General features: G+C 68.0%; 51 protein-coding genes (2 of these 51 only partly in view). 45 read left to right on the top strand and 6 right to left on the bottom strand.

Features of this window, described 5'->3' with window-relative positions; genetic code table 11:
• The 5 genes from ASF87_RS15175 to ASF87_RS15155 all read left to right on the top strand — a co-directional run.
• Positions 1-560: the 3' end of a sensor histidine kinase gene (locus ASF87_RS15175; RefSeq protein WP_056376981.1), read on the top strand. The gene continues 598 nt to the left of window position 1, outside the view; only the last 560 of its 1,158 coding nucleotides appear in the window; its start codon lies beyond the left edge, outside the window; its stop codon occupies positions 558-560.
• Entirely contained in the window at positions 557-1,246 is a 690-nt protein-coding gene (locus tag ASF87_RS15170) for a response regulator transcription factor (RefSeq protein ID WP_056376979.1), read from the top strand. The genes ASF87_RS15175 and ASF87_RS15170 overlap by 4 nt, the downstream gene beginning before the upstream one ends.
• Before the next feature lie 43 nt (positions 1,247-1,289).
• A complete protein-coding gene (locus ASF87_RS15165) occupies positions 1,290-1,649 on the top strand; it encodes a YnfA family protein (RefSeq protein WP_056376977.1) in 360 nt (119 codons plus the stop codon).
• A 121-nt stretch (positions 1,650-1,770) separates the two neighbouring features.
• Positions 1,771-3,696, top strand: coding sequence for a threonine--tRNA ligase (gene thrS, locus ASF87_RS15160; RefSeq protein WP_235558975.1), 1,926 nt, complete (start codon positions 1,771-1,773; stop codon positions 3,694-3,696).
• Positions 3,693-4,241, top strand: a complete 549-nt coding sequence (locus tag ASF87_RS15155) for an HIT family protein (RefSeq protein WP_056376973.1) — start codon at positions 3,693-3,695, stop codon at positions 4,239-4,241. The genes thrS and ASF87_RS15155 overlap by 4 nt, the downstream gene beginning before the upstream one ends.
• A gap of 6 nt (positions 4,242-4,247) precedes the next feature.
• Here ASF87_RS15155 and pdxY read toward each other — a convergent pair whose 3' ends face one another.
• On the bottom strand, positions 4,248-5,099 hold the full coding sequence (gene pdxY, locus ASF87_RS15150) for a pyridoxal kinase PdxY (RefSeq protein ID WP_056376971.1): 852 nt from the start codon (positions 5,097-5,099) through the stop codon (positions 4,248-4,250).
• A gap of 46 nt (positions 5,100-5,145) precedes the next feature.
• On the bottom strand, positions 5,146-6,453 hold the full coding sequence (locus ASF87_RS15145; RefSeq protein WP_056376969.1) for an aminotransferase class I/II-fold pyridoxal phosphate-dependent enzyme: 1,308 nt from the start codon (positions 6,451-6,453) through the stop codon (positions 5,146-5,148).
• A gap of 112 nt (positions 6,454-6,565) precedes the next feature.
• Here ASF87_RS15145 and pdxS point away from each other — a divergent pair, with 112 nt between their 5' ends.
• The 5 genes from pdxS (at position 6,566) to ASF87_RS15120 (ending at position 13,597) form a co-directional block, all read left to right on the top strand.
• Complete coding sequence (gene pdxS / locus ASF87_RS15140; RefSeq protein WP_056376967.1) at positions 6,566-7,459, top strand: pyridoxal 5'-phosphate synthase lyase subunit PdxS; 894 nt, start codon at positions 6,566-6,568, stop codon at positions 7,457-7,459.
• Positions 7,449-8,051: a pyridoxal 5'-phosphate synthase glutaminase subunit PdxT gene (pdxT, locus tag ASF87_RS15135; protein WP_056376965.1), complete on the top strand. Its 603-nt coding sequence runs from the start codon at positions 7,449-7,451 to the stop codon at positions 8,049-8,051. The genes pdxS and pdxT overlap by 11 nt, the downstream gene beginning before the upstream one ends.
• Positions 8,052-8,125: 74 nt before the next feature.
• Positions 8,126-9,589, top strand: coding sequence for a DUF3375 domain-containing protein (locus ASF87_RS15130; protein ID WP_056376963.1), 1,464 nt, complete (start codon positions 8,126-8,128; stop codon positions 9,587-9,589).
• Positions 9,582-10,241, top strand: a complete 660-nt coding sequence (locus ASF87_RS15125; protein WP_056377089.1) for a DUF4194 domain-containing protein — start codon at positions 9,582-9,584, stop codon at positions 10,239-10,241. The genes ASF87_RS15130 and ASF87_RS15125 overlap by 8 nt, the downstream gene beginning before the upstream one ends.
• Positions 10,238-13,597 (top strand): ATP-binding protein, encoded by a 3,360-nt coding sequence (locus ASF87_RS15120; protein WP_056376962.1) that lies wholly within the window; start codon positions 10,238-10,240, stop codon positions 13,595-13,597. Before ASF87_RS15125 ends, ASF87_RS15120 begins: the two co-directional genes overlap by 4 nt.
• Before the next feature lie 15 nt (positions 13,598-13,612).
• Here ASF87_RS15120 and ASF87_RS15115 read toward each other — a convergent pair whose 3' ends face one another.
• Positions 13,613-14,872, bottom strand: a complete 1,260-nt coding sequence (locus ASF87_RS15115; protein ID WP_235558974.1) for a pyridoxal phosphate-dependent decarboxylase family protein — start codon at positions 14,870-14,872, stop codon at positions 13,613-13,615.
• Positions 14,873-15,149: 277 nt separating this feature from the next.
• On the opposite strand from ASF87_RS15115, the gene ASF87_RS15110 reads away from it, so the two are divergent.
• The 8 genes from ASF87_RS15110 (at position 15,150) to ASF87_RS15075 (ending at position 23,746) form a co-directional block, all read left to right on the top strand.
• On the top strand, positions 15,150-15,911 hold the full coding sequence (locus tag ASF87_RS15110) for a YebC/PmpR family DNA-binding transcriptional regulator (RefSeq protein WP_042540590.1): 762 nt from the start codon (positions 15,150-15,152) through the stop codon (positions 15,909-15,911).
• Between the two features lie 45 nt (positions 15,912-15,956).
• A complete protein-coding gene (gene ruvC / locus ASF87_RS15105) occupies positions 15,957-16,541 on the top strand; it encodes a crossover junction endodeoxyribonuclease RuvC (protein WP_056376957.1) in 585 nt (194 codons plus the stop codon).
• Between the two features lie 9 nt (positions 16,542-16,550).
• Complete coding sequence (gene ruvA / locus ASF87_RS15100) at positions 16,551-17,156, top strand: Holliday junction branch migration protein RuvA (RefSeq protein ID WP_056376955.1); 606 nt, start codon at positions 16,551-16,553, stop codon at positions 17,154-17,156.
• On the top strand, positions 17,149-18,174 hold the full coding sequence (ruvB, locus tag ASF87_RS15095; RefSeq protein WP_042540584.1) for a Holliday junction branch migration DNA helicase RuvB: 1,026 nt from the start codon (positions 17,149-17,151) through the stop codon (positions 18,172-18,174). Before ruvA ends, ruvB begins: the two co-directional genes overlap by 8 nt.
• Before the next feature lie 80 nt (positions 18,175-18,254).
• The gene (locus tag ASF87_RS15090; protein WP_056376954.1) at positions 18,255-18,656 is read left to right on the top strand and encodes a preprotein translocase subunit YajC; all 402 of its coding nucleotides are present in this window, start codon (positions 18,255-18,257) and stop codon (positions 18,654-18,656) included.
• A 52-nt stretch (positions 18,657-18,708) separates the two neighbouring features.
• Positions 18,709-20,439 (top strand): protein translocase subunit SecD, encoded by a 1,731-nt coding sequence (gene secD, locus ASF87_RS15085; RefSeq protein ID WP_056376952.1) that lies wholly within the window; start codon positions 18,709-18,711, stop codon positions 20,437-20,439.
• Positions 20,439-21,428 carry a protein translocase subunit SecF gene (secF, locus tag ASF87_RS15080; protein WP_056376950.1) on the top strand — a complete coding sequence of 330 codons (990 nt, stop codon included), beginning with the start codon at positions 20,439-20,441 and terminating at the stop codon, positions 21,426-21,428. Before secD ends, secF begins: the two co-directional genes overlap by 1 nt.
• Positions 21,429-21,496: 68 nt before the next feature.
• Positions 21,497-23,746, top strand: coding sequence for a RelA/SpoT family protein (locus tag ASF87_RS15075; protein ID WP_042540575.1), 2,250 nt, complete (start codon positions 21,497-21,499; stop codon positions 23,744-23,746).
• On the opposite strand, the gene ASF87_RS15070 is transcribed toward ASF87_RS15075, so the two are convergent.
• Both ASF87_RS15070 and ASF87_RS15065 read right to left on the bottom strand, forming a co-directional pair.
• Positions 23,733-24,284, bottom strand: a complete 552-nt coding sequence (locus ASF87_RS15070) for a type IV toxin-antitoxin system AbiEi family antitoxin (protein ID WP_056376948.1) — start codon at positions 24,282-24,284, stop codon at positions 23,733-23,735. The two genes, ASF87_RS15075 and ASF87_RS15070, sit on opposite strands and share 14 nt — an antisense overlap.
• Before the next feature lie 61 nt (positions 24,285-24,345).
• Positions 24,346-25,704: a DUF349 domain-containing protein gene (locus ASF87_RS15065; RefSeq protein ID WP_079112825.1), complete on the bottom strand. Its 1,359-nt coding sequence runs from the start codon at positions 25,702-25,704 to the stop codon at positions 24,346-24,348.
• A 215-nt stretch (positions 25,705-25,919) separates the two neighbouring features.
• On the opposite strand from ASF87_RS15065, the gene nirB reads away from it, so the two are divergent.
• Genes nirB through ASF87_RS15045 form a run of 4 tightly spaced genes read left to right on the top strand, consistent with a single transcriptional unit; the run spans position 25,920 to position 30,752 of the window.
• Complete coding sequence (gene nirB, locus ASF87_RS15060) at positions 25,920-28,499, top strand: nitrite reductase large subunit NirB (protein WP_200933766.1); 2,580 nt, start codon at positions 25,920-25,922, stop codon at positions 28,497-28,499.
• A complete protein-coding gene (nirD, locus tag ASF87_RS15055; RefSeq protein WP_056376945.1) occupies positions 28,496-28,864 on the top strand; it encodes a nitrite reductase small subunit NirD in 369 nt (122 codons plus the stop codon). Before nirB ends, nirD begins: the two co-directional genes overlap by 4 nt.
• Positions 28,861-29,628, top strand: coding sequence for a uroporphyrinogen-III C-methyltransferase (gene cobA / locus ASF87_RS15050; RefSeq protein ID WP_056376943.1), 768 nt, complete (start codon positions 28,861-28,863; stop codon positions 29,626-29,628). Before nirD ends, cobA begins: the two co-directional genes overlap by 4 nt.
• Positions 29,625-30,752 carry a uroporphyrinogen-III synthase gene (locus ASF87_RS15045; RefSeq protein WP_056376941.1) on the top strand — a complete coding sequence of 376 codons (1,128 nt, stop codon included), beginning with the start codon at positions 29,625-29,627 and terminating at the stop codon, positions 30,750-30,752. The genes cobA and ASF87_RS15045 overlap by 4 nt, the downstream gene beginning before the upstream one ends.
• Before the next feature lie 83 nt (positions 30,753-30,835).
• On the opposite strand, the gene ASF87_RS15040 is transcribed toward ASF87_RS15045, so the two are convergent.
• Positions 30,836-31,132, bottom strand: coding sequence for a hypothetical protein (locus ASF87_RS15040; RefSeq protein ID WP_056376939.1), 297 nt, complete (start codon positions 31,130-31,132; stop codon positions 30,836-30,838).
• 111 nt (positions 31,133-31,243) lie between these two features.
• Between ASF87_RS15040 and ASF87_RS15035 the strand changes: the two genes are divergently transcribed.
• The 23 genes from ASF87_RS15035 to pyrF form a co-directional block, all read left to right on the top strand.
• Positions 31,244-32,575, top strand: a complete 1,332-nt coding sequence (locus ASF87_RS15035) for a replication-associated recombination protein A (protein ID WP_082508940.1) — start codon at positions 31,244-31,246, stop codon at positions 32,573-32,575.
• A 161-nt stretch (positions 32,576-32,736) separates the two neighbouring features.
• Complete coding sequence (gene rpsD, locus ASF87_RS15030) at positions 32,737-33,366, top strand: 30S ribosomal protein S4 (protein WP_052492801.1); 630 nt, start codon at positions 32,737-32,739, stop codon at positions 33,364-33,366.
• Positions 33,367-33,471: 105 nt separating this feature from the next.
• Complete coding sequence (locus ASF87_RS15025; RefSeq protein WP_056376937.1) at positions 33,472-33,660, top strand: hypothetical protein; 189 nt, start codon at positions 33,472-33,474, stop codon at positions 33,658-33,660.
• 81 nt (positions 33,661-33,741) lie between these two features.
• Positions 33,742-36,402: an alanine--tRNA ligase gene (alaS, locus tag ASF87_RS15020; protein ID WP_056376934.1), complete on the top strand. Its 2,661-nt coding sequence runs from the start codon at positions 33,742-33,744 to the stop codon at positions 36,400-36,402.
• A complete protein-coding gene (gene ruvX, locus ASF87_RS15015; RefSeq protein WP_056376932.1) occupies positions 36,399-36,875 on the top strand; it encodes a Holliday junction resolvase RuvX in 477 nt (158 codons plus the stop codon). Before alaS ends, ruvX begins: the two co-directional genes overlap by 4 nt.
• Positions 36,875-38,395, top strand: a complete 1,521-nt coding sequence (gene mltG, locus ASF87_RS15010; protein ID WP_056376931.1) for an endolytic transglycosylase MltG — start codon at positions 36,875-36,877, stop codon at positions 38,393-38,395. Before ruvX ends, mltG begins: the two co-directional genes overlap by 1 nt.
• Positions 38,392-39,204 (top strand): shikimate dehydrogenase, encoded by an 813-nt coding sequence (locus ASF87_RS15005; protein WP_157550120.1) that lies wholly within the window; start codon positions 38,392-38,394, stop codon positions 39,202-39,204. The genes mltG and ASF87_RS15005 overlap by 4 nt, the downstream gene beginning before the upstream one ends.
• Positions 39,205-39,258: 54 nt before the next feature.
• Positions 39,259-40,488 (top strand): chorismate synthase, encoded by a 1,230-nt coding sequence (gene aroC / locus ASF87_RS15000; protein WP_056376926.1) that lies wholly within the window; start codon positions 39,259-39,261, stop codon positions 40,486-40,488.
• Positions 40,472-40,990, top strand: coding sequence for a shikimate kinase (locus tag ASF87_RS14995; RefSeq protein WP_042536616.1), 519 nt, complete (start codon positions 40,472-40,474; stop codon positions 40,988-40,990). The genes aroC and ASF87_RS14995 overlap by 17 nt, the downstream gene beginning before the upstream one ends.
• On the top strand, positions 40,987-42,075 hold the full coding sequence (gene aroB, locus ASF87_RS14990) for a 3-dehydroquinate synthase (RefSeq protein WP_056376924.1): 1,089 nt from the start codon (positions 40,987-40,989) through the stop codon (positions 42,073-42,075). The genes ASF87_RS14995 and aroB overlap by 4 nt, the downstream gene beginning before the upstream one ends.
• Complete coding sequence (aroQ, locus tag ASF87_RS14985) at positions 42,072-42,509, top strand: type II 3-dehydroquinate dehydratase (RefSeq protein ID WP_056376921.1); 438 nt, start codon at positions 42,072-42,074, stop codon at positions 42,507-42,509. Before aroB ends, aroQ begins: the two co-directional genes overlap by 4 nt.
• 75 nt (positions 42,510-42,584) lie before the next feature.
• Positions 42,585-43,145: an elongation factor P gene (efp, locus tag ASF87_RS14980; RefSeq protein WP_042536619.1), complete on the top strand. Its 561-nt coding sequence runs from the start codon at positions 42,585-42,587 to the stop codon at positions 43,143-43,145.
• A gap of 3 nt (positions 43,146-43,148) precedes the next feature.
• Positions 43,149-43,559 carry a transcription antitermination factor NusB gene (nusB, locus tag ASF87_RS14975; RefSeq protein ID WP_042536620.1) on the top strand — a complete coding sequence of 137 codons (411 nt, stop codon included), beginning with the start codon at positions 43,149-43,151 and terminating at the stop codon, positions 43,557-43,559.
• A 56-nt stretch (positions 43,560-43,615) separates the two neighbouring features.
• On the top strand, positions 43,616-46,915 hold the full coding sequence (locus ASF87_RS14970; RefSeq protein ID WP_235558973.1) for a DEAD/DEAH box helicase: 3,300 nt from the start codon (positions 43,616-43,618) through the stop codon (positions 46,913-46,915).
• Positions 46,916-46,990: 75 nt separating this feature from the next.
• The gene (locus ASF87_RS14965) at positions 46,991-48,568 is read left to right on the top strand and encodes a Rieske 2Fe-2S domain-containing protein (RefSeq protein WP_056376919.1); all 1,578 of its coding nucleotides are present in this window, start codon (positions 46,991-46,993) and stop codon (positions 48,566-48,568) included.
• A gap of 1 nt (position 48,569) precedes the next feature.
• Complete coding sequence (locus ASF87_RS14960) at positions 48,570-49,154, top strand: hypothetical protein (protein WP_042536622.1); 585 nt, start codon at positions 48,570-48,572, stop codon at positions 49,152-49,154.
• Positions 49,155-49,222: 68 nt separating this feature from the next.
• Positions 49,223-49,753 carry a bifunctional pyr operon transcriptional regulator/uracil phosphoribosyltransferase PyrR gene (pyrR, locus tag ASF87_RS14955; protein WP_042536623.1) on the top strand — a complete coding sequence of 177 codons (531 nt, stop codon included), beginning with the start codon at positions 49,223-49,225 and terminating at the stop codon, positions 49,751-49,753.
• Positions 49,750-50,715 carry an aspartate carbamoyltransferase catalytic subunit gene (locus ASF87_RS14950; RefSeq protein WP_056376916.1) on the top strand — a complete coding sequence of 322 codons (966 nt, stop codon included), beginning with the start codon at positions 49,750-49,752 and terminating at the stop codon, positions 50,713-50,715. Before pyrR ends, ASF87_RS14950 begins: the two co-directional genes overlap by 4 nt.
• The gene (locus ASF87_RS14945) at positions 50,712-52,016 is read left to right on the top strand and encodes a dihydroorotase (protein WP_056376914.1); all 1,305 of its coding nucleotides are present in this window, start codon (positions 50,712-50,714) and stop codon (positions 52,014-52,016) included. The genes ASF87_RS14950 and ASF87_RS14945 overlap by 4 nt, the downstream gene beginning before the upstream one ends.
• Positions 52,013-52,540: a PH-like domain-containing protein gene (locus tag ASF87_RS14940; RefSeq protein ID WP_056376912.1), complete on the top strand. Its 528-nt coding sequence runs from the start codon at positions 52,013-52,015 to the stop codon at positions 52,538-52,540. Before ASF87_RS14945 ends, ASF87_RS14940 begins: the two co-directional genes overlap by 4 nt.
• Positions 52,537-53,682 carry a glutamine-hydrolyzing carbamoyl-phosphate synthase small subunit gene (gene carA, locus ASF87_RS14935; protein WP_056376910.1) on the top strand — a complete coding sequence of 382 codons (1,146 nt, stop codon included), beginning with the start codon at positions 52,537-52,539 and terminating at the stop codon, positions 53,680-53,682. Before ASF87_RS14940 ends, carA begins: the two co-directional genes overlap by 4 nt.
• Positions 53,682-56,969, top strand: a complete 3,288-nt coding sequence (gene carB / locus ASF87_RS14930; RefSeq protein WP_042536628.1) for a carbamoyl-phosphate synthase large subunit — start codon at positions 53,682-53,684, stop codon at positions 56,967-56,969. The genes carA and carB overlap by 1 nt, the downstream gene beginning before the upstream one ends.
• Positions 56,966-57,671: the 5' portion of an orotidine-5'-phosphate decarboxylase gene (gene pyrF, locus ASF87_RS14925; protein ID WP_056376908.1), read on the top strand. The gene runs 140 nt beyond the window's last position; only the first 706 of its 846 coding nucleotides appear in the window; the start codon lies at positions 56,966-56,968; the stop codon falls past the right edge of the window. The genes carB and pyrF overlap by 4 nt, the downstream gene beginning before the upstream one ends.

Below are 57,671 nucleotides of genomic sequence, written 5' to 3'. Positions count from 1 at the left end.
GCCTGAACGCCGGTGTCGCCTCGTCGGCGCTCGACAGCAGGCCGGAGCGCGCCAGGGAGGCTCTCACCACGGTGCGCAGTGCATCTCGCACGGTGCTCAGCGACATCGGCGGCCTCATGTCGCTGCTCCGCTCCGATGCTCTCGACGACCCCGACGACCGCCGGCCGCAGAGCGGGCTGGCCCAGCTGGACACCCTGATCGACGGTTTTCGACGAGGTGGGCTCCGAGTCGATCTGCGGCGCCAGGACGACGGGTTCGTGCTCTCGCCCGCGAGTGACCACGCGGCGTATCTCGTGCTGCAGGAGGCACTCACGAACGCCCACAAGCACGGCCTCGGAGGCACAGCCACCGTGGCGCTGCGCATCGAGAGCGCGGCCCTGCACCTGACGATCGTCAACCCGACCAGAGACGTCGCACCTGCGTCGCCGGCCCCCGGCAACGGACTCCGTGGCATCCAGGAGCGGCTCGCAGCGGTGCGTGGAGCGGCACACTTCGGCAGCGATCGAGGTGTCTTCTCGCTGGAGGCGTGGATCCCGGTCGAGGGCGTCGATACGCCATGACCGTCTCGGTGCTCGTGGTCGACGACCAGCCTCTCGTGCGACATGCCGTGCGGGACATCCTCATCGACGGTGGCCTCGTGGTCGCGGGGGAGGCATCGAACGGACACGACGCCGTGCGTCTGGCGAAGACGGCCGCACCGGACGTCGTGCTGATGGACATCAGGATGCCGGAGCTCGACGGAATCGCCGCCACCGCGCTCATCTGCGCTCAGAACGACTCAGCCGTCCAGAACGACTCGGCGGCTCAGCCGCGAGTGCTGATCCTGACGACGTTCGAAGAGGACGAGAACGTCGTCGCCGCACTTCGCGCGGGGGCGAGCGGCTTCATCGGCAAAGGCGCGGAACCCGACGAGATCGTCCGGGCTGTGCGCACCGTCCACGACGGGGAAGCCCTGCTGTCGTCGATGGCCACGCGTGCACTGATCGAGCGCTCCATCCGACGCGGCGGATCAGACCCCGCCGCACGATGGACCACCGCCCTCGCTCTCCTGACTCCGCGCGAGCGCGAGGTGCTCGTGCTCGTCGCCGAAGGCCTCGCGAATGACGAGATCGCCGCGGGGCTCACGATCTCGCCGCACACCGCGAAGACCCACGTGAACCGGATCATGTCGAAGGCGGGAGCACGCGACAGGGCGCAGCTCGTCATCCTCGCCTACGAGACCGGGCTCGTCGTGGCCGGCGCCTGATCCGCATCGTGAGGCGTGACAAGCCCTGCGCCACACTGGGATCATGACCGTCCTGCGCATCAGCATCCTGTTCGTGCTCGCCGCCGTCGCCGAGATTGGGGGCGCCTGGCTGATCTGGCAGGCCGTGAAGGAGAACAGAGGCTGGGTGTTCGCGGTTCTCGGGGTCATGGCCCTCGGCGCATACGGGTTCATCGCGGCGCTCCAGCCCGACGCGAACTTCGGGCGTGTGCTGGCGTCATACGGCGGCGTGTTCATCGCCGGGTCCCTGGCGTGGGGGATCATCGTCGACGGCTTCAAGCCGACGCTCTGGGACTGGGTCGGATCCGCGATCGCGCTGGTCGGCGCGGCGATCATCATCCTCGCCCCGACGGCGGCGGACACCTCGCCCGAGACGACGCTGTAGCGGTCAATCGCGCCCGGGCATGCGAGTAGCCTAGATCCAGACCCAGATGGAGTGTGCAGTGCCTGAAAATGCTCAGCCGAAAGACGGCTTCGCCCTGTTCTCTGACCGTTCAGTCGTCGCGATGCGCGTCAACGGAACCCTCAAGGACCTCGCCGCGACAGTGACGGATGCCGACGAGGTCGAGCCGGTCACGATCGACAGCCCTGACGGACTCAACATCCTCCGCCATTCGGCGGCGCATGTTCTCGCGCAGGCGGTGCAGCGGATCAACCCGCAGGCGAACCTCGGCATCGGTCCGCCCATCACCGACGGCTTCTACTACGACTTCGGCGTCGAGACGCCGTTCACGCCCGAGGACATCAAGGCGATCACGAAGGAGATGCAGCGCATCGTGCGTGAGGGCCAGCGTTTCGTGCGCCGTGTCGTCACCGACGACGAGGCGCGAGTCGAGCTCGCCGACGAGCCCTTCAAGCTGGAGCTCATCGGTCTCAAGGGCGGCAAGGAGGCGGCAGAGGGCGCGTCCGTCGAAGTCGGCGAGGGCGAACTCACGATCTACGACAACACGACCCGCGACGGCGAGGTCGTCTGGAAGGACCTGTGCCGGGGGCCGCACCTGCCCAACACCCGCATGATCGGGAACGGCTGGGACCTCACCCGCATCGCCGCCGCCTACTGGCGCGGCAGTGAGAAGAACCCGCAGCTGCAGCGCATCTACGGCACGGCGTGGCCGTCGAAGGACGAGCTGCGCGAGTACCAGCACCGTCTCGAGGAGGCCGCGAAGCGCGACCACCGTCGACTGGGCAAGGAGCTCGACCTGTTCTCGTTCCCCGAGGAGATCGGCTCGGGCCTCTCGGTCTGGCACCCTCGCGGTGGCATCGTCCGCGGCGAGATGGAGCAGCACGCGCGCAGGCGGCACATCGAGGGCGGCTACACGTACGTGTACACCCCGCACATCTCGAAGGAAGACCTCTTCCTCACCTCGAACCACCTCGTCACGTACAAGGAGGGCATGTACCCGCCGATCGTCATGGACGAGGAGCGCGACGACGAGGGGAACATCACCAAGCAGGGCCAGGACTACTACCTGAAGCCCATGAACTGCCCGATGCACATCCTCATCTACAAGGAGCGGGCGCGCAGCTACCGCGACCTGCCGCTGCGCTTCGCCGAGAACGGCACCGTGTACCGCAACGAGCTGTCCGGTGCACTGCACGGCCTCACTCGCGTGCGCGGCTTCACCCAGGACGATTCGCACCTCTTCGTGACGCCGGACCAGCTCGAGGGCGAGGTCTCCAAGGTCCTCGAGTTCATCCTGTCGATGCTCCGCGACTTCGGCCTGACCGACTTCGAGCTCGAGCTGTCGATGAAGGACGACGAGAAGTCCAAGTGGATCGGCTCGGACGAGTTCTGGGAGTCGTCGACCGATGCTCTGCGTCGCGTCGCTGTGGCATCCGGTCTGAAGCTCACCGAGGTTCCGGGCGAGGCCGCCTTCTACGGCCCCAAGATCGACCTTAAGACGCGCGACGCGATCGGCCGCACCTGGCAGCTGTCGACCGTGCAGGTCGACCCCAACCTGCCCGAGCGCTTCGAGCTCGAGTACATGGACAAGGACGGCCAGAAGAAGCGGCCGATCATGATCCACCGTGCGCTGTTCGGGTCGATCGAGCGGTTCTTCGCGATCCTTCTCGAGCACTACGCCGGTGACTTCCCGGTGTGGCTGTCGCCGGTGCAGGTCGTCGGCATCCCCGTCGCAGACGAGTTCGCCGACTACCTCGGCGAGGTCGTCGACACCCTCCGGACGCAGGGAGTGCGGGCTGAGCTCGACACCTCCGACGACCGGATGCAGAAGAAGATCCGCACGCACACGACCGGCAAGGTTCCGCTGCTGCTGATCGCGGGGGAGAAGGACCGCGAGGCCGGCACCGTCTCGTTCCGCTACCGCGACGGCACGCAGGAGAACGGCGTGCCGATCGCCGACGCCGTCTCTCGCATCCGTGCCGCGATCGACGCGCACGCTCTCGTGCAGACAGCAGGGGACCTGGCGTGACGACGCCCTCCGAGCCGTGGGAGGACGCCGGCGAATTCGCCGGCGTCCCCGACGAGTTCCAGCGGCTGTGGACCCCGCACCGGATGGCGTACATCCAGGCGGGCCCGGAGCCGCTGCGCGAGGAGTGCCCGTTCTGCGAGGCTCCGAAGTTCCCGGATGCCGAACGGCTCATCGTGGCACGGGGCGAGACGGCCTACGTGCTGCTCAACCTGTTCCCCTACAACTCGGGGCACCTTCTGGTCTGCCCGTATCGCCACATCGCGACCTACGACCAGGCGACGCCCGAAGAGGTCGCCGAGATCGGTGCGCTGACCCAGATGGGCATGCGCGTACTCCGAGAGGTGTCACGCTGCGACGGCTTCAACCTCGGGATGAACCAGGGCGCCGTCGCGGGCGCCGGCGTCGACGGACACCTGCACCAGCACATCGTGCCGCGGTGGACGTCGGACGCCAACTTCTTCCCGATCATCGCGAAGACCAAGGCGCTGCCACAGCTGCTCGGCGAGGTACGCGAGGCCGTGGCAGACGCCTGGCCGAAGGCCTAGCGCGGGTCAGCGCACCTGACGCGCGGTGAACTGCATGCGCGGGTTCGCGTAGAACTCCTGCGCCTCGACGAGCTGCAGTTCGCGCGCACCGGACTCGAGGGTCGCCGCGAGCAGGTCGAACACGCTGGATGCCGTGCGCTCGAGCGCCGTGTTGGCGTCGCCCGTCGCGACGTAGTGCGCCGTGAACAGGGCCGCGGTCACGTCACCCGAGCCGTTGGCCTTCATCGGCAGGCGTGGCGTCTGCACGATCCAGGCGCCGGTCGGGTCGGCGACGAGCATCTCGATGGTGCCCTCTTCGCGGTCGGGGCGCTCGACGCTCGTGACGAGCACCGTGCGCGGTCCCATCGCCATAGCCAGGTCGACCGACGTCAGAGTGGACTCCAGCGTGTCGGGCTCGGTGTCAGTGAGGAAGCCGAGCTCGAACTGGTTCGGCGTGATGATGTCAGCAGCCGGCACGACCTTCTCGCGCAGGAGGATCGGGATGGCCGGTGCGACGAAGCATCCGGACTTCGCGTTGCCCATGACCGGGTCGCACGCGTACACGGCGTCGGGGTTGGCGGCCTTGACCCGCGCGACGGCGTCGATGATCACGTCTCCGATGCCCTCGCCGCCCTGATACCCGCTGAGCACCGCATCGATCTCGCCGAAGACGCCGCGTTCCTCGATTCCCGTGATGACCTCACGCACGTCGTTCGGATCGATCAGCGGCCCGCGCCAGGAGCCGTAGCCGGTGTGGTTCGAGAAGTTCACCGTGTAGACCGGGAGCACCTCGACGCCGATGCGCTGCAGCGGGAAGACTGCGGCGGAGTTTCCGACATGGCCGTACGCGACGGCGGACTGGATGGAGAGGATCTTCATTCTCCGATCCTTTCAGTGAGGGCGGGAAGGGTCCCGCGGCGGGTGTTCATCGCACGGCTGCGACGAGGTCGGCGACGAGCGTCTCCGCGTCGTCTTCTGACAGGTCATGAACGGTGAGACGCAGGTGGTGTGAGGGCTCGGCCCGCTCGTCGAGGGCGAAGTCGTCTCCCGTGCGCGCCAGCCAGCCACGTCGCATCAGTCGCTCGGCGACGACCCTGGCCGGTTTCGGCAGCCGCACCCACAGGCTCAGTCCGTCGGTGGCGGGGGAGTCGAGTCCCTGTTCCCGCAGACGATCCGCGAAGGCCGCGTTCCTCGCGGCGTAATGCTCTCGGGCCTCGGCGATCCGTGAGACGACAGCGTCATCGGTGAGCTGGGTCAGAGTGAGACGCTGCAGCAGGTGGCTGACCCATGTGGTGCCCGGGCTGAGCCGCATGGCGAGGCGCTCGGCCGTCGTCGCGTCCGTCGCGGCGATCGCGAGGCACATGTCGGGTCCGAGGAATTTCGAGACCGAGCGCACGAGGGCGAACCGGCGGTGCTCGGGTCCGATGAGGGACTCGTACGGCCGATGGGACAGCATCGAGAAATGGTCGTCTTCGATGATCAGCACATACGGGTGGTCAGCGAGCACGGCGCGCAGCTCGGCGGCCCGGGCGGCAGTGAGGCTCGCACCGGTCGGGTTCTGTGCACGAGGAGTGCAGATCACTGCGCGGACGCCGGCATCCAGCGCCTCGCGCAGCCCCTGGACCGTCATGCCCTGGTCATCGACGGGGACGGGAATCGCACGGTACCCCCCGAGGCGCACCGTGTGGATGCTGGCGAGGAAGCAGGGGTCCTCGAGCGCTACGGCGTCATCGCGCATCAGCGCTTGAGCGAGAAGGCGCTCCACGGCATCGACAGCCCCGCTGGTCACGGTGATGCCGAAGTCGAGGTGGCCGATGTCGCCGGCGATCCACTCGCGCGCCCATTCGTCGAGACCGCGGTCGATGACGGGTTCTCCGTAGAGCACGGGTCGCCCGGCGACCGTGGCGAGCGCCTGCGACGGATCGGGGATCAGCCGGGGATCGGGGTTGCCGGTGCCGACGTCGCGCAGCACCGTGTCGGACGCGTATCCCTCCTGGGCGACGGCCTCGAGACCCGCGATGACCGTGCCGGCGCGACCGCGCGAGATGACGATCCCCGCCTGGGCGAGCTGTCGGTAGGCGGCGACGGCGGTGTTGCGGTTGACGCCGAGAGTCGCCGCCAGCTCGCGGACAGGCGGAAGAGGGCTGCCTGCACGCAGGACCCCGCGGTCGCGCAGCCCGCGCACGCTGTCGGCGATGTCCGCTGCGGTGGTTCCCGTGATCTGGTCGCTCATGTGTCCTCACCTCCGATTCTAGGTCGTTCCGGACAGTGCTACTGTTTGGCCTAGATCAAACGAGACATCGTTCGACACCCATGCACATCGTGCTTCCCCGACAGGAGCTCTCATGACCGAACAGACCACCACCGGATCCTCGCGCGTCAAGCGCGGTCTCGCCGAGATGCTCAAGGGCGGGGTGATCATGGACGTCGTCACCGCAGATCAGGCGAAGATCGCCGAGGACGCCGGCGCCGTCGCCGTGATGGCCCTCGAACGGGTTCCCGCCGACATCCGCGCCCAGGGCGGAGTGTCGCGGATGAGCGACCCCGACATGATCGACAGCATCATCGCCTCGGTCTCGATCCCCGTGATGGCCAAGGCCCGCATCGGTCACTTCGTCGAGGCGCAGGTGCTGCAGGAGCTCGGCGTCGACTACATCGACGAGTCCGAGGTGCTGTCGCCCGCCGACTACGTGAACCACATCGACAAGCACGGCTTCGACGTGCCGTTCGTCTGCGGTGCCACGAACCTCGGTGAGGCACTCCGCCGGATCAACGAGGGTGCGGCCATGATCCGTTCCAAGGGCGAGGCCGGCACCGGCGATGTCTCCGAGGCGATGAAGCACATCCGCAAGATCCGCGGCGAGATCGCCGCGCTCACTGCGCTTCCCAAGGACGAGCTGTTCGTCGCCGCCAAAGAGCTGCAGGCGCCGTACGAGCTCGTCGCCGAGATCGCCGAGACGGGCAAGCTCCCCGTCGTGCTCTTCGTCGCCGGCGGCGTGGCCACGCCTGCGGATGCCGCCATGATGATGCAGCTGGGCGCGGACGGCGTGTTCGTCGGCTCCGGGATCTTCAAGTCGGGCAACCCCGTCGAGCGCGCGAAGGCGATCGTCAAGGCGACCACGTTCTTCGATGACGCGAAGGTCATCGCGGAGGTCTCGCGCGGCCTCGGAGAGGCGATGGTCGGAATCAACGTCTCCGACCTCCCCGCACCGCACCGCCTGGCCGAGCGTGGCTGGTAGACCCGCAGTCGGCGTGCTGGCCCTGCAGGGCGACGTGCGTGAGCACGCCGCCCTGCTGGCCGGGCTCGGTGCCGACGTCGTCCTCGTGCGGCGCCCCGAAGAGCTCGCCGCCGTGAGCGGCCTCGTGATCCCCGGTGGCGAGTCCAGCGTGATCGACAAGCTCTCGCGCACCTTCGGGATGCAGGAGCCGATCCGTGCCGCCATCGGCGCCGGGCTTCCCGCGTATGGAACGTGTGCGGGGCTGATCCTCCTCGCAGACGAGGTGCTCGACGGCATCGACGGGCAGCAGTCGTTCGGCGGTATGGACATCGCCGTGCGCCGCAATGCCTTCGGGCGTCAGACGGAGTCCTTCGAGATGTCGCTCGACGTCCCGGTGCTCGGCGAGCCCCCTGTGCACGCGACGTTCATCCGCGCTCCGATCGTGGAGCGGGCCGGTCCTGACGTAGAGGTGCTCGCGACGCTGCCCGACGGCGCGATCGTCGCTGTGCGGCATGGGTCGCTGCTCGGCACCAGCTTCCATCCTGAGGTCGACGGTGAGACGCGCTTCCACGAGATGTTCCTCGAGCGGGTCCGAGATCGCAGCGGTCGATGACATCGATCCATGGCGACCCGCCATGCACCAGAGCATGACAGGCCGTGGTCCCAGGTCGGACTAGTCTCTTTCGAGTGACTGGATCCAGGGCTGAGGCCGCCTACGCGCGTGCCATCACCGCATTCAGCACCCCGACGCTCGATCTTCTGCACGGTCGATTCGCCCCGTTCGTCGTGGCGTCGCTCACCCTTCTGTTCAACGCCGACCGGGCGTCGGTGGCGGTGGCGGATGCGCATGCCGAAATGGCCGAGGTGCTGGATGAGCTCCGCGCGGCGGGGTACGACGAGGACGACAGAAGGCTGCCTTCCGGCAGCGGACGCGACGTGTGCCGCAACTGGGTGCGCCTCGGCTGGCTGATCCAGCAGATCGATGACGACGTCGAGGTCTATCGGCTGTCGGCGCACGCCGTCGCCGCGCTCGAGATCTCGGGCCGCACGGGCGGAGGGCGCACGAGAGTGTCGAATTCCCGTGTGCGCACCCTGCTCGATGCCGTGGAGCACCTCTCGGTGAGCGCCGAGGTCGACCCGGTTCGTCGTCTGTCCCGGCTGCAGGCGGAGCGCGACCTGCTCGACGCCGAGATCGCCCGCATCCAGGAATCCGGCCACGCGGAGCCTGTGGATGACGAGGAACTCCTCGAGGAGGCGGAGAACGTCCTTCATCTGGCGCGCGAGCTCCCCGCCGACTTCACGAGGGTCGCGGAGTCGCTCCGAGCGATGCAGCGCGACGTCGTCGCCCATCTCCGGAGGGATGAGCGGCCGACGAGCGAGGTGCTGCGCGAGTATCTCCAGCGCGCCCAGGACGTGATGCAGTCGACCCCGGAGGGGCGTGCCTTCGCAGGTGCCCTGCGCCTGATCGGCGACCCCGAGCGCATCGATGCCCTCACCGAGCAGCTTCGCGGACTCCTCGACCAGCCCTTCGCGCGCATGCTCGACGGCACGCAGCGTGCCGAACTCGACGCGATCGCGCGACGCGTGGAGCTGGGGGTGGAGGAGGTGCTGGCCGCACAGCGCCGCGCCTCGCACGTCATCACCGGGCAGGTGAAGACCCACGACCCGTTGCGTGACCGTCAGATCGACGACCTCCTCCGTGACGTCATCGCAGGACTCCACGGGTGGTCTGGTCCGGCCGCGGTCGTCGATCCTGTGCGCAGCATGCCGCTTGCCGACCTCGGGCATCTCCGTCAGACGACCAGCGACATCCGCCCGCCGCGAGCTCCCGCACCGCTCACGGATGCAGACGACGTCGACTTCGTCGATCACGACACCCGTGCCTGGGGTGGTCCGAGGTATGCCGAGCTCGAGGAATACGTCGCCGGTCTCGGCGCGCAGTTCGATCTCGCCGAGGCGTTCGGGGCGGTGCCCGACGCGGCTCGGCGTCCGGTCGATCTCCTCGGCCTGCTCGAGATCGCGCACCGCAACGGCCTCGCGGACGGCGACGGGATCTCGACGGTGGAAGCGCTGAGGCCTGACGGGACGACTCGCCGCTTCGCCTTCGGCGCCGTGATCGCCCGCAGCACGAAAGAGGATGCAGATGAGTGACAACGACCTCACCACGGCCGTCGCCGATGAGGGATTCATAGCCCCCACGGCGATGGAGGACGACCTCGAGGCGCACTTCCCGGGTGACCGCGGCACGCTCGACCCCGAGATCAGGCGTGTGCTCGTGCATCTTCTGCAGCGCCGCTTCATCTCGATGGAGCGCAACCGGCGTGAGTGGACGCTGCTGATCGAACACCAGCACGTCATCGAGTCGCGGCTCAACGACATCTACCTGCGGCTGATCATCGATCATGCCCGCGGATTCGCGTACAAGCAGCAGCTGCGCTCCGATGAGGTCGAGATGCCGGTCCTGCTGAAGGATTCGCCGTACTCGCGGGCCGAGACGCTGGTGCTGGTGCACCTGCGAACCGTCTACCAGCGCGAGTCCGCATCAGGCGAGGGGTCCGTGCGGATCGACATCGAGGACGTCGAGCAGACCGTCCTCAGCTACTTCGCCGACACCGACGGCGGAACCGCGAAGCAGCAGAGGGCGATCCGCAGCGCACTGGACCGACTGGACCGAGAGGGCATCGTGCAGGAGGAGACCAGCGGGCGGTATCGGATCACCGCGCTCGTCGAGGTGGTGCTGAGCGCCGAGACTCTCAAAGAGCTGCGGGAGTGGCTGCGGGCCCAGGCGGTGGTGGCGCGATGACGATGATGGATACGCTCTTCGGAATGATCCCCGCGAGCTCCCGCGGCCAGCAGTGGGTGGCCGAGGAGCTGCAGCTCATCAACTGGGGCGGGTACGACGGGGGGGCGCACCGGGTGCGGTTCTCGCCGGATGCGACCCTGCTGTGCGGTGGGTCGGGGTCTGGAAAATCCACGCTCATGGACGGCTACATCGCCCTGATGATGCCGCACACGACGCCGTTCAACGGCGCCTCGAACGGCGGTGTCACGGGGCGTCCGCGGGGCGATGAGCAGCGCAACATCCTGTCGTACGGGCGCGGCAAGATCGACGAGTCCCGAACGGACGAGGGCACGAAGCTCCGAGTGCTGCGCGGTGACGGCGAGGACACCTGGAGCGCCGTCTCGATGACCTGGTTGGATCACGACGGCTCGCGCTTCACGGCGGTGCGCGCGTGGTACATCCCTGCGGACGCGCGAACGCTCGAGGACACCACGAGAGTGCGAGCCACGGTCGACGGCGCATTCGACCTCGCGCAGCTGGAGCGCGCCGCGACTCACCGGCTCACCGACACGTCGGTGCGAGCGGTCGGACTGGATCCCGTCGCCACCGACCGCGAGTTCTCAGCCCGGCTGCACGCCGTGCTCGGCATCGGCGCGGCCGGCTCCGGGGCGAAGGCGATCAGTCTTCTCGCCCGCATCCAGGCGGGGCAGCAGATCACCACGGTGGACGATCTGTACAAGAAGCTCGTGCTCGAGGAACCCGAGACGATGGCGACCGCGGACGCGGTGGTCGCTCACTTCGACGAGCTGGAGAGCACTCGCACGCGGATGCTGGTCGCCAAGCAGCAGGTGGCGGCTCTCGAGCCGATCCGCGGGATTTCCCATCGCATCGAGGAGGCATCGGAGCGGATGCGGGTCGTGGACGAGGTCGGGGTCTTCTCCGAGTCGACCTCGCTCGCGGCTCTCTGGAGCGCCGAGCGTCGTCTCGACCTGCTTCGCGAAGTGGAGGCGGATCTCCGCGACAGAACCCACGCGCTCCAGCTGGCCGTGCGTGAGAAGAACGCCCTCATCGCCGCCGCGGACAGCGAGCGCGAGGGTCTTCTGGACGTCCTGCGGCAGTCCGGAGGCGATCGCCTCGAGACCGCCCAGCGCGAACTGCGCGGCGTCGAGCGCCGCCTCGAAGACGTCCAGCGCGAGCGGTCCCGTTTCGACGCCGTCGCCGGCGAGCTCGGCATCGAGGTGCACGACGCGGCCGCGTTCGAGAGCCTGCTGACCCGTATCGGACGGGAGCTCCCGCAGGCAGGGATCCGAGGCGCCCGCGCCGCGTTCGCCGACGCCGAATCCGCTCGCAGAGCGGTGGAGACTGAGCTCGCGCAGGTGCGTGCCGAGCGAGACCGCACCCGAGACCTGCGGGGGAGCATCCCCGCACATCTGCACGAATCGAGAGCCCTGCTCGCTCAGGCCGCCGGGCTCGCTCCGACGGATCTGCCGTTCGTCGGCGAGCTGATCGAGGTGCGCACCGAGTTCGAGCCGTGGCGAGATGCATTCAACCTGGCGCTCGGCGGGTTCGCACGGACACTGCTCATCGACGTCTCGAACCTCGGACGATTCCGCGCGGCCATCGACTCGGTGCGCACCACGGAGCGGATCAGTTACGAGGGAGTGCACACCGGTCTCGCCGAGTCGCGGCCGGCCGACCCGAGAACGCTTCCGGGTCGACTCGAGCATCGGTCGACACCTTTCACCGGGTGGCTCCAGCAGCGACTCCGCGAGCGGTTCGAGTACGTCTGCGTCGATTCCTCGGCCGAGCTCGCCGAGCATCCTCGCGCGTTGACGATCACGGGACAGGTGTCGCAGGGCGACCGGGGGTCCCACGGCGGGCATGGCCGCGCGAACCTGCTCGGATTCTCGAACGCACGCCGTCTGCGTGAACTCGACGAGCAGGTCACCGAGCTCGAGATCCGACGTGATGCCGCGTCCTCGGCGGCTGGCGAAGCGGAGGCGGCCCTGGACCGGATCGAGGCCACGGCGAAGGCGCACGCGAAGATCGAGGATCTCGCCTGGGAGCAGATCGACGTCGAGGCGGTTTCGGCGGAGCGCGCGCGATGGCTCGCGGTCGAGGCGGAGGTCACGGTCGAGAACCCGAAGATCGCCGAGTTGCGTTCGCAGGCCGAGGAACTCAGGAAGCGGGCAGGTCGTCTGCGTGACGAGAGCGCCCGTCTCGGGCGTGACCTGACGCTCGGCCAGGACCGCTGGGTCGAGGTGACCGACCAGGTCGACGCCTCTCAGCGGATCGTCGATGCGGCCGAGGCCGCTGGTATCGCGCTGGACGAGCGGCACCGTTCCTTCCTCGACGCACGCTTCCTCGGCGCGGAGGCTTCCGTCAGCGTCACGGCATCCGAGCGACTCGCCCACCTCGACGCCGCGTTGCGCACTGCCGCGACGAGGCTGCTCGAGGACCGCACGTCGGCAGCCACGGCGCACGCCGAGCAGCGCGAGCAGATGCGACGCCTGATGACCGGGTTCCTCGAGCGCTGGGACACCCTCACGATCCTCCCCGACCCCGACGAGTCGGTCGGGGAGTTCGAGGGGATCCTCGATGCGCTGGAGACCAACGGCCTGCACGAGCTGGAGTCCGAGTGGCGTGACAGCCTTCTCAAGCTCTCCGGAAACGATCTGACGAGTCTGGACTCGACGCTCGGCCGCGCGCTGCGTGAGATCAAGAACCGCATCGACCCGATCAACAGGATCATGGAGGAGCTGCCGTTCTACGACGACGAGCACCGCCTGCAGATCACCCCTCGCGAGAATCAGTCCGAAGCGCGCAGACGATTCCGCAAGGAGCTGCGCGAGGTGCGCGGCCTCATCGACGCGGCGGAGACGGATGCTGACCGTGAGAGCGTCTACCGGCGGATGAGTCGCCTGATCGGACGGATGCGGCGGACGGCGCCGGACTTCGCCGAGCTCATCGACGTGCGCAACCATGTGCGGGTGAGTGCGGAGCGGATCCATGCCACGACCCGGGAGCACGTCGCGCTCTACGACCACATCGGCGAGAAATCGGGTGGAGAGTCGCAGGAGCTCGTCGCGTTCATCGTGGGTGCCGCGCTGCGATACCAGCTCGGCGACGCGGGAGCCGAGCGTCCCCGGTACGCGCCTGTGTTCATGGACGAGGCCCTGATCAAGGCTGATGCGCACTTCACGAAGCGTGCGATCGGCGCGTGGCGGGGTCTCGGCTTCCAGCTCGTGATCGGTGCGCCGAACGACAAGTACAGCGCGATCGAACCGCACGTCGACGTGGAGTACGACATCCTGAAGGACACCCGCGGTCGCTCCTGGGCTCGTCCGAAGGTGGGCCTGCCGGCCGGGGGCGAGTGATCGGGGCGAGTCGGATCAGCCCGACACGAGTGTTCGGATCGCGCCGACCGTGCGGTCGATGTCGTCTCGCGTCGTCGCCCAGGACGACATCGAGCATCGCAGCGCTGCGCGACCACGCCAGGCGGCCCCGGTCAGCGCAGCTGTGCCCTCGGCGAGCACGGCCTCGCCGAGGGCTCGCGTCGCCTCGTCGGAGTCGAGTCGGAACATCACCTGGGTGTAGTCGACGTCGTTGAGGATGCGGATGCCGTCGACCGAGGCGAGTCCCGATGCCATCGCAACGGCGTTCTCATGCAGTGCGTCGATGAGACGCGCGATTCCCTGCCGCCCGAGGCTGCGCATCGCCGCCCAGGCGGGCACGCCTCTGGCCCGCCTGGAGAGCTCCGGAGTGACATCCCAGGGGTCGAGGCTCGTGAAGACGAGATAGTCACCGCCGGTGCGGAACGCGGCGATCGAGTCGGCGGGATCGCGGACGATCGCCATTCCGCAGTCGTACGGGGCATTGAGGGTCTTGTGCGCATCCGTCGCCCATGAATCAGCCAGCCCCATCCCCTCGGTCAGGGAGCGAAGAGAGGGCGAGGCCGCGGCCCACAGCCCGAACGCACCATCGACATGCACCCATGCACCGTGCTCGTGCGCGATCGGGATGAGCGCGGCGAAGTCGTCGAACGCGCCGGTGTGCACCTCGCCCGCCTGAAGGCAGACGATGAGCGGCCCCGTGGTCTGATCGAGGGCGTGCGCCAGGGCCTCGGGTCTCATGCGCCCCTGGTCATCCGATTCGATCACGATCAGCTCGTCGGTTCCTATCCCGAGGAATCGAGCCGCCCGATCGATCGAGCCATGGCGATCGGCGCCGACGACGAATCTCACGGCGGGTGCGAGCCGAAGCCCCCTCTCCGAGAGATTCCAGCCGGTTCGTGCGAGAACGGCGTTGCGCGCTGTCGCCAAGCATGTGAAGTTCGCCATCTGGCCGCCCGTGACGAAACCGACGCTCGCGCTCTCAGGCAGCCCGAACAGCTCGATCATCCACTGTCCGGCGATGCGCTCCATCGCGACCGTCGTCGGGGTGAGAGTCGCCGACCCCGAGTTCTGGTCCCAGGTCGACACCAGCCAGTCTGCGGCGAGAGCGGCGGGGTGGGTGCCTCCTATCACGAAGCCGAAGAAGCGGCCTCCCGGAATCGCGACGAGGCCCGGATCACCCCGTCGTGCCATCTCCTCGATCACGCTCGCGGCATCCGTGCCTTCCTCGGGCAACGGACCCCCGAACGCAGACATCATCTCGTCGAGGCTCGCCCGCGGCCACACGGGTCTCTCGTCGAGCGACCCGAGAAAGTCGATTGCTGCGCGGTGTGCGGCTTCGAGGCCGCGGGTTCTGTCATCGACGGCTCTTTCGTCCATGAGTCAGGACTACACCTGCGCTGCCCGTGATGCCAGAGGGTGCTGACCGCCCTCCCTGCGAAACGGGTGGGACGTCCGCCACAGCTCACGGGCGTGGTTCGATAGAATGGACGACGCCCTGGGCAGTGCCCACGGCGGATACGACGAGCGGAGAATAATGTCCGGGCATTCCAAGTGGGCCACCACGAAGCACAAGAAGGCCATCATCGACTCCAGGCGCGCGAAGTCCTGGGCCAAGCTCATCAAGAACATCGAGGTCGCCGCCAAGCTGGGCGGAGCTGACCTGCAGGGCAACCCGACCCTTTTCGACGCCGTGCAGAAGGCGAAGAAGACCTCGGTCCCGAAGGACAACATCGACCGCGCGGTGAAGCGCGGAGCGGGCATCGGTGGCGAGGCTGTCGAATACACCTCGATCATGTACGAGGGCTACGGCCCCAACGGCGTCGCCATGATGATCGAGTGTCTGACCGACAACAAGAACCGCGCGGCGGCTGAGGTGCGCACCGCGCTCAGCCGCAACGGCGGAACGCTCGCGGACCCCGGCAGCGTCGCCTACAACTTCAGCCGCAAGGGCGTCATCGTGGTCGGATCCGAGGGGACCACCGAAGATGACGTGATGATGGCCGCTCTCGAGGCCGGCGCCGAAGAGATCGAGCCGCACGCTGAAGGCTTCGAGATCATCACCGAGGCCACCGATCTTGTAACGGTGCGCAGCGCCCTTCAGGAGGCGGGAATCGACTACGAGTCCGCCGACGTCGAGTTCGTTCCGAACCTCAAGGTCGAGATCGACGCAGACACCGCCCGCAAGATCTTCCGCCTCATCGATGCGCTCGAAGACAGCGAGGACGTGCAGAACGTCTTCACGAACTTCGACCTCACGCCCGAGGTGCAGGCCGAGCTCGAGAACGACGACGCGTAGGCGCGGCGTCGCCCCGGGATCCGGGGCGACGCATAGCCTGGGGGAGTGACGTCCTCCTCGCTTCGCGTGCTCGGCATCGACCCCGGTCTCACCCGGTGCGGTGTCGGCGTGGTCGACGTGGATCGGGCTCGTCGGGGCACACTCGTGCACGTCGGGGTCATCCGCTCCGAGCCTGATCTGCCGATCGGTGAGAGGCTCGCGCTGGTCGCGGCCGGCATCCGCGAGGTGATCGAGACCCATCGGCCCGACGCCGTCGCCGTCGAGCGGGTCTTCGCACAGCAGAACACCCACACAGTGATGGGCACGGCGCAGGCGAGCGGCGTGGCGCTGCTGCTCGCGGCCGAGGCCGGTCTTCCCGCAGCGACGCACACTCCGAGCGAGGTGAAAGCGGCGGTGACCGGCTATGGTTCGGCCGACAAGCGCCAGGTGCAGGCGATGATCGCGCGCATCCTCCGCCTGGATGCTCCTCCGCAACCGCCGGATGCCGCCGACGCGCTGGCGATCGCCCTCTGCCACGCATGGCGACGCGGCGCCGCCGGCGCACCAGGGCAGGAGTCGCTGACACCGGCGCAGAAGGCGTGGGCTGATGCGGAGCGTGTCGCTCGAACATATCTACGATCCGGTGCGTAGGCTGGTCGGATGATCTCCTCGCTGCACGGCGCTGTTCTCCACTCGACCGCCGATCAGGTCATCATCGACGTCGGTGGCGTCGGATTCTCGGTCGCCGTTCCCGCCGATGTCGCGCACACCGCGACGGTCGGCGAGAAGCTGCTGCTGCACACGAGCCTGATCGTCCGCGAGGACTCCCTGTCTCTGTTCGGATTCGCCGATCGCAGCGAGCTGGAGATCTTCGGACTGCTCATCAGCGTCACGGGCGTCGGACCGAAGTCGGCGCTCGGGGTGCTCTCGCACCTCACCGTCGACCAGATCGCCGAGGCCGTGACCGGCGAGGACGACGCGCCGTTCCGGCGTGTCTCCGGTATCGGCCCGAAGACGGCCAAACTCATCGTCCTCCAGCTCGCAGGCAAGGTTCACCCCGTCGGCGCCGGGTCGAAGCCGGTGAAGACCGGCCCAGTCGATGTCGTCGATCAGGTCACCGCCGCGCTGGTCGGCCTCGGGTGGACCGAGAAGGTCGCCGCCGAGGCCGCCGCGCAGACGGCCGCCGAGGCATCCGAGGCAGAGCGAGCGTCTGTGGCGCCGCTGCTGCGCCGCACTCTGGCTCTCCTGGGGCCGGCGCGTGTCTGACGTCCGCGACGCCGCCGAGCCGGCGGACGACACCGAGCTCGCCATCGAGGGTGCTCTGCGCCCCACGAGCCTGGGCGAGTTCGTCGGTCAGCAGAAGGTGCGTGGACAGCTCCAGCTCCTACTCGATGCGGCGCGGATCCAGAATCGTCCGCCGGATCACATCCTGCTCGCGGGTCCTCCCGGACTCGGCAAGACCACGCTGGCGATGATCGTCGCGCATGAGAGCGAGCGCCCGCTGCGACTCTCGAGCGGACCGGCGATCCAGCATGCCGGCGACCTCGCCGCCCTGCTCTCGAGTCTCGTGCCCGGCGAAGTGCTGTTCATCGACGAGATCCATCGCATGGCACGCTCTGCGGAGGAGATGCTGTACCTCGCGATGGAGGACTTCCGCATCGACATCATGGTCGGCAAAGGCGCAGGTGCGACCAGCATCCCGCTGGATCTCGCCCCGTTCACGCTCGTCGGTGCCACCACTCGCTCGGGCCTGCTCCCGAACCCGCTGCGCGACCGCTTCGGATTCACCGGCCACCTCGAGTTCTACGACGAACCGGAACTCGAGCGCGTCATCGATCGCTCCGCTCTCATGCTGCGCGTCGATCTGCCGCGGGATTCGCTCTCTGAGATCGCCCGCCGGTCGCGGGGTACACCGCGAATCGCGAACCGCCTGCTTCGACGGGTGCGGGACTATGCGCTCGTCCACGGCGGCGGGGAGGCCTCGCTGCACGGGGTCCGGGCTGCGCTCGAGCTCTACGACGTCGACCCGATCGGCCTCGACCGTCTCGACCGCGCCGTGCTCGAGGCTCTCGTGCGTCGCTTCCGCGGCGGGCCGGTCGGCCTCAGCACGCTAGCGGTGGCTGTCGGCGAGGAGGCGGAGACCGTCGAGAGCGTGGTCGAGCCGTACCTGGTGCGCATCGGATTCCTCGGCCGGACACCGCGTGGTCGAGTGGCCATGCCGGAGGCCTACGCCCACCTGGGGATCGCGCACCCCGATGGGGCGCTTCGACTTGATGACCTATAATCACTGAAGACTTCCCCCGATAGAACTGCGCGCCCGTCTGTGGTGCGCGCACCTGAGAAAGGCCCTTCGCCACCATGCCCATGGAAATCCTCCTCTTCGGCCTTCTCGCCGTGCTCGTCGTGTTCATGTTCGTCAACGGACGCAAGCGCCAGAAGCAGATGAAGGCGGAGCAGGAGGAGAAGGCCACCAAGACGGTTCCCGGTGTCAAGGTGCTCCTGCAGGGTGGTCTCTACGGCACGATCGTGGCGTACGACCACGATGACCTCGACTCGCCTGCGCTCGTCGAGATCGCGCCCGGCACGGTCATCGAGGTGCACAGCCAGGCGATCCTCCGCATCGTCGAGCCCAAGGACGCCGTCGTCGAGGATGTTGACGACTCGGTTGTCGTCGTCGATGAGGCGCCCATCGTCGATGACGCCCCTGCGATCGAGACCACCGAAGAGACCCGTCGTCGTCTCGAGCGCGACGCCGACGACAAGTAGTCTTCGCGCTGCACGACTTCGGCACTCCGGCATCTTAGAAAGCTGATCACACGTGGCCACTTCTTCCCCGGTCCGTCATGCCTGGCGGGTCCTCATGGGCCTGCTCCTGGTGACGGGCGTCCTCTTCGGCATCAACGCCCTCGGCGTCCACGTGTTCGAAAAGAGCTCCTGGTCTCCTGAGCTCGCGCTCGACCTCCAGGGCGGCACGCAGATCGTGCTGAGTGCGGAGACCGAAGACGGAGCTGCGCCCTCGCCGGAGCAGCTCGACCAGGCGGCGGCGATCATCCGACAGCGCGTCGACGCGTCTGGCGTGGCCGAGGCAGACATCACCACTGAGGGCGGCCGCAACATCGTGGTCCAGATCCCGGGTGTCGCCGACGAGCAGACGCGTGCCCGAATCCAGTCCAGCGCGCAGCTCGAGTTCCGCCCGGTGCTCGCCACGACCGCAGGCACCAACCAGTACGTGGGTGAAGACGGCAACGAGACGGCCTATCCGACTCCGGACGACTCGCTGAACGCGACGCCGACGGCCGAGCCGACGGATGCGAGCGACCTCGCATGGGTGACAGACCGGCTGGCCGCAGAGTTCCAGGCCTACGACTGCGCCAACCCCGACAACGACCCCTCGAACGCGCCCAAGGATCAGCCGCTCATCGCGTGCGATCCCTCCGGGCAGGCGAAGTACCTGCTGGGACCGACCGAGCTCACGGGCGATGCGATCACGGACGCCTCGGCGGGCCGTGATCCGAGGACGGGCGCATGGCTCGTCCAGCTCACCATGAACGGAGACGGCGCCGAGGCATTCGGCGAGGTCAGCACCCGCCTCAACCAGAACCGCCTGGCTGAGCTCTCGCCGCGTGACCAGTTCGCCTTCGTCCTCGACGGATCCGTCATCAGCGCACCGCGCATGAACGGGCAGATCCTCGACGGCCGCCCCAGCATCTCGGGCGACTTCACCCAGGAATCCGCGACCGCCCTGGCTGACCAGCTCAAGTTCGGCGCGCTGCCGCTCAGCTTCGAGGTGCAGAGCTCCGACACGATCTCGGCGACCCTGGGCACACAGCAGCTCCAGATCGGCCTCATCGCCGGACTCATCGGCCTCGCTCTCGTGGCGATCTACTCGCTGATCGTGTATCGCGCGCTCGGAACCGTGATCATCGCCTCGATCGCCGTGATGGCGGTGCTGACCTACGTCATCATCTGCATCCTCGCGTGGCGACTCGGGTTCCGCCTGTCGCTCGCCGGCGTCGCGGGTCTCATCGTCTCGATCGGCTTCACCGCCGACTCCTTCATCGTCTACTTCGAGAGGATCCGAGACGAGCTGCGCGACGGCAAGTCGATCACTTCGGCGGTCGAAGACGGCTGGGGCAGAGCCAAGCGGACCATCTACATCTCGAAGTCGATCAACATCCTCGCGGCCGTCGTGCTGTACATCCTCGCTGACTCCACAGTGAAGGGCTTCGCCTTCACACTGGGTCTGACGACCCTCATCGACGTGTTCATCTTCGTGATCTTCACCCACCCGGTGATGCAACTGCTCGCTCGCACGAAGTTCTTCGGCGGAGGACACAAGCTCTCCGGCCTCGACCCCGAATCGCTGGGCGCGGTGTACCGTAGCCGGTCGCAGTTCCGTCAGGTGCCGACCACCACGGCGGGGCGCGGTGCGAAGAACGCCAGGGCCAAGGGTGAAGCCGAGCGCCGTCAGACCATCGCAGAGCGCAAGCGCGCCGAAGCACTAGCCGGTGACAGATCCAGCCGCACCGGAAGCGAGGGGGACGCCTGATGGCTTCCATGAATGAGTTCGGCAACAACCTGTACTCGGGAAAGACCTCTTTCCCGTTCGTCGCCAAGCGCCGCCTGTGGTTCATCATCGCGATCGTCCTGGTCGTCGGTTCGGCGCTGGTGCCCCTCCTGCGCCCGATCCAGTTCTCGATCGAGTTCACCGGCGGGTCGCAGTTCACGGTGCAGGCGCCCGACAGCACCGACCAGCGGACCGCGACCGACGCAGTGCAGTCCGTCGTGCCGGGTGCAGCGACCAAGGTCGTCGTCATCAACGGCAGTGACATCCGCGTGCAGACCGATCAGATGGGCGCGGATGAGACCCAGCAGGTCTCCAACGCTCTGGCCGATGCCTTCGGAGTCGAACCCGACAGTGTGACGTCGTCGTTCATCGGCCCCGCGTGGGGCGAGAACGTCACCAGGCAGTCGTTGTGGGGACTCGCGATCTTCCTCGCACTGACCTTCCTGATCCTCGCCATCTACTTCCGCACCTGGAAAATGTCCGCGGCTGCGATCGTCGGCCTTCTGGATGTGCTCGTGATCACCGTCGGCGTCTACGCCCTCGCCGGTTTCGAGATCTCGCCCCCGGCGGTGATCGGTTTCCTCACGATCCTCGCCTATTCGCTGTACGACACGACGGTGGTGTTCGACAAGATCAGGGAGAACACGACGGAGGACGGCGAGAATTCGTCTCGGACGTTCGGCGAGTCGGTCAACCTCGCGGTGAACCAGACGCTGGTCCGATCGATCAACACCTCGGTCGTGGCCGCCCTGCCGGTGGGAGCCGTGCTCTTCATCGGCGCCTTCTGGCTCGGTGCCGAGTCGCTCACGGACATCTCGCTCTCGATCTTCGTCGGCATCCTGGTAGCGACCTACTCGACGCTGTTCGTGGCTGCTCCGCTCTACTCGCTGTTCCGCGAGAACGAGCCGCAGATCGCGGCGCGCGACGCGAAGATCCGCGAGGCGCGAAGCCTCGCAGCCGCAGAAGCCTGATCGTCCCCGCTCCTGGGGGCCGCACCCCGCAGGGCACGCGTAAACTGTTGTGATTCGGAGGTGAGCGGATGGCGGAACCGCAGACGGCGTCGCAGGGCTCCAGCCTGAGACGACTGGTTCCCCGCATCTTCTCCCGCGCGCCCAGGATCAACGACCTCGACAATCTGATCCGCACAGTGCGTGCGAATCACCCCAAGGGCGATCTGGCCGTCATCGAACGCGCCTACGCCGTCGCGAAGGAGAAGCACGCAGGGCAGCAGCGGCAGAGCGGTGAGCCGTACATCACGCACCCGCTCGCTGTCGCACAGATCCTCGCCGAGATGGGCCTCGGCCCTCGAGCGATCGCCGCAGCGCTGCTGCACGACACCGTCGAGGACACCGGCTACGCCCTCACCGACCTCACGGCGGAGTTCGGCGACGAGGTCGCGATGCTCGTCGACGGCGTCACCAAGCTCGACAAGGTCAAGTACGGCGAGAGCGCGCAGGCCGAGACCGTCCGAAAGATGATCGTCGCGATGTCGAAGGACATCCGCGTGCTGCTGATCAAGCTCGCCGACCGGCTGCACAACGCCCGCACCTGGGGCTTCGTCCCTCCTGAGAAGGCCGCGAAGAAGGCGAAGGAGACGCTCGAGATCTACGCGCCTCTCGCCAACCGCCTCGGCATCCAGGCGATCAAGTCGGAGCTCGAAGACCTCTCGTTCGCTGTGCTGCATCCGAAGATCTACAACGAGATCCACAACCTCATCGCGCAGCGCACGCCGCAGCGCGAGAAGTATCTCGCTCAGGTCGTCGAGGAGATCGACGAGGATCTGCGCGATCTGCGCATCCGCGGCAAGGTCGTCGGACGTCCGAAGCAGCTGTACTCCGTCTACCAGAAGATGGTGGTGCGAGGTCGCGAGTTCGATGACATCTACGACCTCATCGGCATCCGGGTGCTCGTCGCCTCCGTTCGCGACTGCTACGCCGTGCTCGGGGCGATCCACGCGCGGTGGACCCCGCTTCCCGGGCGCTTCAAGGACTACATCGCGACCCCGAAGTTCAACCTGTACCAGTCGCTGCACACCACGGTGATCGGTCCGTCCGGACGCACGGTCGAGATCCAGATCCGCACGCATGAGATGCACCAGCAGGCGGAATACGGTGTCGCCGCACACTGGATGTACAAGGAGCGGATGAACGGCGGGAAGGCCGAGGTCCGCGCGTCGGACAGCGACATGGCCTGGCTCGCCCACATCTCCGACTGGCAGGCCGAGACGGCCGACCCGGGGGAGTTCCTCGACTCCCTGCGGTTCGAGATCGGCGCCAAAGAGGTCTACGTCTTCACTCCCAAGGGTCGCGTGGTCGGTCTCCCGGCCGGCGCGACACCCGTCGACTTCGCCTATGCCGTGCACACCGAGATCGGTCACCGCACGATGGGCTCGAAGGTCAACGGTCGTCTCGTGCCGCTGGAGTCGGAACTCAAGAGCGGCGATGTGGTCGAGGTGTTCACCTCGAAGAACCCCGACGCCGGTCCGAGTCAGGATTGGCTCGGCTTCGTCAAGAGCACTCGCGCGCGCAACAAGATCCGCGGATGGTTCACGAAGGAACGTCGTGAAGAGGCCATCGAGCAGGGCAAGGAGGCCATCGCTCGCGCGATGCGCCGCCAGAACATGCCGCTGCAGCGGTTGATGAGCCAGGACTCGTTCGCCGAGGTGGCCCACCAACTCCGCTACGAGGACGTCTCGGCCCTGTATGCCGCTGTGGGCGAGGGGCACGTCTCGACGCAGTCGGTGCTCGAGAAGGTCACCGCGCTGGTCGCGGCGACCGACCCCGCCACAGGTCCGATCGACCTCCCCGGCAGCATGCCCTCGCGCGAGCCCCGCTCCGGCGATTCCGGAGTGCTCGTGCGTGGTGCATCCGACATCCTGGTCAAGGTCGCGAAGTGCTGCACCCCGGTGCCCGGCGATGCGATCGTCGGGTTCGTCACCCGTGGCAGTGGCGTGTCGGTGCACCGCACGGATTGCCCGAACGTCAAGGCGCTCGAGAGCGACGAGGACCGATTCGTCGAGGTGTCCTGGGCGCCGACGACCAAGAGCGTGTTCCGCGTGCAGATCCAGGTCGAGGCTCTCGACCGTTCGGGTCTTCTCTCGGATGTGACCCGTGTGCTCAGTGAGCACCACGTCAACATCCTGTCGGCGACGGTCAGCACCACGGACGAGCGCCTCGCGATCAGCCGCTTCGTGTTCGAGATGGGCGATGCCGTGCACCTCGACCGCGTGCTGAACGCCGTGCGTCGCATCGATGCGGTGTACGACGTCTACCGCGTCACCTCGTCCTGACGAGGAGCCTTTCGAGTGCACCGCGACCGGCCCGCTTTCCCGGCACGCGGATCATGGCGTCGATCTCGCTGAGTGCGACAGAGACGAGGGCCGGCTCGGTGTCGGCCAGCAGCAGCATCCATCGCCGCAGCGACTCGTCGCGGTGCAGGCCGAGGGCGAGATCGACCATCGTGCGCTGGGGCGTCATGACGGGCACCCCGCCGATCAGCTCGATGTGCGTGCGAGACAGCGCGGTGTCGTGCAGGATCACCCGAGGGGGCAGCGTTGCGCGGATGCGGTGGCCGACCGCACGTCTGACATGGTGGCGAGCGGGCGGAGCGTCACCGGCCCCGTGAATCCATGCGGCGGATGGACCGGAGGCAGCTGTGTCGGCGGGGACGAGACCCGCGATCGCAGCCGCCCTCGCGCTCGGGCTCTCGATGAGATCGGCGGGAATGTAGCCCTCGCCGAGGTCGACCAGGTGCCCGTCGATCCTCGCCGCGCTGAGCTCGGGGATCGTGAGCCGTTCACCGGGCAGATACAGGAACGCGGGGTGCATCACGCCAGTCTGGCGCGGTGCACCCCGCGTTCCGTGTCGATCGGAGGATCTGTGGAGAAGGTCAGCCGCCGAGCGCGTTCAGCCAGGCGCGGCGCGCTTCGAGCGCATCCGCTGCGGCCTTGGCGGCCTTCTTGTCTCCCGACTTCTCTGCGGCGGCGAGCTCGGCCTCGAGCTTCTCGATCGCTTCGAGGAGCTGCGAGCTCATGTCGTTGGCGCGCGCCTTGGTCTCGGGGTTGTTCTTCTTCCAGTCGACTTCTTCACGAGCCTTGAGAGCCTGCTCGATCACGCGGAGGCGATCGTCGAGCGCCCGCTCCTTGTCTCGGGGGAAGATGCGACCGATCTCGTCCCACTGGCGCTGGATGCCGGTGAGCAGCGCGCGGGCGCGCTTGATGTTGGGCTCGTCGGCCACGGCCTTCGCCTCTTCGAGCAGAGCCTGGCGAGCCTCGATCTTCGGAGCGGAGTCTGCCTCTTCCGCAGCCGACTGCTCGGCCCGCGCCGAGTACAGCGCGTCTCCCGCCGCCTTGAACCGTGCCCACAGCGCGTCGTCTGCCTTGCGTCCCGCGCGGCCGGCGGCCTTCCATTCGTCGAGCAGGGTGCGGTACGCAGGGATGCCGTCGACGCCGCGCGGTGCGAGTGCCTCTGCGCGCTCGACCAGACGGGTCTTCGCGTCGCGGGCGGTCTTGTGCGTGTCGTCGAGCTCGGAGTAGAACGCGCGGCGTGCCTTGTCGACCGTGCCGCGTGCATCGCGGAACCGCTTCCAGAGCTGCTGCGAGACGCCCTTCGACAGGCGCGGACCGTTCTGCTGCTGTGCCTGCCAGGCGTCGAAGAGCTCGCCGAGCTCAGCGGTGACCTGCTTCCACTGCACCTTCGACAGGTCGCGGGCGGCGATCTCCTCGGCACGCTCGACGAGGGCCGTGCGATCGGCGATGGCCTTGTCGACCAGTTCTTTCGCCTGCTGGGCCTCCTGAGCCGTCGCCTCGGAGAGCGAGGAGGTCAGGGCGTTCAGTCGCTCGCGGAGTCCGGCGAGGTCGCCGACGGCGGCCGCATCCGTCGCCTCGGCGAGAAGGTGGCCCGCCTGCTTGACGAGGTCGGCGGCGGAGGCGCCCCCGGCCTGGTGGCGCTGCTCGAGCGTGTGCACCTTGAAAGCGATGTCCTCGTACTTGCGCACGAAGTAGGCGAGCGCCTCGTCGGGGGTGCCGTCAGGGTACTGTCCGACGACGCGCCAGTCCTCGCCCTCGCGGACCTCGACGGTGCCGTCGTCTGTGACGCGACCCCACTTGGCGGCGTCGGACGACGACGCGGCGCTGGCGGCGGCAGCGGCCGGCGCGACGGCAGCCGGCGTCGGCACCTTTCGCGGCAGGGGCGCAGCCGGGGGAGCGGGAACGGGGGGAGTCGGCTTCGACGGCTCTGTGGCAGACACGGTGATTCTCCTTGCGCGGTAGGGCCCGCGGGAGGCGGAAAGGACGAGCTTCAGCCTAGTACGAGAGCGAGGTTGCAATGTGGTGGTCGGATCTCACAATGGCCGTTACCGATCTGTGAGCGAATCGTTCGACGCACGAAACACCGGGCGTCACATGCGGGAAACACCAGGCTCCTATCGTCGCCTTCACGACGTCCCCCGGCGATTGGAGCAGTATGAACGAGGTCTTCCTCACCCCCAAGGAGATCGTCGTCGTGGGTGCCGGTATGGTCGCCCACCGGTTCGTCGAGAGCCTGATCAGCCGGGCTGACACACCGATGCATGTGACGGTCATCGGCGACGAGGCGCGCCGGCCGTACGACCGGGTCGGTCTCACCGGATTCTTCTCGGGGGCGACGCCGGAGGATCTCGAGCTCGATCCCTCGGTCTTCGACGACTTCCGCGTGCGGTTCATGGCCGATGACAGGGTGCTGCGGATCGACCGTTCGGCTCGCACCGTCACGACCAGATCGCGCAGAAGCATCCCGTACGACACGCTCGTGCTCGCCACGGGCTCCTACGCCGCCAAGGTCGCCGTCGACGGGGCCGACCTGCCAGGATGCTTCGTCTACCGCACCCTCGAAGATGTGCAGTCGCTCAAGGAGTTCGTCTCGGCGCGGAGCCGGATGCTCGGCCGTCCGCTGCGCGGCGCGGTCATCGGCGGAGGTCTCCTCGGTCTCGAGGCCGCCGGCGCACTGCAGGGGATGGACGTGGAGGCGACCGTCGTGCAGTACTCCGATCGCCTGATGTCGGCGCAGCTGGACTCCGCAGGTGGAGGCATGCTCAAGCGACTGCTCGAGGCGCGAGGGATCTCGGTGCGCACTCAGTCGCGCACGACGCGTCTCGACCCTGACGAGTCGGGTGCGGTCACCGCACTCGAGTTCCAGGACGGTTCGGTCGAGAGAGCCGACGTCGTCGTCTTCACGGTGGGCGTCCGCCCGCGCGACGAGCTCGCACGCAACGCGGAGATGCTCGTGGATCCGCGGGGCGGCATCATCATCGACGACCGGTGCTCGACCTCCGACCCGCACATCCTGGCGATCGGCGAGGTCGCCAGCTTCGAGGGTCGATGCGTCGGTCTCGTGGCACCCGGCTATGCGATGGCGGAGGTCGCAGCCACCCGACTCCTCGGCGGTGACGCGGCGTTCCCCGGATACGACGACTCCTCGAAGCTCAAGCTCTCGGGCGTCGACGTCGCGAGCTTCGGCGATGCGATGGCAATCACTCCGAACGCTCTCGACGTCGTCTATGCCGATCCGGTGGCCGGGGTCTACAAGAAGCTCGTGCTGTCGGACGACGCGCAGACGCTGCTCGGTGGGATCCTCGTCGGAGACGCGGCAGCCTACGGCGCCCTGCGCCCCCTGGTGGGCGCGAAGCTCGGGGCGGACCCTGCCGCGTACCTGCTGCCGGAAGGCGGCAACGAGGCGCCCGGCGGCGAGCTGCCGGATGAGGCCGTCGTCTGCTCGTGCTCCAACGTGACGGCTGGACGCATCCGCCAGGCGGTGCACGAGGAGGGCTGCACCGACGCCGCCGCGGTGAAGGGGTGCACGAAGGCAGGCGCCACCTGTGGGTCCTGCGTCCTGATGCTCAAGAAGGTCGTCGGTCAGGAGCTGACGAAGCTCGGTCAGACCGTGTCGCACGCGCTGTGCGAGCACTTCGATCTCTCGCGCCGCCAGCTTTTCGACGCGGTGCGGGTCGCGCAGCTCACGACGTTCAGTGCGATCGTCGACCGGTTCGGGCGCGGGCGCGGGTGCGACATCTGCAAGCCGGCGATCGCCAGCATCCTGTCCGTCCTCGTCGGAGCCCACGTGCTCGACGGAGAGAACGCCACGCTGCAGGACACCAACGACCATGTGATGGCCAACATGCAGAAGGACGGCACGTACTCGGTCGTGCCGAGGATGGCCGGTGGAGAGGTCACTCCCGAGGGACTGATCGCGATCGGGCAGATCGCCAAGGACTTCGCGCTGTACACGAAGATCACCGGCGGTCAGCGCATCGACATGTTCGGGGCGCGGCTGGAGCAGCTGCCGCTGATCTGGCAGCGTCTGGTCGACGCCGGCTTCGAATCAGGCCAGGCGTACGGCAAATCGCTGCGCACGGTGAAGTCGTGCGTCGGCTCGACGTGGTGTCGTTACGGAGTGCTCGACGCCGTCGGCATGGCGGTGAAGCTCGAGCTCCGCTATCGAGGGCTTCGTGCGCCGCACAAGCTCAAGCTCGGCGTGTCCGGGTGTGCTCGCGAGTGCGCCGAGGCGCGGGGCAAAGACGTCGGCGTGATCGCCACCGAGACCGGATGGAACATGTACGTGGGCGGGAACGGCGGATTCACTCCGCGGCACGCCCAGCTCCTGGCCTCCGACCTCGACGACGAGGGGCTGATCGCGGCCATCGATCGGTTCTTCATGTACTACATCCGCACGGCCGATCGTCTGCAGCGGACGGCTCCGTGGTGCGAGGATCTCGAAGGCGGGCTCGACGGCCTCCGGAGCGTGATCTTCGACGACAGCCTCGGCATCTGCGCCGATCTCGACGAGGCGATGGCGCAGCACGTCGATCGCTACGAGGACGAGTGGGCGGCGACCCTCGCCGACCCCCTCAAGCTCGAGAGGTTCCGGTCATTCGTGAATGCCGCCGACACACCTGATCCTTCGCTCGCCTACGTCTCGGAGCGCGGCCAGATCCGTCCGGCCACCGCGGAAGAGCGCCGCACCGGCGGGGTCCTCATCGCCGGGACCGCGCTGGAGGTGCGTCGATGAGCCTCGCGATCGACGCCGCGACGCACGTGCGGGTCTGCACGATCGGCGACCTCGAGGTCGAGAGGGGTCGCGCGGCTCTCATCGACGGACAGCAGGTGGCGCTGTTCCTCCTTCCCGACGGGACCGTGCTCGGCGTCGACAATCTCGACCCCTTCTCGGGTGCGCACGTCATCTCACGCGGGATCGTGGGCAGCCGGGGGGACACTCCCACCGTCGCCAGTCCTTTGCACAAGCAGGTCTTCGATCTGCGCACAGGCGAGTGCCTCGAGACCCACGGCAAGCCACCTGCGGCGCTGCGGGTGTGGCCGGTCGCGACCGACGACGGCACCGTGTATGTCGGACCACCGGAGACCACGGGCCCATGAGACGCGCACGAGTGGGCAGGGTCGACCTGATCGGCGGAGGGCCGGGTCCGGCCGATCTCATGACGGTGCGCGCGTACCGACTGCTCATGGCGGCGGATGTCGTGATCGCCGATCGCCTCGGTCCGTTCGAGGAGCTCAGACACGAGCTGCCACCGCATGTCGAGATCATCGATGTCGGCAAACGCCCGGGACATCATCCGGTGCCGCAGCACGAGATCGACGATCTCCTGGTGGACCGCGCTCTCGCAGGGCATCGGGTGGTTCGCCTCAAGGGTGGGGACCCGTTCGTTCTCGGGCGCGGGGGCGAAGAGGTGCTCGCGTGCGAGGCCGCCGGCGTGCCGGTCAGTGTCACACCGGGTGTCAGCAGTGCGATCTCCGTGCCTCAGTCCGCGGGCATCCCCGTGACCCACCGCGGCGTCGCGTCGGCCGTGCACATCCTCAACGGCCACGGCGACCTCACCGCGAGCGCGATCGCGTCCATGTCCGATCCGTCCGTCACCACCGTGATCCTGATGGGGGTGGCGTCGTTGCCTCGCCTGGCCGCTTCAGCCGTCTCGCACGGCGTGCCGGGGGACATCCCCGTGGCGATCGTCGAGAACGGACACACCGAGAGGCAGCGGACGATCCGCAGCACCCTCGCGCAGGCGGCCGCGGATGCGGACTCGGCCCAGGTGGTGAATCCGGCCGTGATCGTGATCGGCGAAGTCGCCCGGGCAGGGCTGCTGCTGCCGACACCGGCGATGATCGCGGAGAGCATGACATGACCACTGCGCGCGCACTCGACTCCGCGCTGGCCGGGTGCACGATCATCGTCGCCGCCGACCGTCGCTCGGTCGATCTGGCGACCGCTCTCGAGCGGCGGGGCGCGGTCGTCCATCGAGCACCCGCGCTGAGCATCGTCACCAACTCCGACGACGCCGAACTGCTCGCTCGCACCGAGCGAGTGATCGCCTCTCCGCCGGACATCGTGATCGTCACCACCGGGGTCGGGTTCCGCGGATGGATGGATGCCGCGCACGAGCACGGCCTCGACGGGCAGCTCGACCGAGCCCTGCAGGGTGCGCACTTCGTCGCTCGGGGCCCGAAGGCGCACGGAGCGATCCAGCAGGCCGGCTTCACGGCCGACTGGGTCGCCGAGTCCGAGACATCGGCCGAGGTCGGCGAGTACCTCCTCGCCTCCGGAGTGGCTGGGAAGCGGATCCTCGTGCAGCATCACGGCGCCGGCGCGGACGGACTCGACGAGTTGCTGACGGATGCCGGCGCAGAGGTGCTGAGCATCACCGTCTACCGCTGGGGCCCTCCTCCGGACCCGGACGTGGTGCGACGCTCGGCGCTTCAGGCGGCCGGCGGGGAGGCCGACGCCGTGCTGTTCACGTCGGCGCCGGGAGCGGCGTCGTGGATCGCGTTCGCCGAGGAATCCGGCGCGCTGGAGAGCGTCAGGAGGCGCGCCGAGTCGGGGCGCCTGCTGCTCGCCTGCGTGGGGCCGATCACCGCCGCGCCTCTGCACACCGCGAACCTTCGCACCACGATCGCCGACCGGGGGCGTCTCGGATCGCTCGCCCGGACCGTCATCGCGCACTTCGGAGGGGGGAAGGCGCCGTCTCTGCCGACCGATGCCGGACTCGTCGAGGTGCGCAGCGGCGGAGTCCTCGTGGACGGTGCATTCATCCCGCTTTCCCGGTCGGCAGCCGCGCTGATCGAGGCACTGGCCTCGGCGGGGGGCCGCGTGCTCTCGCGAGCCGAACTCGGCGGCGTGCTTCCGGGGGCGGAGCGCAACGGACACGCTGTCGAGGTCGCCATCGCACGGCTGCGGGAGGCGCTCGGCGGTAACGAGCTCGTGCACACCGTGGTGAAGCGGGGCTATCGTCTCGCGGTCACCGAGTACTGAGCGGCGCCGCAGTGGCGACCGGAGCAGCACGCGCCCCAGATCGCACGACGCGCGGGAGGGTAGCCGGGTGGTCGCTCAGCGGGTCACTCGGCCGGGACATCCGTGGGCGCGGGCTCAGGGGTCGCCTGGTCCGACGGCAGCGGAGCGTCGGTCGGTTCGACGGTCGGCGTAGGGGAGGGCGCTGGCGGGTTCACCTGAGCGTGCACGACCTGACTCCCGATGGCGCCGGCGACGATCAGCACGCCGACGACCACGGCGATCGCGTTGTCGCGAGTACGGCGGCGGATCTGCCCCTCGTGCCACGTCTTGCGGGCTGTGTGCAGGCGCGCGCGCTCCGCTTCGGTGCGCGACTGCTGCGTGCTCTTCCCGCGTCCGGCCATTGCGTGCTCCCTTACTCGACGTGAATGTGCAACGTCGCCTGAGAGCCTACCGTCGAGATCGCGCCACCCTGTTCTGCCCGAAGTGTCGGTGCCCCGCGTTAGCCTGGACGGATGACCTCCGCAGCCGCACTGCTCTCCGGGCAGACGCCCCTCGCCGTGCGCATGCGCCCCGTGTCGCTCGATGAGGTGGCGGGTCAGAAGCACCTGCTGCGCGCCGGTTCCCCGATCGTCGCCCTGGCCGACCCCGCTGCCACCTCGCCGGGGGCCGTCTCGATCATCCTGTGGGGGCCGCCCGGCACCGGCAAGACCACCCTCGCTCAGGCGATCGCGCGCTCATCCGGGCGCAGGTTCGTCGAGCTCTCGGCGATCACCGCCGGCGTCAAAGACGTGCGCGAGGTCATGCAGGAGGCGATCACCCAGCGGGACCTCTACGGCCAGACCACGATCCTGTTCCTCGACGAGATCCATCGATTCACCAAGGCGCAGCAGGACGCGCTGCTGCCCGGCGTCGAGAACGGGTGGGTCCTGCTGATCGCCGCGACCACCGAGAACCCTTCGTTCTCGGTGATCTCGCCGCTGATGTCGCGGTCGCTGCTCCTGACCCTGCAGCCGCTGACAGACGACGACGTCGGACTGCTCGTCGATCGGGCGGTGACCGATGCGCGCGGACTCAACGGCGCGGTCACCCTCGCCGATGACGCGCGTGCCGCCCTCATCCGACTGGCATCCGGCGATGCGCGACGCGCGCTCACGGGGCTCGAGGCGGCTGCGGCCGTCGCTCTGTCGAAGGGCAAGGAAGGCGCGGTGCCGGCGGCGACCGCCGACGATGTCGCCCAGGCCGTCGACAAGGCCCTGCTGCGGTACGACCGTCAGGGTGACGAGCATTACGACGTCATCAGCGCGTTCATCAAGTCGATCCGCGGCTCCGACCCCGACGCCGCACTTCACTACCTCGCCAGGATGATCGAGGCGGGGGAGGACCCCCGTTTCATCGCGCGGCGTCTGGTGATCTCGGCGTCCGAAGACGTGGGTCTCGCCGATCCTCAGGCGCTCTCGATCGCGGTCGCCGCCGCCGATGCGGTCGCCTTCATCGGCATGCCCGAGGGGCGGATCCCGCTCGCCGAGGCGACCGTCTACCTCGCCACGACCGCCAAGTCGAACGCGGCGTACGTGGGAATCGACGCGGCGATCGCCGACATCCGCTCCGGCGGGTTCGGTCGGGTGCCGCTGCACCTGCGCGACGCCCACTATCCCGGTGCCAAGCGGCTCGGCCACGGACGCGGCTACGTCTACCCGCACGACGGCGAGTTCGGCATCCTTCCGCAGCAGTATCTGCCCGACGAGCTGCGCGGGAAGCGGTACTACGAGCCCAAGAACCTGGGCGCTGAGCGAGACATCTCAGCGCGCCTGGAGCGCATCCGTCGCATCCTCGACGGCCGGTGACACGAATCTGTTAGACTGGATCGGCTCGAAACCAAGTTTTCGGGCATCTCCTCGTTCACACCCCACCTTGCTGGCGCCCCGGCGTGCGCTCCAAGGCAGAACGCGGACGATACGTCCGTGAGTCGTGAAAGACGCGACCACGTCATCGGAAGGATAACTTCGTGACCACGAAGTCCCAGGACCGCCGCAAGGTGCGTCTGAGCCGTGCACTCGGCATCCCGCTCACCCCGAAGGCCGCCCGCTACCTCGAGAAGCGTCCCTACGCTCCGGGCGAGCACGGCCGCACCAAGCGCAAGGCTGACAGCGACTACGCCGTCCGTCTTCGTGAGAAGCAGCGTCTGCGCGAGCAGTACGGCATCCGCGAGAAGCAGATGCGCAACACGTTCAACGAGGCTCGCCGTCAGGAAGGCCTGACCGGTGAGAACCTGGTCGAGCTGCTCGAGATGCGTCTCGACGCCCTCGTCGTGCGTTCGGGCTTCGCCCGCACCACTGCGCAGGCTCGTCAGCTCGTCGTGCACCGTCACATCCTCGTCGACGGCCAGCTCGTCGACCGCCCGTCCTTCCGCGTGAAGCCGGGTCAGCTCATCCACGTCAAGGCCAAGAGCGAGGGCACCGAGCCCTTCCAGGTCGCAGCAGCCGGCGGTCACGCCGAGGTCCTGCCTCCCGTTCCCGGCTACCTCGAGGTCGAGCTCGACAAGCTCCAGGCTCGCCTGGTTCGTCGCCCGAAGCGCGCCGAGGTCCCCGTGACCTGTGAAGTGCAGCTCGTCGTCGAGTACTACGCAGCTCGCTGAGTTCAGCTTTTCCGCAGAAGGCGTCGGGGTCACCCGACGCCTTCTGTCGTTTCCGCATACGATGGAAGCACCGCGCCCACGCGGGCCAAAGGCAAGGATGGCGACATGAAGAACGTGCAGTGGTTCCTGATCGGTGTGATCGGCGGCTTCGTCGCGGCGCATCTCATGAACAACGACCCGCGCGGTCATGAGATCCTCGCCGAGGTCGACGCCCGCTTCAACGAGTTCACGGGGATCGTCGGCGATGCCTTCCGCGCGGAGCAGGCTCGTCTCACCGACCCCTCTGACGACTGACCGTCGCGGCACCCTCGCCGCGACATCACGTCAGTCGTCACGCCCTTCCACACCCTGTACGCAAGGACACCTGGCACCCCTATGAAAACTGCGGAGATCGCGGAGCGGTATCTCGACTTCTTCGAGAAGAACGACCACCTCATCGTCCCCTCGGCCTCGCTGGTCAGCGACGACCCGTCGCTCCTGTTCACGGTCGCCGGAATGGTGCCGATGATCCCGTACCTCACCGGAGTCGTGCCCGCACCGCATCCGCGCATCGCCGATCTGCAGAAGTGCATCCGCACCAACGACATCGAAGAGGTCGGCAAGACCGCGCGTCACGGCACCTTCTTCCAGATGATGGGCAACTGGTCGTTCGGCGACTACTTCAAAGAGGGTGCGATCCGCTACGCGTGGGAGCTCCTGACGAGCTCCGAAGCCGACGGCGGCCTCGGCTTCGACGAGAAGGACCTCTGGGTCACCGTCTATGAGACGGATGACGAGGCCGAGGCCATCTGGCGTGACATCATCGGCCTCAAGCCCGAGCGCATCCAGCGTCTGGGGCGCGCCGACAACTACTGGAACACCGGCCAGCCCGGCCCCGGTGGACCGGACTCCGAGATCTTCTTCGATCGCGGCCCCGCATACGGCAAGGACGGCGGCCCGGCCGCCGACGACTCGAGGTTCCTCGAGATCTGGAACCTCGTGTTCATGCAGGACTTCATCGAGAACATCCGGGGCAAGACCGAGTTCGACATCGTGGGGGAGCTGCCCCAGAAGAACATCGACACCGGCATGGGACTCGAGCGCGTCGCCTTCCTCAAGCAGGGCGTCGAGAACATGTACGAGACCGATCAGGTGCGCCCGGTGCTCGACCGTGCTGTCGAGCTCTCGGGTCGACGCTACGGAGCCGTGCACGAAGACGACGTCCGCTTCCGGGTGGTCGCCGACCACGTGCGCTCGTCGCTCATGCTGCTGTCGGATGGCGTTCGCCCGTCCAACGAGGGCCGCGGCTACATCCTTCGACGCCTGATGCGTCGCACTGTGCGCTCGATGCGTCTGCTCGGTGTCGACGAGCCGGTGTTCCCCGAGCTCTTCGCCACCTCGCGCGACGCGATGAAGTCCGCGTACCCCGTGCTCGAGAAGGAGTGGTCGACTCTCTCCGCTTCGGCGATCGCCGAGGAGGAGACCTTCCGCCGCACGCTGGCATCGGGATCCACGATCCTCGACCTCGCGCTCGATGAGACGAAGAAGAGCGGCGGAGCCTCGCTGAGCGGCTCCGAGGCGTTCCTGCTGCACGACACCTACGGCTTCCCGATCGATCTCACGCTCGAGGTCGCCGAGGAAGCGGGTCTGGCGGTCGACCGCGAGGCGTTCGACACCCTCATGCAGGAGCAGCGCTCGCGCGCCAAGGCCGATGCACGCAATCGCAAGCGTCAGCTCGCGGACGTCTCCGTGTACCGCGATCTCCGGGCTCTGGGTGAGACGGGCTTCGACGGATACTCCGAGCTCGAGGTCGACTCGCGCATCCTCGGAATCCTCGTCGACGGCCACACCGTTCGCAGCGCCGCAGAGGGGCAGATCGCCGAGGTCGTGCTCGCCGAGACCACGCTGTACGCCGAATCCGGTGGGCAGGTCGCCGACAAGGGCGTGATCGTCGGCCCCGGGTACGAGCTCGAGGTGCTCGACGTGCAGCGCCCGGTGCCCGGACTCATCAGTCACACCGTCGAGGTCACCCGCGGTGTCGTCGCCGTCGACGATGCGGCCACCACCGTCGTCGATGCGGCGAATCGACGCGCGGCTCGCCAGGCTCACTCCGCGACGCACCTCGTGCACGCCGCGCTCCGCGACACCCTCGGTCCGACGGCGACGCAGGCCGGGTCGCTCAACCGTGCGGGCTACATGCGGTTCGACTTCTCGTGGTCGCAGGCGCTCTCGGCTGACACGCGCACCGAGATCGAGGAGATCACCAACCGCGCCGTCAACGACGCCCTCGAGGTCACGACCCGCATCGTGACGCTCGATGAGGCGAAGGATGCCGGAGCCATGGCTCTCTTCGGCGAGAAGTACGGCGATGTCGTGCGCATGGTCGACATCGGAGGGCCGTGGTCTCGGGAGCTGTGCGCGGGAACCCACGTCAGCACGAGCGCGGAGATCGGTCTCGTCAGCGTCGTCGGCGAATCGTCCGTCGGTGCGTCGAACCGACGCATCGAAGCGCTCGTCGGTCAGGATGCGTTCCGCGAGCTCGCGGCAGAGCGTGCGCTCGTCTCGCAGCTGACGACCTCGCTCAAGACCCCTCGCGATCAGCTCGCCGAGCGCATCGCCGATCTCTCCGCGAGCCTCAAGGCGGCCGAGAAGCGCATCGCGCAGTTCGAGTCCAAGGAGCGCGCGGGTCGTGTTCCGGCCATCGCCGATGCGGCGAGCCGCGTCGGCGCCTTCCGGGTCGCTGCGCAGTCGCTCGGCGAGGTGGCTTCGGCCGATGACGTGCGCGAGCTCGTCCTCGCTGTCCGGGACCGCCTCGGTTCCGACGCCGCCGTCGTCGCGCTCGGGGCCTCGGTCAACGGTCGCCCTGTGGTGGTCGTCGCGACGAACGACGCCGCCCGTGCGGCCGGCGCCAAGGCCGGAGCGCTCGCGAAGCGCGCCGCTTCGGTGCTCGGTGGAGGCGGCGGCGGTCGGGATGACGTCGCTCAGGGCGGTGGCACCGATGTCGCAGCTCTGCAGTCGGCGCTGGAGGCCGTGTCGCAGGAGCTGCAGTCAGCGTGAGCGGATTCCGCCGCGGGGTGCGCATCGGCATCGATGTCGGGCGGGCGCGCGTCGGGGTCGCTCGCTGCGATCCGGACGGCATGCTCGCGGTGCCCGTCGAGACGGTGCAGCGGAACGAGCAGGCGATCGACCGGATCGCCACGATCGCCGAGGACTACGACGTGCTCGAGTTCGTCGTCGGACTGCCCGTCAACCTGATGGGTGCCGACACGGCATCGACGACGGATTCCCGTGAGTTCGCGGTCGCCCTGCAGGCTCGCACAGGCACTCCTGTGCGGCTCGTGGACGAGCGGCTCAGCACGGTCACTGCACACGCCGCGTTGCGTTCTTCGGGCAGAACACAGAAGAACTCTCGTAGCATTGTGGATCAGATCGCCGCGGTGGTCCTGCTGCAGCAGGCGATCGACACGGAGAAGAGCACCGGAAACCCGACCGGTGCCACGATTCCGCTCGATGAGGAGTCCCCCCGATAATGCCCGAACGTGAGAGTGCTTCGCCCCAGCACGATCCGGACGCCCGCCTGGGTGACCTGTTCGAGAACCTTCCCGACCCGGCGCAGCAGATCCCGACGGTTGACAACACGCCACCCGCGCCCGGGTCTCGTCGAGCGGCACGCGAAGCCGCCGCCGCGCAGTCGTCCACTGACCCCGCACGCCCGTCCGCGGACACGCCGACGGGTGAGGACGTGTCGACCCGAGCGATGCCGACGGCCGCTGCCGAGGACCCCGCCGTGTCGTCGCCTTCGGCGGATCCGACGGCCTCCGCGGAGCGAGCCTCCGACGCCCCGTCGGGCGGGCCTACCGGCGACGGTGCTCCGGCCCGGGTCGGCGACGGCTCCGCCGCAGGCGGCCGTCTGGAGGACCTCTTCCACGGACATCCCGAGGACCACACCGGCAACCGACCGCCGGCGAAGAAGAAGCGTCGCACAGGGTGCCTCGTCGCCCTCGTCATCGTCCTCGCGGTGATCGGCGGCATCGTCGGCGCAGGCGTCTGGGCGTGGAACGCGTACGGCGACAAGATCAGCGATGCCCTCGGCTGGGGCGATCCGAAGGACTGGGAGCCGGGGATGGCCACCGGCGAGGTGCTCGTCACGATCCATGAGGGCGACACCGGCGCACCCGTGTCGGCGGCGCTGTACGAAGCCGGCGTCACGCGCACGGAGGATGTCTTCTACGACTACCTCGTCACCGAGAACATCGCGGTCACCTTCTATCCGGGCATCTATTCCCTGCAGGAGAAGATGACGGCCGAAGCGGCGCTCGAGGCGCTGCAGAACCCCGAGAACAAGCGCGAGAACTCCGCCAGCGTCGGCGAGGGCGCGACCATCGAATCCTCGCTGCCCGACATGGCCGAGTCTCTGGGCATGCCCGTCGAAGAGCTTCAGGCTGCGGTCGACGCGGATCCTGCGACCTACGGTGTCAGCGCGCAGAGCCTCGAGGGGTGGCTCTTCCCGGCCGTCTACACGTTCGATCCTGAGGTGACCGCCACGCAGGTGATCCAGCGCATGGTCGATCGCACGAAGGAAGCGCTGACGGAGGCCGGGGTGCCCGCCGAGGATGCGCAGCGCGTGCTGACGATCGCGTCGATCATCCAGCGCGAGGGCCTCACCGCAGACTTCCCGAAGGTGTCGCGCGTGATCGAGAACCGTCTCGACATCGACATGAAGCTGCAGATGGACTCGACGGCGCAATACGGATACGGCTCGCTCCACGAGGGGGTCGTCTCGAGCTCCGCCGAGGCGCTCGAGGACGACAACCTGTGGAACACCTACGTGCACACCGGCCTGCCGGTCACACCGATCGCCAGCCCGAGCTTTGCGGCGATCGATGCAGCGATGCACCCCGCCGACGGTCCGTGGCTGTACTTCGTGACGACGAACCTCGCCACCGGCGAGACCCAGTTCTCGGTCACCTATGAGGAGCACCTCCAGGGCGTCGAGAAGTGGGAGCAGTGGTGCCAGGAGAATCCTGACGGGGGATGCTCGGCCGGATGACCCAGCGGCGCCTCGCGGTGTGGGGAGACCCGATCGCGCATTCCAAGTCACCCCAGCTGCACGCCGCGGCATACGCCGCACTCGGTCTCGACTGGGAGTACACGCGTCGCCGAGTCGACGAGGCGGCGTTCATCGAGGCGCTGGAGACTCTGGACGATTCGTGGCGCGGGCTCTCGCTCACGATGCCCCTCAAAGAGAAGGCGCATCGAGCCGCGCGAACGCGCGATCGCTACGCGGACCTCACCGGAGCGGTCAACACGCTCCTGCTGACCGGTGGGATCAGCGGGTTCAACACCGATGTCGGCGGGATCGTCGATGCCCTGGGTGAGCAGGGTCTGCTCGACATCGACCGGGTCCGCATCCTCGGCGCCGGTGCCACGGCCTCATCCGCTCTGGTCGCGTGCGTCGAGGCGGGAGCCCGCTCGATCGATGTGCGGGCACGCCGACCTGAACGCGCCGCCGCGCTCGTGGCCCTCGGGCATCGGCTCGGTGTCACGATCTCGGCGTCTCCCTTCGATGCCGACCTGCCCGACGTCGGGCTCACTGTGGCGACGCTGCCCGGTGGCACGGCGCTCGACCCCTCGACCTCTGGGCGGCTGGCTGCGAGCGGGGGAGTGCTGTTCGACGTCGCCTATTCGCCGTGGCCGTCGGCTCTCGCATCGGCATGGAGCGACGGCCGCGCCGTCTCCGGTGAGGGGATGCTGCTGCGCCAGGCCGTGCGGCAGGTCCGGATCTTCCTGCACGGCGACCAGAGCGTTCCGCTGCCCTCCGAGGAGGCCGTGGTCGCCGCGATGAAGGCCGTTCTGTAGTCACCGGTCGTCACGCGGCACGATCCGAGTCGAAAGGCGTGGGAGACTAGAGCAATGCTCCGCGTGCTCACGGCCGGCGAATCGCACGGCCCAGAACTCATTGCCGTCTTGGAGGGTCTGCCTTCAGGCGTCCCTGTGTCCTCCGAGGCGATCCAGGCCGATCTCGCACGTCGCAAGCTCGGCTATGGGCGCGGCTCGCGCATGAAGTTCGAGCAGGACGAGCTGACGATCTCGGGCGGCGTCCGCCACGGCAAGACCCTCGGCAGCCCGATCGCTCTCCGCATCGGCAACACGGAGTGGCCGAAGTGGATCGAGGTCATGAACCCCGAACCCGTCGAGCTGACAGACAAGTCCCGTGGCCGGAGCGCACCGCTGACCCGCCCGCGGCCAGGACACGCCGATCTCGTGGGCATGCAGAAGTATGACTTCGACGAAGCACGGCCCATCCTCGAGCGTGCCAGCGCACGAGAGACGGCCGCCAGGGTCGCCCTCGGCGCCATCGCCCGCTCGTTCCTCGGCGAGTTGGGCATCCGCCTCGTCAGCCACACGCTGTCGATCGGGCCGGTACGCGTGCCGGACGGCGCTCCGCTTCCGACCCCCGAAGACGTCGACACGCTCGATGCCGATCCGCTGCGCTGCTTCGACGCGACGACCTCCGCCCTCATGGTGGAGGAAGTCGATGACGCGAAGAAGGACGGCGACACCCTCGGTGGGATCGTCGAGGTGCTCGCATACGGTCTTCCGCCCGGACTGGGCTCGCACGTGCACTGGGATCGCCGTCTGGACGCACGTCTCGCACAGGCCCTCATGAGCATCCAGGCGATCAAGGGCGTCGAGATCGGCGACGGCTTCGAGACCACGCGCCGACGCGGCTCCGCCGCTCACGACGAGCTGTTCGCGACCGCAGACGGCATCTCGCGCGGCTCGGACCGCGCGGGAGGCACCGAGGGCGGGATGTCGACCGGAACGGTGCTGCGCGTGCGCGCGGGAATGAAGCCGATCGCCACCGTGCCGCATGCTCTTCGCACGATCGACGTCGCCTCGGGCGAGGACGCCACCGCACACCATCAGCGCTCTGACGTGTGCGCCGTGCCGGCGGCCGGAGTGGTGGCCGAAGCCATGGTGGCCGTCGAACTCGCCAATGCCGTGCTCGAGAAGTTCGGGGGCGACAGCATCGGCGAGACCCGCCGCAACCTCGAGGGTTACCTCGCGGCGATCCCGGCCGAGCTGCGCACGACGCCCGCGTCCGAGGCGGCGCTCATCGCGCATGACGAGCGAGGCTGATCCGCTGACGCTGGTGCTCGTCGGTCCGATGGCCGCCGGCAAGACCAGCGTCGGGCGTCGCGTCGCGCGCAAGCTCGGCGTGCCGTTCGTCGACACCGACAAGCGCGTGGTCGCAGCACACGGCCCGATACCGGCGATCTTCGAGCAGCACGGTGAGGCGCACTTCCGCGCGCTCGAGCGCGCCGCGGTCGCAGAGGCTCTGGGGACGGGCGGTGTGATCTCCCTCGGCGGTGGGGCCGTGACGGACGCGGCCACCCGCACGCTGCTGATCGAGCACCCGGTCGTGTTCCTGACCGTGACCCCTGCGGCGGTCGCCGATCGGATCCACAGCGGCGGACGCCCCCTGCTCGCGGGCGATGACCCCGTCGGGCGTTGGACACAGATCTTCGAAGAACGTCGAGACTGGTATGACGAGGTGGCATCCGTGACGTTCGACACGTCACGGCGCCCCATGCAGCGCATAGCCGACGACATCGTGGCATGGAGGAGAGAACTGGGATGAGTACGACAACCATCAGCGTGACGGGGGAGAACCCCTACGACATCGCCATCGGCCGCGGCATCCTCGACCGGGTGTCAGAGGCGCTCGATCCCGGAGTGCGCAAGGTCCTCGTCGTCCACCCGCCCACGCTCGCCGCCCGTGCGGCGGAGCTGCGGGATCGGCTGCTCGCCGACGTCGAGAACGGTCAGCGCGAGGTTCTGCTCGCAGAGGTGCCTGATGCCGAGCAGGGCAAGCGCATCGAGGTGGCCGCCTTCTGCTGGCAGGTGATGGGACAGGCCGACTTCACCCGTTCGGACGCCGTCGTCGGATACGGCGGCGGCGCCGTGACGGATCTCGCCGGCTTCGTCGCGGCGACCTGGCTGCGGGGGGTGCAGCTCGTCCAGGTGCCCACCACCGTGCTCGGCCTCGTGGACGCATCGGTGGGCGGCAAGACCGGGATCAACACCGCCGAGGGCAAGAACCTCGTCGGCGCTTTCTGGGCACCTCGCGCGGTGATCGGCGACCTCGACGAGCTCGCCAGCCTCAGCCCGAACGAGGCGACCGCGGGCTTCGCCGAGGTCGTGAAGGCCGGATTCATCTGGGCCCCCGAGATCCTCGACATCATCGAAGCGGACCCCGCGCGCGCCGTCGACTCGACGACACCCGAGTTCCGTCGGGCGATCGAACTCGCCATCGACATGAAGGCGCAGGTCGTCTCCGACGACTTCCGCGAAGCGGGCCAGCGCGGGATCCTCAACTACGGCCACACCCTCGGCCACGCGATCGAGCATGCCGAGCGATACCGCTGGCGCCACGGTGCGGCCGTCTCGATCGGCATGCTGTACGCGGCTGAGCTGTCGCGACTCGCCGGCCGACTGTCGGACTCCGCCGCCGAGCGTCACCGCACGATCCTCGACTCGCTCGGGCTGCCGACCGGCTATCGTGCCGGTGCATGGCCACAGCTGCTCGCGACGATGCAGCGCGACAAGAAGAGCCGGGGTGGCATGCTGCGGTTCATCCTCCTCGACGACATCGCCAAGCCCACCGTGCTGCAGGCGCCGGACGAGTCGCTGCTCTTCGCCGCCTACCAGGAGATCGGCGAATGACCCGTCGCATCCTGCTCGTCAACGGTCCGAACCTCAACCTGCTCGGCAGCCGCGAGCCCGAGGTCTACGGCACGGCGACACTCGCCGATGTCGAGAAGCTCACCGCTGCGGCCGCCGAGGCGGAGGGCTTCGAGCTCCGGGCGCTGCAGAGCAATCACGAGGGGGTGCTGATCGATGCCATCCACGCCGCGAGGGAGGACTGCACTGCGATCATCATCAACCCGGGCGGGCTCACGCACACGAGTGTGGCGCTGCGCGACGCCCTGACCGGCGTCGCTCTGCCGTTCGCCGAGGTGCACATCTCCGACGTGTATGCGCGGGAGGAGTTCCGGCACCATTCCTACCTCCACGATGTGGCAGCGGTGCGTGTGATCGGCGAGGGCGTCGACGGCTACGCGAGCGCTGTGCGGCAGCTCGCAGCGCTCATCGCGTAGAATCGACTCTCGGCCCACCCCAGTCCACCTCGGACGCGAGCGGCCCCCAGACTCTAGAAACGGAAAGTCCAGCGCATGGCATCTACCGCAGACATCAAGAACGGCGTCGTCCTCAACATCGAGCGGCAGCTCTGGAGCGTCGTCGAGTTCCAGCACGTCAAGCCCGGCAAGGGCGGCGCGTTCGTCCGCACGAAGCTCAAGAACGTGATGAGCGGCAAGGTCGTCGACAAGACGTTCAACGCCGGCGCGAAGATCGAGATCGAGAACGTCGACCGTCGCGACTACACCTACCTGTACACCGATGGTGACGGGTACGTCTTCATGGACCAGACCGACTACGACCAGATCACTGTCCCCGCGGCGACCGTCGGCGATGCGAAGAACTTCCTGCTTGAGAACCAGCAGGTCACGATCGCGCTCAACAACGGCAACCCGCTGTACATCGATCTGCCGGCGTCCGTGATCCTCGAGATCACCTACTCCGAGCCGGGCGTGCAGGGCGACCGCTCGTCGGCCGGCACCAAGCCCGCCACGCTCGAGACGGGTTACGAGATCCAGGTGCCGCTGTTCGTGGAGACCGGCACCAAGGTCAAGGTCGACACGCGCACCGGCGACTACCTCGGTCGCGAGAAGTAAGGCGTGAGCGCCCGTACGAAGGCGCGCAAGCGCGCACTCGACATCCTGTTCTCCGCCGACGTCCGTGGCGACGAGGTCGCGGTGGCCCTGGCCGCCGAAGCCAAGCGCGCCGCGAGCGAACCCGCCCGCGAGGCCTCCTGGCTGTACGCGCGCGAGGTCGTCGACGGCATCATCGACCACCGCGACGAGATCGACGAGCTCATCACGACGCACAGTCGAGACTGGAAGCTCGAGCGGATGCCCGCGGTCGACCGCGCGCTGCTGCGCATCGGCGTCTGGGAGATCCTGTTCAACGCCGAGGTGCCGACGGCCGTCGCCATCGACGAGGCGGTCGAGCTCGCCAAGGAGTTCTCCACCGACGATTCGGGTGCATTCGTGCACGGCGTGCTCGCCCGTGTCTCTCGCGCGGCCTGAGCGACGACTCAGGACGCGGTCTCCGAGATGTCGGAGGCCCTGGGAAGGATGGGGTCATGCCCGCGCCGCACGTCGATCTTCGGGATCTCATGCAGATCACCGATGCGGGTGGTTATCAACGCGGTCTCGCCTATTTCCGCGAGGGCAACGTGCTCGACGTGGTCTGGCATGAGGATCTCCTCGAACTCGAGGGGCATGTTCGCGGCAGCTCCGATGCCCAGTATGTGACCGAGATCCTCTTCCACTCGTCGAACGGGACGAGGCGTCCGAGGACGACTCGCTGCTCGTGCCCCGTGGGCAGCGGCTGCAAGCACGTCGTCGCGACGCTGCTCGCGTCCAACGTGCACGAGTACTCCCAGCAGGCGGCGGCTCTTCAGCGTCAGCCCGAGGTTCAACCCGAGTCAGTCGCGCCCCGCAGCGCTGCGGCGACGTCGTGGCGCAGCCTGCTCGACCCGTCGGTCTCTCGGCACCCCCAGCGCCTCGCGCTCGGGATCGAGCTGCGGCACCGCGAGTCCCGCAGCGAGAACCACTGGGGACCACGCCCCGTTCGTGCTGCGACGGCACGCGATCTGGCACGCCCGAACGGGGAGCTGCTGCTGGCGATCCGTCCGATGATGCGCAGTGCGCAGACCGGCGCCTGGATCCAGGGAGGCGCAGGCTGGGATGCCGTCCGGCGCGACGCCTCACAGTTCGGTCGCGATCAGAACCGCTGGTTCGGCGACCTGCTCAGCATCTCGCGGGATTCGCTGCTCTCCGGCAACGCCGGCGAATGGCTCGTCCTCGACCAGGTCGAGTCCCCTTTGCTCTGGCGGCACCTCCGATCGGGCGCCGAGCTCGGCATCCCGCTCGTCGCGAGTCAGAAGAGCGCCTCGGTGCGCATCGCTGCCGGCGCGGAGGTCTCGACACGCATCACTCGAACGGACGACGGCTCTCTGGCGGTGTCCGCGGACGTGCGCATCGACGATCGAGAGGTTCCTGACCGGGAGGTACATCCGATCGGCCGCACGGGGGTGTACTCGGTCGGCCTCGTGGGCGCACGGATCGAGATCGTCCTCGCCGAGGTGCCGCTGAGCGAGCAGACGCGCGCACTGCTCGCGGCACCCGATCCGATCGTCGTGCCCTCCGACGACGAGAAGGCGTTCATCGCCGACGCGTATCCGCTGCTGGCGAGACGAAGCACCGTGCGCACGGTCGGCGCGGTCGCGCTTCCCGACGTTCCCGAGCCGGAGCCCGTGTTGACCGTCGGCTACGAGCGCGGCGATGTCGTGAGTTACACGTTCGAATGGTCATACGGTCAGTTCGGGCGCGTGCCGTTCGCCTGGAACGACGCAGCAGTGCGCGACGCCGCCGTCGAGACCGCCAAGAGGGCGGCGATCGAGGCGGCGTGGCAGGAGTTCCGCACGACGAGCTTCAGGCCGAGCGGTTCCTTCCATGACATCGACGCGGCGGCGTTCGTCGCGGAGGGGGTTCCCGCGCTCGAGGCGGTGGGAGTCCGCGTCGAATCGAGCGGAGAGCGCAAGGCGTACCGCGAGCTGACCGGTGATCCGCAGGTCAAGGTCACGACCGTCGAGTCGACGGACTCCGACTGGTTCGATCTCGGCATCCTCGTGACGATCGACGGCCGGACGATCCCCTTCGGGCCGCTGTTCACGGCACTGAGCAAGGGGCGCAAGAAGCTGCTCCTCTCCGATGGCGGGTACTTCTCACTCAACCACCCGTCGCTGGATCGTCTCCGTGACCTCATCGAGGAGGCGGGCGAGCTCGACGAGTGGGAGACGGGCCCCCGGATCAGTCGGTACCAGACCGATCTCTGGGAGGAGTTCGAGGATCTCGCAGACGAGGCCGAGCCGGCCGTCAGCTGGCGCGCCACGGCTGACGGGCTTCGTCAGGCCACAGGTGTCCCCCCGACGCCCGTGCCCGAGGGGGTTCAGGCGGAGTTGCGCCCCTATCAGAAGACCGGCTTCGACTGGCTGGTCTTCCTGTGGCGTCATCGGCTGGGCGGAATCCTCGCCGACGACATGGGTCTCGGCAAGACCCTGCAGCTCCTGACGTTCGTGCAGCACACGAAGGATGCCGGCGAGACGCGGCCGTTCCTCGTGCTCGCGCCCACATCGGTGCTGAGCACGTGGCGGTCGGAGGCCGCGCGATTCACTCCGGGGCTTCGCGTGTCGATCGTCGACAGCACGAGCGGAAAACGCGCTGATGTGCTGAGGGCGGCGGCACGGTCGAGCGACCTGGTCGTCAGCTCGTACACGGTCGCACGACTCGACGAAGAGGAGTTCCGCGAGGTCGAGTGGGCCGGACTGATCCTCGACGAGGCCCAGTTCGTCAAGAACCCCAAGACGAGACTCCACCGCGCCATCTCGACGTTCCGTGCCGACGTCACGTACGCCGTGACCGGCACGCCGATGGAGAACAGCCTCTCCGAGCTGTGGTCGCTTCTCAAACTCGCCGCGCCGGGGCTCTTCCCCTCGGCGCGGAAGTTCAAGGACCGCTACATCCAGCCGATCGAGAAGGGGAAGGTCCCCGAGAACGAGGAGGGCGGCGAGTATCGCGCTCGGCGCCTCGCCCAGCTCCGTCGTCGCGTCAGGCCTCTGATGCTGCGGCGCACGAAGGAGCTCGTGGCGCCCGACCTCCCTGCCAAGCAGGAGCAGCTTCTCGAGGTCGAGATGAGCCCGGAGCACAAGGCGCTCTACGACGTCGTGCTGCAGCGCGAGCGTCAGAAGGTCCTGGGGCTGATCGACGATCTCGATCGCAATCGCTTCATCGTGTTCCGCTCTCTGACGCTGCTGCGGATGCTGAGCCTCGCACCTGCGTTGGTCGACGAAGCCGATGCGGACATCGGCTCGAGCAAGCTCGACACGCTTCTCGAGCGAGTGGTCGAGCTGCAGGCCGAGGGGCACCGCGCGCTCGTCTTCAGCCAGTTCACCTCGTTCCTCGATCTCGCAGCTGCTCGTCTCGAGGCCGCCGGCATCCCGTATGCGCATCTCGACGGCTCGACGCGGCGCAGAGAGCAGGTGATCGACGGGTTCAAGGCGGGGGAGCAGCCGGTGTTCCTGATCAGCCTGAAGGCCGGTGGGTTCGGACTCACGCTGACCGAAGCCGACTATGTCTTCCTGCTCGATCCCTGGTGGAACCCGGCCGCCGAAGAGCAGGCGATCGACCGCACGCATCGTATCGGGCAGACGAATCAGGTGTTCGTCTATCGGATGATCTCGACCGGCACGATCGAGGAGAAGGTCCTCGAGCTTCAGCGCCGCAAGGCCAGGCTCTTCACCGCGGTGATGGACGACGACGAGCTCTTCGCGCAGTCGCTCACGGCCGACGACATCAAGGGTCTGTTCGACGAGGCCTGATTTGTTCCGGCCGGGTCACCGCATCCGTCCAGCACCCCGTCGGTAGAATCGAACGGTTCACTTCAGGAGGAATGCATGCGGATCACGGGACTCGGCCACGCCGGGATGTTCATCGAGACAGTCGGCGGGAACATCATCTGCGACCCGGTTCTCGGGCCCTCGTTCTTCGGCTCGTGGTTCCCGTTCCCCGACAACCGCGCTCTCGACTGGGAGCGGTTCGGCCGCGAGGCGGACTTCCTCTACATCTCTCACCGGCACCGCGACCACTTCGACCCGACGCTGCTCGAGCGCTACATCCGCAAGGACATCGAGGTGCTGCTGCCCGAGTACCCCATCGATGACCTCGAACAGGACATCAGGGCACTGGGATACACGAACATCACCTACGCCCCGGCGGGCAGGATCATCGAGCGCGGCGATCTCAAGATCATGATCACGCCGTTGCGAGCGCCGAGTGACGGCCCCATCGGCGACTCGTCGCTGAGCGTCGACGACGGCACCGGATCGGTGCTCAACCAGAACGACTCCCACCCCCTCGACCTCGACACGCTGCTGCACTTCGGCAAGCCCGACGCGTACTTCACGCAGGTCTCGGGTGCGATCTGGTGGCCCATGGTCTACGACCTGCCGATGGACGCGAAGCAGAACTTCGCGAAGCTCAAGCGAGACGCGCAGAACAAGCGAGCGATGTACTACATCGACAAGGTGGACGCTCCGCACGTCTTCCCGATGGCAGGGCCGCCCATGTTCCTGCGCGACGATCTCTTCGACTTCAACGGGGTCGGACGCAACGGTGAGTCCATCTTCACGGACCAGAAGCAGTTCCTCGCCCACATTAAGGAGCTCTCGCCGCAGTACGACGGGCATCTGTTCGTTCCGGGGACGGTCGTGACCGTCGACGCCGGTCAGGTGTCGACCGAGCAGACGCTGTACTCCGAGGCGGAGCTCGCCCACATCTTCGATGAGAAGTGGGACTACCTCGAAGAGCAGCGGGCGTCCCGCCAGCAGGAGATCCTCGATGAGGAGGCTTCTCGCGCAGAGGTCCTGCCTGCCGCCGAGATGCTCGAGGAGCTGAAGACCTGGTGGGAGCCGCTGCTGAAGAAGTCGCGCACCATCCGCCTCGGAGTCGGTGGCTGCGTGCGATTCAGGATCGGCGACCTCGACATGGTCGTGGACTTCCCTCGGGCGAAGGTCCGCGAGTATGCGGGCGAGGAGTGCATCTACTGGTACACGATCCCCGCTGATCTCGTCTCGACGAACATCCGCGATCATGAGATCGACTGGTCGAACTCGATCTTCCTCTCCATGCAGTTCCAGGTGGGACGCAGCGGCAAGTTCAACGAGTTCCTGACGACGTTCCTCAAGTGCCTCTCGGTCGACCGCATCGAGTACGTCGAGAACTGGTACCAGGAGCAGACGGATCAGACCGAGGACGCCGAGATCGGCGACTGGGTCGTGCAGCGCCGCTGCCCGCACCTGCGTGCCGACCTGACCAAGACCGGCAAGGTCGACGAAGACGGCATCCTGACCTGCAGCATGCACGACTGGAAGTGGGACCTCAAGACCGGCCGCTGCCTGTCCACGAGCGGTCACCCCATCCGTTCCGCGAAGATCGACGAGGTCAGCGACGCTGTGCTCAGCGAGGCCAGCTGACGTGTCACGAACCCCGCATCCGCAGGGATCGGGTCGTGATGCCCGAACGACGCGGCTCGAGTACAAGGGGCCGTTGCGCGGTGCGCGATGGATCGTGCGATCCGACTCCGAGCGACTCGTGCGCATCGCCGCGGACTTCTTGACCGGCGTGGGCTTCGAGCGCCGCGACGACGACTTCGACGGCAGGCTCCGCGCGCGAGGCTCGGAGTGGACGGCGACCGCGCTCGAGATCGGCGACGAGAAGGGCTCGAAGCGCAGCTGGTGGCGAGGCCTTCTGACCGATGAACTGCCCTTCCCGTTGCCCCACGCGCTGCAGCCCGTGCTGCCCCCGACGCTCGTCGTGGCCGCAGCTCGCCCCGTCGCCGTCGGCGTGGCCGAGCTCGTCGTCTTCCCGCACACTTCGGCACGTGGAGATGCGACGCATGCGCGCGCAGCGGCACCACGCGTCACATCCGCCCTGGAACAGATCACCGCCGCCGCCGGGGCCGAGGGCGCGATGCTCTCGCACGAGTCGCTCTCCGGCATAGCGAACGACGGCTCGCCCGCCTCGCAGGCGGTCGTGCGTGAAGTCCTGGAGTGGCGCTGAGTCGCGCTAGACTGGGTCAATCAAGCAACCTTTAACACCGTCCTGTGAGGCGGAGAAGGGAGCGGCCGATGAGTGCACGAACTGTGCTGCACGAAGCCGATATCTCGCGGGCATTGACCCGCATCGCACATGAGATCCTCGAATCCAATCGGGGGGCTGAGAACCTCGTCCTGCTGGGAATTCCGACCCGCGGAGTCACTCTCGCCCATCGCCTGTCCGCTGTGATCGGTGAGATCGCACAGACCGCCGTTCCCGTGGGAGCGCTCGACGTCACACTCTTCCGGGATGATCTCGCGAAGCAGCCGACGCGGTCCCCTCGTCCGACGGACATCCCCGCCGGCGGCATCGACGGCAAGACGGTCGTCCTCGTCGACGACGTGCTCTTCTCCGGTCGCAGCATCCGCGCTGCGCTCGATGCGCTGCAGTCGATCGGCCGTCCCTCGATCGTGCGCCTCGCGATCCTGGTCGATCGGGGTCACCGCGAACTGCCGATCCGGCCCGACTTCGTCGGCAAGAACATCCCGTCGTCCCGTCAGGAGCGAGTCAACGTGCGGCTGGCCGAACATGACGGCGCCGAGGAGGTGACGATCGAAGCATGAGACACCTCCTCGACACCCGCACCCTCGATCGCGAGACGGCTCTGCGCATCCTCGACGTCGCCGAGGACATGTCCGACACGCAGTCACGCGAGGTCAAGAAACTCCCGACCCTCCGCGGCAAGACCGTCGTGAACCTCTTCTTCGAGGACTCGACGCGAACCCGCATCTCGTTCGAGGCCGCAGCGAAGCGTCTGTCGGCCGACGTCATCAACTTCGCGGCCAAGGGCTCGAGCGTCTCCAAGGGGGAGAGCCTGAAGGACACCGCCCAGACGCTGCAGGCGATGGGCGCGGATGCGGTCGTCATCCGCCACCCCGCATCAGGTGCGCCGCAGACACTCGCCACCAGCGGCTGGATCTCGGCCGGGGTGGTCAATGCCGGCGACGGCACGCACGAGCACCCGACCCAGGCGCTCCTCGACGCGTTCACGATCCGCAAACGGCGCTTCGGCGCCGACAGCCGCGGTCGCGATCTCGCCGGCATCCGGGTCGTGATCGTCGGCGACGTGCTGCACTCGCGGGTCGCGCGATCGAACGTCTGGCTGCTCGCCACGCTCGGCGCCGAGGTCACCCTGGTCGCTCCGCCCACCCTGGTGCCGCAGAACGTCTCGCTCTGGCCCGCCAGGGTCGTCTACGACCTCGACCAGGCCCTGGCCGAGGGGCCCGACGCCGTGATGATGCTCCGCATCCAGCTCGAGCGCATGAACGCCGCATATTTCCCCACTGAGCGGGAGTATTCCAGACGATGGGGTCTTGACGCGCTGCGTGTGGCCGGCCTTCCGGACGGTAGCATTGTCATGCACCCCGGACCCATGAACCGAGGGTTGGAGATCTCCTCCGAAGCCGCCGATTCCCCGCGTTCGACCGTGCTGGAACAGGTGACGAACGGGGTGTCCATCCGCATGGCGGTGCTGTACCTGCTCCTTGCAGGAGAACGAGACGACGAACGAGGGGGAGACCTGTGAGCGAGACCCTCGTCATCACCGGCGCACAGCTTCTCGGTGCCGAGCGCGCCGACATCATCGTGGAGAACGGTCTGATCACCGAGATCGGCACCGGGCTGAGCCGTGGGGGTGCGCGGGTCATCGACGCCGACGGCCTGGTGGCACTTCCCGGGCTCGTCGATCTGCACACCCATCTGCGCGAACCCGGCTACGAAGCGTCCGAGACGATCCTCACCGGCACCAGGGCGGCCGCGGCCGGCGGGTTCACCGCCGTGTTCGCCATGCCGAACACGTCTCCGGTGGCCGACACCGCAGGCGTCGTGGAGCAGGAGCTCGCGCTCGGTGAAGCGGCCGGGTACGCGACCGTGCAGCCCATCGGCGCCGTGACCGTGGGGCAGAAGGGCGAGCGACTCGCCGAGCTCGGTGCGATGGCGACATCCCGTGCGCAGGTTCGCGTCTTCAGCGATGACGGATTCTGCGTCTTCGACCCGCTGATCATGCGTCGCGCGCTCGAGTACGTGAAGTCCTTCGGCGGCGTCATCGCGCAGCACGCGCAGGACCCCCGCCTCACCGAGGGCGCCCAGATGAACGAGGGCACCGTCTCGGCCGAGCTCGGCCTCGCCGGATGGCCGGCCGTCGCCGAGGAGTCGATCATCGCCCGCGATGTGCTCCTCGCCGAGCACGTCGGATCGCGTCTGCACGTCTGCCACCTGTCCACGGCCGGCTCCGTCGACATCATCCGCTGGGCCAAGAAGCGGGGCATCGACGTCACGGCCGAGGTCACTCCGCATCATCTGCTCCTCACCGATGAGCTCGTGCGCGGGTACGACGCGCGCTACAAGGTCAATCCGCCGCTGCGTCGCGAGGAGGACGTCCTGGCGGTGCGCGAAGGCCTCGCCGACGGCACCATCGACATCGTCGCGACCGACCACGCGCCGCACCCGAGCGAGCACAAGTCGTGCGAGTGGCAGGCCGCCGCCAACGGCATGGTCGGACTCGAGAGCGCGCTGCGCGTCGTGCACCAGTCGATGGTGCAGACCGGCCTGATCGGCTGGGAGGACGTCGCTCGGGTGATGAGCGCCGCGCCCGCGCGGATCGGCCGTCTCTCGGGCCACGGGCTGCCTCTCGAGGCGGGTGCTCCCGCGCAGATCACCCTCTACGACCCGTCCGTCGCCGGCGTCTTCACCGAATCGGACCTGCACGGTCGCAGCGTGAACTCGCCCTACCTCGGCCGCGACCTCCCCGGTCGCGTCGAATTCACGATGCACCGCGGAGTCCTGACGGTCGACGGCGCAGACGTCGTCGAGGAGCTGAACGCATGAGCGCGCGCGACATCGCCATCGCGATCACCATCGCCGTGGCGGCGCTCGTGCTCGTCGTCATGTTCACCGCGTGGCGACGACGACTCCGACGCGACTCTGGTCTCTCGGCGCCCCTCGGAGTGCCGGAGCACGCCGAGGTGATCGCCCGTCGTGAGGTGCTCTACGTCTCGACGACCAAGCACGACCAGCCGCTGGAGCGGCTGACCCTGCACCCGCTCGCCTACCGAGCCAGGGGAGAGGCCGCCGTCACTGATCGCGGCCTCGCGCTCTGCCTCGACGGGGCGCCGACGGTCTTCCTCGCCTCTGCACGGCTCGCGAGCGTCGATCGTGCGACCGTGACGATCGACCGCGTCGTGGAACCGGGCGGACTCGTCCGCGTCGCCTGGAGCGCAGACGACGACACGATCGTCGACTCGTACCTCCGCCTGACAGACGGCGACCCCCAGAACTTCATCTCAGAACTGCAGCGCCTCGTCCCCGCCACGGACGACACCGCCGCCCCCGACACAGGAGCAACGTCATGACAGCCCTCCCCGAACCCGCCGTCCTCGTCCTCGAAGACGGGACCCGCCACACGGGCCGTGCATACGGCGCGCGGGGCACCACTTTCGGCGAGGTCGTCTTCGCCACCGGCATGTCCGGCTACCAGGAGACCCTCACCGATCCCTCGTACGCAGGCCAGATCGTCTTGCAGACGGCACCGCACATCGGCAACACCGGCATGAACGACGAAGACCGCGAGTCCCGTCGCATCTGGGTGGCCGGCTACATCGTCCGCGACCCCTCGCGCGTCGTCTCGAACTGGCGAGCCAACGCCTCGCTCGACGAGATCCTCGAGCGAGACGGCATCGTGGGCATCAGCGGCATCGACACCCGCTCGATCACCCGACACATCCGCTCGGCCGGCTCGATGCGCGGCGGCGTGTTCTCGGGCGACGCCGCGAAGATCGACCCCGAAGAGCAGCTGCGGCTCGTGCGCGAAGCCCCCGAGATGGCCGGTCAGAACCTCTCGTCGCAGGTCTCTGTCGACGTCGCCACGGTGACGACGGCGATGGGGGAGCGGGTCGGCAATCTCGCCGTCCTCGACCTCGGAGTCAAGCAGGCGACGATCGACAATCTGGCAGCCCGCGGCTTCGAGGTGCACGTGCTGCCCCAGGACGTCACGATCGACGACATCCGCTCGATCGACCCCGTCGCCGTCTTCTACTCGAACGGCCCCGGAGACCCCGCGGCGTCGGGCGACCATGTCGAGCTGCTGCGCTCGGTGCTCGACGACGGGCTGCCGTTCTTCGGGATCTGCTTCGGAAACCAGCTGCTCGGCAGGGCGCTGGGGCTCGGCACCTACAAGCTGCCCTTCGGCCACCGCGGCATCAATCAGCCGGTGCTCGACAAGTCCACCGGACGCGTCGAGATCACCGCGCACAACCACGGTTTCGCCGTGGAAGCGCCGCTGGAGGGTTCGTTCGACAGTCCCCACGGCTACGGCAAGGTCGAAGTCAGCCACGTCGGTCTGAACGACAACGTCGTGGAGGGCCTCCGCGCCCTCGACATCCCGGCGTTCTCGGTGCAGTACCACCCGGAGGCCGCCGCCGGCCCGCACGACGCCAACTATCTCTTCGACCGGTTCCGTGACATGGTCATCGCCAGCAAGAAGGACGCCAAGTAATGCCCAAGCGCGACGACATCAACTCCGTTCTCGTCATCGGCTCCGGCCCGATCGTCATCGGTCAGGCCTGCGAGTTCGACTACTCCGGCACCCAGGCGTGCCGTGTGCTCCGCGAAGAGGGCGTCAGGGTCATCCTGGTCAACTCCAACCCGGCCACGATCATGACCGACCCCGACTTCGCCGACGCGACGTACATCGAGCCGATCACGTGGCAGGTCATCGAGACGATCATCGCGAAGGAGCGCCCTGACGCGATCCTTCCGACTCTCGGTGGACAGACCGCCCTGAACGCCGCGATCGAGCTGCACAACCACGGCATCCTCGAGAAGTACGACGTCGAGCTGATCGGCGCGAGCTTCGAGGCGATCAACAAGGGCGAGGACCGCCAGATCTTCAAGCAGCTCGTGCTCGACGCCGGAGCCGACGTCGCCCGCAGCATCATCGCGCACTCGATGGACGACCTGCTCGAGGGTGCGGCCGAGCTGGGCTATCCGCTTGTCGTGCGCCCTTCGTTCACGATGGGCGGTCTCGGCTCGGGCTTCGCATACGACGAAGAGGACCTGCGCCGCATCGGCGGGGCCGGTCTGCGCGATTCGCCGACCACCGAGGTGCTCCTGGAGGAGTCGATCCTCGGCTGGAAGGAGTACGAGCTCGAGCTCATGCGCGACACCGCCGACAACACGGTGGTCGTCTGCTCGATCGAGAACGTCGACCCGGTCGGCGTGCACACGGGCGACTCGATCACGGTCGCCCCGGCTCTGACGCTCACCGACCGCGAGTACCAGAAGCTCCGCGACATCGGCATCGACATCATCCGCGCCGTCGGCGTCGACACCGGTGGCTGCAACATCCAGTTCGCCGTCGACCCCAGCAACGGCCGCATCATCGTCATCGAGATGAACCCGCGCGTCTCGCGCTCGAGCGCCCTCGCCTCGAAGGCCACCGGGTTCCCGATCGCCAAGCTCGCGGCCAAGCTCGCACTCGGCTACCGTCTCGACGAGATCCCCAACGACATCACGGGTGTCACCCCGGCGAGCTTCGAGCCCACGCTCGACTACGTCGTCGTCAAGGTGCCGCGATTCGCGTTCGAGAAGTTCCCGGCCGCCGATGCGACGCTGACGACCACCATGAAGTCGGTGGGTGAGGCCATGGCGATCGGCCGCAACTACGCGACCGCGTTGCAGAAGGCGCTGCGCTCGCTCGAGAAGCGCGGCTCGAGCTTCCACTGGGGCGAGGAGAACCGCTCGGCAGACGAGCTGCTCGAGATCTCGAAGATCCCGACCGACGGTCGCATCGTCACCCTGCAGCAGGCGCTGCGCAAGGGTGCGACAGTCGAGCAGGCGTTCGAGGCGACCGCGATCGACCCGTGGTTCATCGACCAGATCGTGCTGATCAACGAGGTCGCCGAGACCGTGCGCACGGCGCCCGAGCTCGATGCGGCCACGCTCCGCTACGCCAAGGAGCACGGATTCTCCGACGCGCAGATCGCGCAGCTCCGGGGTGACGACGAGGCGGAGATCCGCGGTGTGCGCCACGGCTTGGGCATCCGCCCCGTGTACAAGACGGTCGACACCTGCGCCGGCGAGTTCCCGGCTCTCACGCCGTATCACTACTCGAGCTACGACTTCGAGACCGAGGTCATGCCATCGGATCGCACCAAGGTCGTGATCATCGGATCCGGTCCCAACCGCATCGGCCAGGGCGTCGAGTTCGACTACTCCTGCGTGCACGCGTCGTTCGCGCTGTCGGATGCCGGCTTCGAGACCATCATGGTCAACTGCAACCCCGAGACCGTGTCCACCGACTACGACACGTCCGACCGGCTCTACTTCGAGCCGCTGACGCTCGAGGACGTGCTCGAGGTGCTCGACGCGGAAGCCGCCAGCGGCACCATCCTCGGCGTCGTCTGCCAGCTCGGCGGCCAGACGCCGCTGGGTCTCGCCAAGGGCATCGAGGCCGCGGGCTACACCGTGCTCGGCACGAGCCCCGAGGCCATCGACATCGCCGAAGAGCGCGAGCTGTTCTCCCAGCTGCTCGACGCGGCGGGTCTCATCGCACCGCGTCACGGCACCGCTGTGAACGCTGACGCCGCGGTGGCCGTGGCCGACGAGATCGGCTACCCCGTGCTCGTGCGTCCGAGCTTCGTGCTCGGCGGCCGGGGAATGGAGATCGTCTACAGCGCGGAGTCGCTGCGCGAGTACTTCGTGCGCACGGCGGGCGAGGTCATCATCGAGGAGGGCAAGCCCCTGCTCGTCGACCGATTCCTCGACGATGCGATCGAGCTCGATGTCGACGCGCTGTACGACGGCACCGATCTGTACATCGGCGGCGTGATGGAGCACCTCGAAGAGGCCGGCATCCACTCGGGCGACTCCAGCTGCACGCTGCCGCCGGTCTCGCTCGGCCGCACCGACATCGACCGGGTGCGCGAGGCGACCCTCGCGATCGCGAAGGGTGTCGGCGTGCGCGGTCTGCTCAACGTGCAGTTCGCGATCAGCGCCGGCGTGCTCTACGTCATCGAGGCGAACCCCCGCGCGAGCCGCACGGTGCCGTTCGTCTCGAAGGCGCTGGGCATCCCGATGGCGAAGGCCGCGAGCCGCATCATGGTCGGCTCGACCATCGCCGAGCTCCGCGCCGAGGGCATGCTCCCCGAGCAGGACGGCTCTCGTGTGCCGCTCGACGCCCCCGTCTCGGTGAAGGAGGCCGTGCTTCCCTTCAAGCGGTTCCGCACGGCCGACGGCAAGACCGTCGACTCGATCCTCGGCCCGGAGATGCGCTCGACCGGCGAGGTCATGGGCATCGACCGCGACTTCCCGACCGCGTTCGCGAAGAGCCAGGCGGCCGCGTACGGCGGGATGCCGACCTCGGGCACCGTGTTCATCTCGGTGGCCGACTCCGACAAGCGCGCGGTGATCCTGCCGGCCCACCGTCTGCAGCAGCTCGGGTTCACGATCGTGGCCACCGAGGGCACGGCCGAGATCCTCTCGCGCAACGGCATCGCGGTGACCGTGGTCGAGAAGTACAGCGAGACCCAGGAGTCGGGCGCGACCAACATCGTCGACCTCATCAACGACGGGTCGATCGACATCGTCGTGAACACGCCTTCGGGTGGAGCGGCGCGTGCTGACGGCTACGAGATCCGTGCGGCGGCCGTCGCGGCCGACAAGGCGCTGTTCACCACGATGGCAGTGCTCGGCGCAGCGGTGAGCGGCATGGATGCAGCCCACGAGGGCTTCCAGGTGAAGAGCCTTCAGGAGTACGCACTCGACCGGAAGGCCGCTCTGTGAGCGCACGCTTCGGCGAATGGGTCCGTGCCGCCCTCGCGGCGCACGGCCCGCTGTGCGTGGGTATCGACCCGCATGCGGCGCTGCTCGCGGACTGGGGGCTCGGTGACGACGCCTCCGGCGTCCGCGAGTTCGGGCTGCGCACGGTCGAGGCCGCCGTTGGCCGTGCCGCGATCGTGAAACCGCAGGTGTCGTTCTTCGAGCGCTTCGGCTCTGCGGGGTTCGCGGCCCTCGAAGACGTGCTCGCGGCTGCGCGCGCGGCCGGACTCATCGTGATCGCGGATGCCAAGCGCGGCGACATCGGCTCGACCATGGATGCGTATGCGGCGGCGTGGCTCACACCGGGGTCTCCGCTCGAGGCCGACGCCCTGACCGTCAACCCGTTCCTCGGGGTCGGTGCGCTCGACGGCGCCTTCGCCCTCGCCGGCGAGCACGACAAGGGCCTCTTCGTGCTCGCCGCGACGAGCAACCCTGAGGCGCAGACTCTGCAGCGCTCGGTCTCCGAGACCGGCCGCGCCGTGTCTGCGGACATCATCTCGGTCGTCTCGGCACGCAATGCGGAGCACTCGGAGGCAGGCGAGTGGGGGAGCTTCGGCTTCGTCATCGGAGCGACGGTGGACTGGACGGATGCCGGCATCGCCGCATTCGCGCCGGTGGCACCCGTCCTCGCCCCCGGTTTCGGCACGCAGGGCGCGACTCCGGCAG

The sequence above is a fragment of the Microbacterium sp. Leaf161 genome (assembly GCF_001423645.1).
GTDB classification, from domain to species: Bacteria; Actinomycetota; Actinomycetes; order Actinomycetales; family Microbacteriaceae; genus Microbacterium; species Microbacterium forte.
Note: the sequence above shows the minus strand (reverse complement) of the source record. Positions and strands in the feature narration are given on the sequence as shown.

Coding starts and splice junctions, on each gene's coding strand:
- pyrR (WP_042536623.1), top strand. CDS start 49,223: ATGAGTGCACGAACTGTGCTGCACGAAGCCGATATCTCGCGGGCATTG.
- ASF87_RS15115 (WP_235558974.1), bottom strand. CDS start 14,872: ATGATGTCTGCGTTCGGGGGTCCGTTGCCCGAGGAAGGCACGGATGCC.
- aroC (WP_056376926.1), top strand. CDS start 39,259: ATGCTCCGCGTGCTCACGGCCGGCGAATCGCACGGCCCAGAACTCATT.
- carA (WP_056376910.1), top strand. CDS start 52,537: ATGACAGCCCTCCCCGAACCCGCCGTCCTCGTCCTCGAAGACGGGACC.
- carB (WP_042536628.1), top strand. CDS start 53,682: ATGCCCAAGCGCGACGACATCAACTCCGTTCTCGTCATCGGCTCCGGC.
- ASF87_RS14950 (WP_056376916.1), top strand. CDS start 49,750: ATGAGACACCTCCTCGACACCCGCACCCTCGATCGCGAGACGGCTCTG.
- mltG (WP_056376931.1), top strand. CDS start 36,875: ATGCCCGAACGTGAGAGTGCTTCGCCCCAGCACGATCCGGACGCCCGC.
- thrS (WP_235558975.1), top strand. CDS start 1,771: ATGCGCGTCAACGGAACCCTCAAGGACCTCGCCGCGACAGTGACGGAT.
- alaS (WP_056376934.1), top strand. CDS start 33,742: ATGAAAACTGCGGAGATCGCGGAGCGGTATCTCGACTTCTTCGAGAAG.
- ASF87_RS15165 (WP_056376977.1), top strand. CDS start 1,290: ATGACCGTCCTGCGCATCAGCATCCTGTTCGTGCTCGCCGCCGTCGCC.
- nirB (WP_200933766.1), top strand. CDS start 25,920: ATGAACGAGGTCTTCCTCACCCCCAAGGAGATCGTCGTCGTGGGTGCC.
- pdxY (WP_056376971.1), bottom strand. CDS start 5,099: ATGAAGATCCTCTCCATCCAGTCCGCCGTCGCGTACGGCCATGTCGGA.
- nirD (WP_056376945.1), top strand. CDS start 28,496: ATGAGCCTCGCGATCGACGCCGCGACGCACGTGCGGGTCTGCACGATC.
- secF (WP_056376950.1), top strand. CDS start 20,439: ATGGCTTCCATGAATGAGTTCGGCAACAACCTGTACTCGGGAAAGACC.
- ASF87_RS15120 (WP_056376962.1), top strand. CDS start 10,238: ATGACGATGATGGATACGCTCTTCGGAATGATCCCCGCGAGCTCCCGC.
- pdxS (WP_056376967.1), top strand. CDS start 6,566: ATGACCGAACAGACCACCACCGGATCCTCGCGCGTCAAGCGCGGTCTC.
- ASF87_RS15035 (WP_082508940.1), top strand. CDS start 31,244: ATGACCTCCGCAGCCGCACTGCTCTCCGGGCAGACGCCCCTCGCCGTG.
- ASF87_RS15005 (WP_157550120.1), top strand. CDS start 38,392: ATGACCCAGCGGCGCCTCGCGGTGTGGGGAGACCCGATCGCGCATTCC.
- ASF87_RS14965 (WP_056376919.1), top strand. CDS start 46,991: ATGCGGATCACGGGACTCGGCCACGCCGGGATGTTCATCGAGACAGTC.
- ASF87_RS15090 (WP_056376954.1), top strand. CDS start 18,255: ATGGAAATCCTCCTCTTCGGCCTTCTCGCCGTGCTCGTCGTGTTCATG.
- cobA (WP_056376943.1), top strand. CDS start 28,861: ATGAGACGCGCACGAGTGGGCAGGGTCGACCTGATCGGCGGAGGGCCG.
- ASF87_RS14995 (WP_042536616.1), top strand. CDS start 40,472: ATGACGAGCGAGGCTGATCCGCTGACGCTGGTGCTCGTCGGTCCGATG.
- ASF87_RS14970 (WP_235558973.1), top strand. CDS start 43,616: ATGCCCGCGCCGCACGTCGATCTTCGGGATCTCATGCAGATCACCGAT.
- aroB (WP_056376924.1), top strand. CDS start 40,987: ATGAGTACGACAACCATCAGCGTGACGGGGGAGAACCCCTACGACATC.
- ASF87_RS15025 (WP_056376937.1), top strand. CDS start 33,472: ATGAAGAACGTGCAGTGGTTCCTGATCGGTGTGATCGGCGGCTTCGTC.
- ASF87_RS15110 (WP_042540590.1), top strand. CDS start 15,150: ATGTCCGGGCATTCCAAGTGGGCCACCACGAAGCACAAGAAGGCCATC.
- ASF87_RS15145 (WP_056376969.1), bottom strand. CDS start 6,453: ATGAGCGACCAGATCACGGGAACCACCGCAGCGGACATCGCCGACAGC.
- aroQ (WP_056376921.1), top strand. CDS start 42,072: ATGACCCGTCGCATCCTGCTCGTCAACGGTCCGAACCTCAACCTGCTC.
- ASF87_RS15040 (WP_056376939.1), bottom strand. CDS start 31,132: ATGGCCGGACGCGGGAAGAGCACGCAGCAGTCGCGCACCGAAGCGGAG.
- efp (WP_042536619.1), top strand. CDS start 42,585: ATGGCATCTACCGCAGACATCAAGAACGGCGTCGTCCTCAACATCGAG.
- ASF87_RS15075 (WP_042540575.1), top strand. CDS start 21,497: ATGGCGGAACCGCAGACGGCGTCGCAGGGCTCCAGCCTGAGACGACTG.
- ASF87_RS15170 (WP_056376979.1), top strand. CDS start 557: ATGACCGTCTCGGTGCTCGTGGTCGACGACCAGCCTCTCGTGCGACAT.
- ruvA (WP_056376955.1), top strand. CDS start 16,551: ATGATCTCCTCGCTGCACGGCGCTGTTCTCCACTCGACCGCCGATCAG.
- ASF87_RS15045 (WP_056376941.1), top strand. CDS start 29,625: ATGACCACTGCGCGCGCACTCGACTCCGCGCTGGCCGGGTGCACGATC.
- ASF87_RS15125 (WP_056377089.1), top strand. CDS start 9,582: ATGAGTGACAACGACCTCACCACGGCCGTCGCCGATGAGGGATTCATA.
- ASF87_RS15070 (WP_056376948.1), bottom strand. CDS start 24,284: ATGCACCCCGCGTTCCTGTATCTGCCCGGTGAACGGCTCACGATCCCC.
- ASF87_RS14940 (WP_056376912.1), top strand. CDS start 52,013: ATGAGCGCGCGCGACATCGCCATCGCGATCACCATCGCCGTGGCGGCG.